Here is a 55405-nt window from a genome sequence, read left to right as displayed (position 1 = left end):
ATTTAATAGTTGATTTCATATATGATTTTTGTGTAATATGTATATAACGTTTAGATAATTCTGATAAATAGGAGGGAGAGACATGGCGCATCGCGAGGTGAAAGAACGGCTGCGCGGCTCGATCGCGCCGGTCGTCACGCCGTTCGATGAGGAAGGAAACGTGGATTTTGCGGCGTTGACCGCGCTTATCGATTGGCATATTGAAAGCGGCACGCACGGCATTTCCGTCACCGGAACGTCGGGAGAGCCGAGCTCGCTGACGCTTGACGAGCGGAAACAGGTGATGGAAGCGGCGAAAAAAGCGGTGGCCGGGCGCGTGCCGTTCGTGCCGGGGACGGGCTCGACCAACCATGCGGAAACGATTGAGTTGACCCGATTCGCGCAGGAAATGGGCGCCGATGCGGCGATGGTCATCGTCCCGTATTATAACCGCCCGTCTCAAGCCGCGCTCTATAAACATTTTAAAGCGGTGGCCGAGGCGGTTGACATCCCGATTATCGTCTACAACATTCCGGGGCGGACGGCGGTCAATTTGGAAGTCAAAACGTTGGCGCGGCTCGCCGAGGATTGCCCGAACATCATCGGGGTGAAGGAGTCGAACAAAGATTTTGAGCATGTGAACCGGGTGCTTTTGTATTGCGGACGCGATTTTCTCCTCTTTTCCGGCATCGAGCTGTTGTGCTACCCGATGCTGGCGATCGGCGGCGCCGGGTCGATCAGCGCGACGGCGAACGTCGTGCCGCAAAAGGTGGCCGAGCTGCACGACGCGTGGTTTGCAGGTGACATCAAGCGGGCGCAAGATCTCCATTTTGAGCTGATGGAGCTGAACGATGTGCTGTTTATTGAAACGAACCCGGGCCCTGTCAAGGCGGCGCTCGGCATGATGGGGAAAATCACCCCGACGCTCCGGCTGCCGCTCGATTTGCCAAGCGGGGAGCACCAGCAGCAAATCCGCCGCACGCTCGTCAAATACGGGCTGCTGGCCGAAGAGCTGCAACGGTGAAAACAGCGGACGGGAAGCGGAAGAAGGGGATGGGGAAGATGGGAAACCGCGCGCGCCGGACGTTTGCCGCGAATGGCCGAAATGAGGAATCAAGCAAAGGCGTGAAAACAGTCGGGCGTCTAAAAGGCGCGTGATTCAACGAAAACTCAATTTGAAATGCGCTGTTCTCAAGCTGGGAAACGTGCTCAAGCCCGGCTCCTCTTCTTGCGGTGAACAACACCGGCGGGAGAGAACGATTGTGTTTCATCAGCCGTTGAAATCATCAGCCTGACCAAGAAAGGCGGGGATAGGGTGAACGTGCAACTGCGCTTAGCCGGCGTGCGGGGGATGATTGAGGCGGAGGCCGCGCCGCAAAGCGGGACGGTGCGATGGCATGGACGGATGCACCGGATGGAGGAACTCGAGTGGGCTGCGCCTGTTGGCGGGGCGATGTACGGGGTGGCGTGGAACGACCGGTTGGAATGGGAGCGATGTTTCGAGCGCATGCATCAGCCCCCTTATCGGAAGCCGCCCGAAGGCCCGGTGCTGTACATGAAGCCGGCCAACACGATCAACGCCCATCGGCGGCCGGTGTTTCTTCCGCCCGGCGTCAACGAGCTGCGGGCCGTTCCGGCGCTCGGCCTTGTCATCGGGCGGACGGCGGCGCGCGTGCAGCCGGGCCGGGCGCTCGATTATGTGGACGGCTATACGATCGTCAACGATTTCTCGATTCCGCACGAACAGCGGTATCGGCCGGCGGTGAAGGAGCAGGCGCGCGACGGGTTCGCCCCCGTCGGGCCGTGGATCGTGTCGAAAAGGGAAGCCCCGCCGTTATCGGCGCTTTCGGTGCGCGTATACGTGAACGGCCTCCTCGTCCAACAGGCCGGCGCGGGCCGTTTTCGCCGTCCGGTTGAACAATGGCTGGCCGATGTGACCGACTTTATGACCCTTTATCCGGGCGATGTGCTGTTTTTCGGCTGGCCGGCTGACGCCCCGCTCGCGGCGGCCGGCGATGTGGTGCGCGTCGAGATTGAAGGCGTCGGCGTCCTGGAAAACCGGCTCGTTCGGGAAGAAGGGGGAGAGGAACGATGAAGCGGGCGCGCGTCGCATGGAACGGCGCGGTGACCGAAGCGGAGCCGCTTGCTGACGGCCGCCTCCGCCTGCCGGACGGGATGACCGTCAGCGAGCACGAGGTCGTATGGCTTCCGCCGGTCGAGCCGGGCGTGGTCGTGGCGCTTGGCTTGAATTATGCCGACCATGCCGGGGAATTGTCGTTTTCAGCGCCGGCCGAGCCGCTTTTATTTCTCAAAGGGAAAAACACCCTTGTCGGCCATCGCGGCCGCACCGTCCGCCCCGCCGGCGTCCACATGATGCATTACGAATGCGAACTTGCGGTGGTGATCGGCCGCCCGGCCCGCCGGGTGAAAGCGGAGCGGGCGTACGACTACATTTTCGGCTACACGATTGCCAACGATTACGCGGTCCGCGACTACTTGGAAAACTATTACCGGCCGAATTTCCGCGTCAAAAACCGCGACCGGACGACGCCGCTCGGCCCGTGGATCGTCAGCCATGAGGAAGTCGGCGATCCGATGGCGCTTCGTTTGCGGACGTATGTCAACGGAACGGTCGTGCAGGAAGGATATACGGGCGACATGATCTTTTCCATCCCGTATTTGCTTGAGTACATCACGGAATTTATGACGCTTGCGCCGGGCGATGTGATTTTGACCGGCACGCCAAAAGGAGCGGTGAACGTCGAGCCCGGCGATGAAGTGGCGGCCGAAATTGAGCGCATCGGCCGGCTGATCAACTACATCGTTTAGCCAAAGGAGGGGAGAGGATGCCGCATTTTATTGTGGAATATACGGACAATCTCGGCGAAGAAGCCGATATTCGCGGTTTGCTTGAAAAAGTTCACCGCGTGCTGATCAAACGGCGCGGCGTGTTTCCCGTCGGCGGCATCCGTTCGCGCGCCATTCGGCTCAGCGAATATTATGTGGCCGACGGCGCGGAAGACGATGCGTTTGTGCACGCGACGCTGAAAATCGGCGCCGGGCGGCCGGAACAGGTGAAAAAAGAAGTCGGCGACGAGCTGTTTGCCGTCATGAAAGACCATTTCGCCCCGCTGCTGGCGAAACGCTATTTGGCGCTGTCGCTTGAGCTGTATGAGTTCAGCGAGGCGGGGACGTATAAGCATAACAACATTCATGCGCGTTATCGGACATAGCGGGAGGGGGAAACGAATGACGGGGCAACCGAAAGTGCTTCATTATATCAATGGGCGGTTTGCGGAAGGGGAAGCCGGTGTGTATTTCCGCAACATTAATCCGTTTACGAACGAGCCGATCAACGAAGTCGCCGAAGGGCGGAAAGAGGATATCGACGCGGCGGTCCGGGCGGCGAAACAGGCGTTTGATGGCGGGCCGTGGCGGACGATGCCGGTTGAAAAGAGGCTCCGGTATTTGTTCCGCATTGCCGAGCTGATTGAAACATATGCGGACGACATCGCCTATTTAGAGGCGCTTGACACCGGCATTCCGATCAGCCAGGCGAAAAAGCAGGCCGCCCGCGCGGCGGAAAACTTCCGCTTTTATGCGGAGATGGTGAAAACGCGTCTTGTCGGCGAAGCGTACCAGGTGAACGGGCAGTTTTTAAACTACACCGTTTACAAGCCGGTCGGGGTGGCGGGGCTCATCACGCCGTGGAATACGCCGTTTATGCTTGAGACGTGGAAAGTCGCCCCGGCGCTGGCGACCGGCAACACCGTCGTCTTGAAGCCGGCCGAATGGTCGCCGCTGACGGCGAATAAACTGGCGGAAATCATCGATGAAGCCGGGCTTCCCGCCGGGGTGTTCAACGTCGTGCACGGATTTGGCGAAACGGCGGGCGCCGCGCTGGTCGCCCATCCGGATGTCCGCCTCATCTCGTTTACCGGTGAAACGACGACCGGCATGGACATCATCCGCAACAGCGCCGCGACGTTGAAAAAAACGTCGATGGAGCTCGGCGGCAAGTCGCCGCTCATCGTATTCGCCGACGCGGACCTTGAACAGGCGCTCGATGCGGCCGTTTGGGGCGTATTTTCGCTCAATGGCGAGCGGTGCACGGCCAACTCGCGGCTGTTGCTTGAACAATCGATTTACGACGAATTTGTCGCCCGGCTGAAAGAGCGCGTCGACCGCATCGTCATCGGCGACCCGATGAACCCGGCGACCGAACTGGGGCCGCTCATTCACCGCGACCATTGGGAGCGGGTGAACCGCTATATCGAGATCGCCAGGCAAGAAGGAGCGAGCGTCTATGCCCCCGGCGTTCCGAAAGGGCTCGAGCGCGGCAACTTTGTGCCGCCGACTTTGCTGCTTAACTGCCGCAACGATATGAAAGTGGCGCAAGAAGAAATTTTCGGCCCGGTCATGGCCGTGATGTCCTTTGCTGATGAAGAGGAGGCCATTCGGCTGGCGAATGATGTCAAGTACGGCTTGGCGGCGTACGTCTGGACGAGCGACATGAAGCGCGGCCACCGCGTCGCCCAGGCGATCGAAAGCGGGATGGCGTGGGTCAACTCGCCGAACGTCCGCGATTTGCGCATTCCGTTTGGCGGGACGAAATACAGCGGCATCGGCCGCGAAGGCGGGCATTACAGCTTTGATTTCTATACGGAAGTGCAAGTCGTCCACGTTGCCGTCGGCGATCCGTCCATCCCGCCGCTTGGGAAAGCCGCCCCGTCATCCGCGCTGTCGGCGGAGCGGACATAAATCGGTAGCCGGACGTATACGGCATAGGATATGATGAAGGTATGGAAACGAAAGCGAAAAACAAAACCCAATTGGCTTACGAGTATATTCTTTCTCGCATTGAAAACGGCGTCTATGGCCCGGGATACCGGGTTGTCATCGACCAAATCGCCCGCGAGCTCGGGCTAAGCAGCATCCCGGTGCGGGAAGCGATCCGCCAGCTTGAAGCGGAAGGGCTCGTTGAATTTAAGCCGTATACAGGCGCCGTCGTCAGCAATATCAACGAGAAAGAATATATCGAGACGCTGTCGGTGTTGGCTGTGCTGGAAGGCTATGCGACCGCGCTCGGCTCCGCCCGTGTGACAAAGGAGGCGATCGATCGGCTGGAACAATTAAACGAGCGGATGGAGCGGGCGCTTGAGGAATTTGAATTTGAGCAGTTCAGCGACCTCAATTACGAGTTTCATACGCTCATTTACGCCCATTGCGGCAACGCCTATTTAGAAGAGCAAATCAAAAGCATTTGGCAGCGGATGAAGCGGATCCGCGCCTACGGCTTCACCTTTGTGCCGCAGCGGGCGAAAGCGTCGATCGACGAGCACGCCCATATCATCCGCCTGCTGCGGGGGAAGGCGCCGGCGCATGAAATCGAGCAGTATGCCCGGCAACATAAAATGAATACGGCGGAGGCGTTCAAGCGCCGCCGGTAGCACCGTCCCCGCCGGGGGAGGCAACCCCCGGCGGGGGCAATGAACACTTATTTTGAAACCGCTATCAAAAAAGGGGGCAAAGGGAAGATGAAACGATGGTGGGCAGCGCTTCTCGCTTTATGGATGACGATGATGCTCGCCGCCTGCGGCCAGTCGCCGGCTTCCGGCGGGGGAGAGGGAGAACTGAAAATCGGCGCCATTTTCTCTGCTTCAGGTGGAGCGGCGCCGCTCGGCAAGCCGGAGATGGAGACGGTCAAAATGCTCGTCAAGCAATGGAACGAGCAAGGCGGCATTGAAGGGAAGACGATCAAACTGATCGCTTATGACGACAAATCCAATCAAAACGAAGCAGTGCTATCCACGAAAAAACTCATCGAGCAAGACAAAGTGACCGCCATCATCGGCGGCACGATCAGCGGCAACTCCTTAGCCATGATCCCGCAAATCGAAAAGGCAGGCATTCCGTACATTTCCCTCGCAGCGAGCAAACAAATTGTCAACCCAGACGATGGATCTTCGCGCCCTTGGACATTTAAAACGGCTCAAGGAGACGATATTGTCATCCAAAAGCTGCTCAGCTTCCTAAAAGAAAAAGGGTGGACGAAAGTAGCGTGGCTGAACGTCGCCAATGCATACGGAACGAGCGGGCACGACGAGTTCGTGCGCTACGCCCCGCAGTATGGCGTCCAGGCGGTGGCGGAGGAAGAGTTTGAAGCGACAGTCGATGATGCAAAAGCGATGTTGACACGGGTGAAAAAAGCGAATCCACAGGCCGTGATTGTATGGGGCACGGCGCAAGAATCGGCGGTCGTGACGAAAAACATCCGCCAGTTGGGCATCGAGGCGCCGATTGTAGAAAGCCATGGCATTGTCACGAAAGGGTTCATCGATTTGGCCGGTGAGGCGGCCAACGGCGTATGGTTCCCCGCCGGGCGCATTTTAGTGGCCGACCAGCTTCCGGACAGCGATCCGCAAAAGGAAACGCTGCTGGCATACAAACGGGATTTTGAAAAAGCGTACGGCTATGAGCCGACCACATTTGGCGGACATGCGTGGGATGCGTTTCATCTGTTGGCCAATGCGATCAAAGAAGGGGGAACCGATAAAGAAAAAATACGGTCGGCTTTGGAAAATACGAAAAAATTTATCGGCATTTCGGGCGTCTTCCATATGTCTACAGATGATCATACAGGGCTGGATGCCGACAGCTTAGTGATGGTGCAAATTCAAGACGGCAAGTTTGTTCTTGCTGAATAGGAAACCGGGAATTAGGCTGCTCATTCCCTTTTCTTTTGTTTCACCCAGCTGTTGAAGGAGGGCGGGTCATGGAAGCGTGGAGCCAGTTTGTGCAGCTGTTGTTTTCCGGGCTGACCGTCGGCAGCATTTACGCGTTGGTGGCGCTCGGATTTGTCATTACGTACAGTGTGACCGGCATTTTGAATTTGGCCCAAGGCGACTTTGCCATGTTAGGGGCGCTGCTGTGCATGACGTTTGTCAACAGCGGCATGCCGTTTGCGCTCGCGATCGGGCTCAGCATTGCGGCGGTGATGGCGATCGGCGCGCTGTTTGAGCGGCTGGCCATTCAGCCGGCGCGCCGTTCGTCTGTCGCCGTGCTCATTATTATCACGATCGGCGTCTCATTTGTGTTTCGCGGGCTGGCGCTGCTCGTGTGGGGGACGGATCCGTATGCGCTGCGGCCGTTTAGCGGTCATGAGGCGCTCCATCTGTTCGGAGCGGTCATCCAATGGCAAAGCATTTGGGCGGTCATCATCTCGGTCATCAGTTTCTTGGCGCTGCATCTGTTTTTGAACCGGACTTCGATCGGCAAAGCGGTGACAGCGTGTGTCATCAACCCGTTCGCCGCTCGGTTGATGGGGATTAACATCCGCAAAATGTCGCTTGGGGCCATGGCCGTCAGCGCCGGTCTAGGGGCGCTCGCGGGAATCGTCATCGCCCCGATTTCGGGCGCTTCTTATGATATGGGGATGATGATCGGGCTGAAGGCGTTCATCGCCGCCGTTGTCGGCGGGCTGACGAACGCTCCGGCGGCGATCGCCGGCGCCTTTCTCGTCGGGCTGCTTGAGTCGTTTGCGGAAGGGTATTTGTCCTCGGGATACAAAGAAGCGATCAGCTTTGGGCTGCTGCTGCTCGTGCTGTTTTTCATGCCGAACGGGCTGTTCGCCAAGATGACCGGAAAGCGGGTATAAGGGGGACGGATGGATGGAGAGCGGTCAACGAATGACGGATGGACGAAAACGGTGGCTTTGGCTTGTCGGTGCAGCCGTCTGGCTCGGTCTCCCTTGGCTCGTCTTCGGCAATAATTACGTGCTAAGCACCCTTATTCTCATCGGGCTGTACGCGCTCGTGAGCACGGGGATGACGCTGCTGATGGGATATGCGGGGCAAATTTCGCTCGGCCAGGCGGCGTTTTACGGCATTGGCGCCTATACGTCCGCCTATTTGACGGCGCACGCGGGATGGTCGGCCTGGCTGGCGTTGGCTGCCGGCGCGGCTTTGGCCGCTTTGGTGGCGCTTGTGGTCGGCATTCCGGTTTTCCGGCTGCGTGAACATTATTTGGCGTTGGCGACGTTAGGCTTTGGCGTCATTATGTTTACATTTTTTAAGGAGTGGAAAGGGATCACAGGAGGGTTGAATGGCTTTTTTGGCATCCCGCCGATCCGCATCGCCGGGATTCCGCTGCAAAGCGATCTTCCTTTTTACTACCTTGTGTCGTTGTTCGTTCTGGCCGGGGTATGGTTTGCCCGCAACATCGTCCGCTCCCGGGTCGGAAGGGCGCTGCGGGCGATTCATGGGAGCGAAGTGGCGGCAAGCTCGCTTGGGGTGAACATTACGAAATACAAGCTGCAAATGTTTATGCTCAGCGCTGTCTACGCTTCGGCGGCCGGGAGCTTATACGCCCATTATGTCACGTTCATCAATCCGGACTTATTCGGCATCGTCCCTTCCATTTACTTTTTGATTATGGTGGTGATCGGCGGGACGGGCAGCGTGTGGGGCGGGCTCGTCGGCGCGGCCGTCTATGTCTGTTTGGGAGAGTGGCTTAAGGCCGTTGTTCCGCTGCTGCTGCCGAATGCCGGCGGGGAATTTGAAATCGTCTTTTTTGGCTTGTTGCTCGTCGTCATGTTGATCTACATGCCGAACGGGCTGACGGGCGTCGCGGCCAAAGGATGGAGGCGGCTGTGGAAAGCAAGTTGGCGTCAACAGAAGCAGACGGCGGCCGTCGACAGTCATCAAGCCCGTTCGATCGGAGGGGAGCGGGGGTGAGCGCCATGTTGCTTGAAGTGGAGCGATTGTCCAAGTCGTTTGGCGGCGTGCAGGCGGTGCAAGATGTATCGTTCGGCGTCGCCCAAGGGGAGATGGTGGCGGTGATCGGGCCGAACGGGGCGGGGAAAACGACGCTGTTTAATGCGATCAGCGGCATTTTTCCCCCGACTGGCGGCTTCGTCCGCTTTCAAGGGGTCGTGACCAACGGCAAAAAGCCGCATGAGCTGGCGATGTTGGGAATGACGAGGACGTTTCAAAACTTGCAGCTGTTTTCCGATATGACGGTTGCCGAAAACGTGATGGTCGGTTTTCATCCGCGGTTGACGGGCGGAATTTTCAGCGCCGGCTTTCGGCTGCCGCGAGCGGCGAAAGAAGAACAGACAGCGCGGGAAGAGGCGCTTTCCCGCCTTGCGCAAGTGGGGCTGGCGCATCTCGCTGCGGAGAAGGCCGGCACGCTGCCGTACGGGATGCAGCGGCTTGTGGAAATCGCCCGGGCGGCTGTATCCCGTCCTTCCCTCATTTTGCTTGACGAGCCGATGGCCGGGCTGAACCCGCAAGAATCCAGGCAGCTTGTTGATGTGTTGTTGGCCATGAGAGAACAAGGGTTTACCTTTTTGTTTGTGGAACATGATATGGAAACGGTGATGGCGATCGCCGACCGGATCGTCGTTCTCGATTACGGCAAAAAAATCGCCGAAGGAGCGCCGGAAGAGATTGTGCGGCATCCGGACGTCATCAAAGCGTATTTGGGAGAGGAGACGGTCTGATGCTTGTGCTTCGCAACGTTCACGTTCACCACGGCCATTTGCACGTATTGAAAGGAATCGATTTGCACGTCGGCGAAGGAGAAATCGTCGCCATTGTCGGCGCCAACGGGGCGGGCAAAAGCACGCTGCTCGGCACGATTGCCGGCGTCTACACTCCAACCGAAGGGGAGATGGTGTTTGAAGGCGAACCGCTTCCGTGCGGAAAGGTGGAGGACATCGTCGACAAAGGCATTTGCCTTGTGCCGGAGAGGCGGCAAATTTTTGACGGTTTGTCGGTGAAAGATAATTTGCTGCTTGGGGCGTACCGCCGCCAGCGCCGCGACAGGCAGGATGTGAAACGCGACTATGAGCGGGTGCTCGAGCTGTTTCCCAAACTGCAAACGATGCTCGACCGCCCGGGCGGACTATTAAGCGGCGGGGAGCAGCAAATGTTGGCGATCGCCCGCGGGCTGATGGCGAGACCGAAGCTGCTTTTGCTTGACGAACCGTCATTAGGGTTGGCGCCGCTTGTGGTCAAGGAAGTGATGAGCATGCTGAAACCGCTTGGCGATCAATTCCACACGGCCATGATTCTTGTCGAACAAAACGTGCGGGCCGCGCTGCAAACAGCGGACTACGCGTACGTTCTCGAGCGCGGCGCTATGGCTTTGCACGGAAAAGCCGCCGAGCTGCTCAACGACGAGCGGGTGGCCGAGGCGTACCTTGGGGCGGCAAGGCGCCGGTAAGAGCCGTGTATCGTCGTTGTGTCTTTTCCTTCTTTCTGCTATGATGGGGGTGTAGATTGGCCGCTTTTTCACAGGGCGCAAAGGCAAAAAGCCGGGGAAAGCGCCCGGGGGCGGAAACAGCAAGAAGGAAAGCCGTCCATATGCCGGCGGAAGGCGCCGGGTGGTGGATGACGAAAAGGGAAGGATGGGAGAACGTATGGATGATCGCACATTTCGCAATGCGATGGGGAAATTCGCAACCGGTGTGACGGTGGTGACGACCGACTTTCAAGGGGAAGTGAAAGGGATGACGGCGAACGCGTTTATGTCCGTTTCGCTTGATCCGAAGCTTGTCGTCGTCTCGATCGGCCATAAAGCGCGGATGCATGATATCGTCAAGCAAACAGGGAAGTTTGCCATTAACATTTTGACGCGCGATCAAGAGGAGCTGTCGCGCTTGTTTGCCGGCCAGTTGAAAGAAGAACGCCCTGTTTCGTTTGCATGGGTGGACGGTCATCCGATTTTGCCGGATGCGATGGCGAATATTTTATGCAACGTCCACAGCACGCACGTGGCCGGCGACCATACGCTTTATTTTGGGGAAGTGACCGAGATTTTGCTGAAAGACGAACCGGGCGACCCGCTCTTGTTTTTTGAAGGGAAGTACCGGAGCATCGGGCGGTGAGCGCCTCCGGGTGGGCGGGGCGGCCGACTGTCGTTTGGATGCGGTGATGACGCAAGCGGTCGTTCAGCCTGCCGTATGGTGTTTCGGCTGCGTCTATGGCCGTCTGTCCGGCGGCAACAGACAAGATAGAGAGGTACGGATCGGTTCAATGCATATATAGCACGGAAAAAGGGTGTCTCGTTGCGTTTGAGACACCCTCGTTTTGTCATTTTTTCAATACATCATGATCGACATATCGCTCGCCGTTCAGCTCGCTAATGACGTTGATGGCAACGTTCGCGCCGTTGCCGGCGGTGATGATCGTATGGACGCTGACGCCGGCGACCGTCCCGGCCGCCCAAATGCCGTCGATGTTCGTTTTGCCGTCGGCATCGACGTCAAGCACCGTTTTAATGCGCGGCTCTGTTCCCGGTTTTGTGCGCAGGCCGATTTTTTCCGCCAGATCGGTGGCGACGCCGGTGGCGAAAATGACGTGTTTCGCCTCATAGGAGCCGTTTTCCGTTTCGAGACGGAACCCCCCGTCTGTTTTTTGCACGTCGGTCACTTGTGCTTCGACCAATTCCGCGCCGAATTTCGCTGCTTGCTTTTTCCCGGTTTCCACCAATTCCGGCCCGCTGATTTGCGGGACGCCGTAATGGTTTTCCACCCAAGCGCGTTTCGTCATCCCTTTGTCATGGTCAAACAAGACGGTTTTCTTCCCGGCTTTGGCGGTGAAAACGGCGGCGCTTGCCCCCGCGGGGCCGGCCCCGATAATGGCGATGTCGTACATCGTCACAGCCTCCCTTTGTTTGAATATTAATACTATGGATAGTGTAGCATAAGTGGAAATAAGGTCCAAATGATTTGTTTTATAAAATGATACTTATTATTAAATTATATTTACTTTAAATATGGCTAGGTGTATAATGGAAAGCAGAAGGGATGACAAAGGAGAGAAGAACGAGTGAATAAAACGATGATTTGTGAACAATGCCAACAGCCCGTGCGGCGGCTGAAACATTCGGTGCTTTGTCAATGCGGGATGAAAATTGTCGTTCAAAAATAACACCGTACTAGTGTGTCGAACCGGCGAATGGCGCCGGTTTTTTTCTGTCCTTATTTGGGCTGGCGGCGAATATATAAAAATAAAACCGCATTTTTGATGAGGGTTGGTGCCGCTGATGCACGATAAACGGGAGTTGGGCGCCCGCCTGGCAGCTTTTTACCGCGAGATGGCGGAATGGGTGGGACAAAAGCGGAAGGAAGTTCCCCTTTCCTTTCACGAGGGAAGCCGGGATCAGCTGCTGGCTTACGCGTATATGAGGGGGTGCATGCCGTCAGATTTGGCTGAGGCGCTCGAAGAACACGGATGGCAGCTTGACGGCCGGGAAGCGCATCTCATTGATATGATGGAGCAAGTGCTCGCTTGTCTGCATGTGCCGGTCGACGGCAAAACAGAGTGGCGAAAGGTGACGAGAAAGGAAGCGAACGAGCTGCTTCATGAACGGACAAAGGCCGTGTTTGGAAGCTCTCGTCCGCATCGGCCGACGCACATTATGGTGACGATGGACGAGTCGTGGGTCGATGAACCGGGGCTGATCGAGCGGCTGCTTCTGTACGGTATGGATGTCGCCCGCATCAACTGCGCCTACGGTTCACCGGAAACGTGGGAATCGCTCGTTTCCGTCATCCGTCAAGCGGAGAGGCAGTTAGCGCAACAGATGCAGGGGAGGAAATGCCGCATTTACATGGATCTGCCGGGGCCGAAAATCCGGGTCGACCGCCTGGCGGTCAACATGGGGACGATGAAGCTTTCGGTAAAGAAAAATCAATATGGGGAAGCAATAGAGCCGTTAGTCGGCCTCATCTCCTTCTCTTCCTTCCCGCCTCCGTCTCCGCTTCCCCGCGATGTTTCATTCATGTGGCAGTTGACGGCTGAGGACGGAGCAGCCGTTGAAGAAGGAGATGAACTGCTGTTTACCGATGTGCGCGGAAAAAAACAAAAACTGCGGGTGACCGAACAAATCGCGCCGTCTTGTTTTAAAGTGTTCCTTTCACGGACAGCTTATGTGCAAAAAGGGATGAAACTGCAAAACGGGAAAGCCTCTTTCACCGTTTCTTCCGCCTTGTTGATTCCGGTGAAAGCGTTTGCGACCGCCGGCACACCGCTGCATATTTATTTCGATGATGCCGCCTTTATGGCAGCGTACGGGGGGGCCGGGATCAAAATGACGACGACATTGGCGAAGGCGTGGCGCAATGTGAGGGCAGGGGACCGCCTTTACTTAAACGATGGGCAAATGGTTGCGCGGATCGTCAAAGTGCATGATCGGTATGTGGAGGCCAAAGTCGTTTTTGATGGCGGGAAGCGGAAAGCGATTAAGCAAGGAACGGGCCTTCATCTTCCGGATTCTTTTCCCCACTTGACGGTTCCGCCGCTTACGGATCGCGACCTGGAATGGATTCCGTTCATCGCCAGTCATGCGGACATCGTCGGGCTGTCGTTTGTGCAAACGCCTCATGATTTGCGGAAGCTTTCGTATTTGCTTGCCGAACAAGGGGCGGACTCTCTGCCGGTGATTGCGAAAATTGAGACGCAGACGGCGCTTCACAACCTGGCCCGTCTTTTGTTGGAAGGGTTGCAAATCCCGGCGTTTGGCGTCATGATTGCACGCGGCGATTTGGCGCTTGAGATCGGGTTTGACCGTCTTGCCGCCGCCCAACGCGACATTTTGGCGCTCTGCCGTGCGGCACACATCCCGGTCATTTGGGCGACGCAAGTGCTCGAACAAATGGCGAAAAAGGGAATTCCGTCGCGCGCCGAGATTTCGGACGTTTTCCTTGGAAAGCAGGCGCAGTGCGTCATGTTGAACAAAGGAAGGTATATTGCCGAAGCGGTGCGCCTGTTGTCGTCGCTGCTGAAAAAGGAAGAAAGACGGGGTAAGCCGGCGATGCCGGAAATGGACGGCGAACGAACGGATTTGTTCGACTTGTGAAAAGACGCGGTGAAACGTTGGCCGACGGAACGGACTCCCCTGCCGCGTTCACAAAGACGGTCCCTCGCCGTGTCAAATCGGAGTCCCGCTGCTTTCGGGACTCCGTGTTTTCGTTTATATGTAAACCTATATAAAAAATTAGTTGACAAATAAAAGGGTGTTAGGCACAATAGAAACAAATATTGGAGAGGAGGGAAGAGGTGCGAATCCATGCCTTTGTTTGGGCGGCCTTTTTCGCCGCGTTGACGGCGGTCGGCGGATTCATCAAAATCCCGGTGCCGTATGTGCCGTTTACGCTGCAAATCGCCGCGGTCTATTTGTCGGGCTGCCTGCTCGGTCCGAGAATGGGAGCGCTCAGCCAGCTGCTTTACGTGTCGATCGGGTTGGCGGGCGCGCCGGTGTTTGCGGAAGGAGGCGGGCTCGGTTATGTGCTGAAGCCGACGTTTGGCTATTTGCTCGGTTTCATCGCCGGAGCGTATACCGGCGGCTCGTTGGTGCGCCGCTTTCAATGGACAAAAGCACGGGACATATGGAAGGCGAATGCGGCGGCCTTGTTGGTCGTGTATGCGTTTGGCTGCACGTGGCTGTACATAGTGATGAAATGGGTCGCCGCAACTCCGCTTACCATCGGCCAAACAATCTGGTTTGGCTTCCTGCTTCCAATGCCGGGGGATCTCGTGCTTTGTGCCGTTTGTTCGGTCATCGCGGCGCGCGTATGGCCGCACATCCGGCCGCTTACGATGACACGGGGGATAGGGGGGTAACAATGGGAAACGTAATTTTTATGACCGGAACAGGAACGGAAATCGGCAAGACGGTGGTGACGTCCATCGCGGCATTGGCGCTCGAGCGGCTTGGCATGAGTGTAAGTGTGTTTAAACCGGTTCAGACCGGACTGGCCGAAGATGGGGTGTCGTTTGCCGAGCAGGATTGGTATGAACGAGTGGCCAAGCTTCCCGCTGTGGAAGGGATGTACTATATGGAGCCGGCGATGTCGCCGCATTTGGCAGCGGCGTTGACCGGGACGTCCATCGAACCGGAGCGGATTGCCGAACGGCTCGAGCGGCTGAAACAGCGCTATGATGTCGTGCTCGTCGAAGGGGCGGGAGGGTTGGCCGTCCCGTGGTGCGAGCGCGACGGAAGGTGGTATATGACGGGCGATTTTGTCCGCGACTATCGGCTGCCGGCGGTGCTCGTGTCGCTCTCAAGCCTCGGGGCGATTCACCACGCGGTGACGACGGCGGCGTATGCGGACGCCAAAGGCATTCGGTTGTTGGGTCTTGCGTTCAATCGGTTTCAGGAGCAAGACATCATCGACCGAAACAATGTCGACATGATTGCCGCTTTGGTGCAGCTGCCGGTGCTGGCGGTCGTGCCGCTTCTTCCTGCAGTGACAAGGGAGGAGCTGGAAAGGCTGGCGGAACAGTGGATTAGGCAAGGGGAAGCGAAACGATGGCTGGAGGTGTTGGGCGTTGGCGTATAGCTGCGAGCAATTGGAACAGTGGGACAAGCAGTGCGTCTGGCATCCGTTCACGCAAATGAAACAGTATGCGCAAGAACGCCCGTTGATCATTGAACGCGGGCAAGGAAGCTATTTGTATGATGTCGACGGCAATCGGTACCTAGACGGCTATGCGTCGCTATGGGTCAACGTCCACGGCCATAACGACCCGGAATTGAATGCGGCGCTTCGCGAGCAATTGGAGAAAATCGCCCACTCGACGCTGCTCGGATCGGCGAACGTGCCGTCGATTTTGCTGGCCAAACGGCTGCTGGAATATTGGCCGCACATGTCGAAAGTGTTTTATTCCGACACCGGGGCGGCGGCGGTGGAAATCGCACTCAAGATCGCCTATCAGTATTGGAAAAACATCGACCCGGTCCGCTATGCGAAGAAAAACAAATTTGTCTCGTTGAAAGAGGCGTACCATGGCGATACGGTCGGGGCGGTGAGCGTCGGGGGAATGGAGGTGTTCCATCGCATTTTTGCGCCGCTGTTGTTTGAGCGGATCGAAGTGCCGTCGCCGTATGTGTACCGTATGGACGAATACGGAAGCGAGCAGGAGATCGTCCGCTATTGTTTGCGTGAGCTGGAACGAGTGCTTGAAGAGCAGCATGAGCACATCGCCGGCGTGATCGTGGAACCGCTTGTGCAAGGAGCGGCGGGGATCATCGTCCACCCGCGCGGGTTTTTAAAAGGAGTCGAAACGCTTTGCCGCCGGTATGGGGTGCTTTTCATTTGCGATGAGGTCGCCGTCGGCTTCGGCCGCACCGGCACGATGTTCGCCTGCGAGCAGGAAGAGGCAAAGCCGGATCTCGTCTGCGTTGGGAAAGGGATCACCGGAGGGTATTTGCCGCTGGCCGCGACGCTCGTCACTGAAGACGTGTATGCGGCGTTTCTCGGCAAAGCGGATGAAGACAAAACGTTTTACCACGGTCATACGTATACGGGGAACCAGCTCGCTTGTTCCGCCGCGCTGAAAAACATCGAGCTCATCGAAGCACGCGGTTTGCTTGCTGATGTTCAACGAAAGGCGCACAGGCTGACGGAACGGCTCGAGGCATTGTATGAAATCCCGATCGTCGGCGATATTCGGCAAAAAGGGCTCATGTGCGGCATTGAAATTGTAAAAGAGCGGAGGACGAAAGCGATTTTTCCGCGCGCGGCCATGATGGAGCACCGCATTATCCTCGAAGCGCGCCGGAGGGGGCTTGTCATCCGCCCGCTCGGCCCGGTGTTGACGTTCATTCCGGTCCTTTCCATGAGCGAAGACGAGATGACTGAAGCGGTGCGCATTTTGTTTGATTCGATCGCCTGTTTGTATGGACAGATGCGGGGAGAACTTGTATAAGCGGGGGCGGCGGACAGCCGCCCGTTTCTTTTTGGCCGGCTAGGTGCACGCCTAAGCAACAGGCGTTTTTCATACATACAGTGAGACTAAGGGCAGGCGGAAGGAGGGAAGCAAAGTGAACCATATTGAGATGGCGGATGCGCGCATTTGGCGGCCTTGGGGGTTTTGGCGGCCGTTCGGTTTCCCGTTTTTTGGCGCTCCGTTTTTCGGCGGCTTTTTAGGGGGGCTGCTTGGCAGCGCCTTGTTCCCGCCGTTTTTCTACCCGTATTGGTATGGCCCGATTTGGTGGTGAGAAAGGAGCGGAGGTTGGGCGGACAGCCCACCCTCTTTTTTGTTATGTGCATATGAATAAAGTATCGCATCCTATTCATGAATGAAAGGAGAAAGAACGATGCCATTTCCAGGTTTGCTGTTTGGCGCTCCGTTCATCGGCGGGTTTTTGGGCGGATTGCTCGGCGGCGCTCTAGCTCCGCGCCCGTTTTATCCGTATCCGCCGTATCCGCCGTATCCAGGCTGGTGGTATTGAAACGAAGCCTTAAAGAGTAAGCATCCCGCCGGTGAAGCAGGGATGCTTATTCGATAATGCCGCTGTCACGGATCGTCACATCGGCGGTGACGCGGATCGGAAGCTGGTCGTAATGCTTGTAAAAATCACGGTAGTGAAAGCGGCGATAATGACTGGCGGCAAATTCGCCAAGGCCGACCGGGTCGATTTGGTGTTCTTGAAAACAGCGGAGAAGGGCCCCGGTTTTCGAGCGGATTTGTTGCGCAAATGTTTTTTCGACAGACCGGCGGACAGCGAATGTGAACGCCCCGCGTTTGTATTCGCGCACGACGCCTTCAAGGGCGATATGAATATGAATGGACGGTCGGGTTTTGGGGCCTGAAAAAGAAATGGTCCGCTTTGTCGAGATGTTTTTAATGGATACGAAGTTTTGGTTGTCGAGCCGGATGGTATGGGTGCCTTCACTATAAGAATCCATGGCGATTTTAAAGTAGAACATGTCGTTTCGTTTCAGCGTATCGACAACCCGGTCGCCGCGGAATAAGGCTACGCCGGCCACCTGTACATCTTCACCGGCCCGGCGTACGTATGGCAAAAACGGGTCTTTTCCATCGGCGTAGTATGATTTTAGAAATAAATGTAAATTTGTTTTCGGCAAATCCCGTTGCTCGATATTTTGTCTGACCAAGTTGGAAAGGTAAATGCCGCTTCCTTGGCGGCCATAATTTCCCTCGAGCAGATGTTTGGCCGTCCCGTCCACCACGGCCAAATAAAGTCGCGTCCCGATGCTTGCATCGCGACGAAGTTGATCAACGAACGGAAATATTCCTTTTCTGGCGAGGCGTTCCCCGTACAAGGCAGTCTCAATGCTTCCGCTGACGAGCGGTTCGGATGTTTTGTATTGCAGTTCTTCCATCACATCTTTCGCCGTAGTGGAAACGGCCGTCAACGTTTTGTTCGCTGTTTCTCCTTTTTTGTAAACCGGAATGAGAATGGTTCCCCGAACTTTGTCTTTTCCCGCCTCATCAAATCCAACGGCGCTTTCAATATTGATATCATCTAAAATTTCTTTGCGAAGGCAGCCGGACAAGATGGCGACGATGGCCATAGCCAACAGGGCGGTCCACATTCTCATACGTTCCCTCTCACTTTCTTCACGATATAGGTGATGACTGCGACACAAGGAATCCATATATAGAGAAAATAAAAGCCGGTTCTGTTTAAAATGGTGTTAATGAGGTCGACTTGTTTGCGATCATGAACGAACAGCGTGCTGAAAAAACAAATGGCGGCAATAATCAGCAAAGCCGTTTTTTGGCGGATGGGAAAAAGCTGTTTGCATATACGGGAAGAACACCACAGCCCTAAGCAGACGTTCGGTAAAATGATCAGCAGCCAATTGGCGATGCCGACGTATTCAAACCGTTCAATAAACGGCAGCTCAACCATTTTCCACATCGTCAATGTCGGCCAAATTTGCCGCTGCAGCTGTTTCTCGCTAAAGTAAGCCAATGTCAGCACGGTAAGCAGCGTATAAAACAATGTCGTTGCCAATAAGGCGGCATGCGCCCATTTGGCGGATTGGGCTCCGCGCTTGATAAACGGATAAAAGAGCAAAATCGTTTCGTACCCGAGCATCGTCAACGTCGTCTGTCCCGCCGCTTTTACAATAGCTGAAGGCGGATGGTCCAATATCGGGAGCAAGAGGTGAAAGTCGGCATGATCCAGGACAAACCAAAAAGTAAACAGCAAATAGCTGGGAATGATCAGGCAAAAAAAGCAAATGCCGACAACGACGCGAAATCCGCCGACCGTAATGTACAAACAAAGAAGCAAAAAAGCGAGTGAAAATTCCCATGTTTGCAAGTCGGGAAACATCCAGACTTGAATTACTTCGATATAGGTGCGCAAAACAACAAATGACATGGCGGCGAAGTAAAGGGCGAGCCATAATGAAAATGCCCCTCCCACCCAGCGGCCGAACAGGCGCTGATGGAGGAGGAGGAAATCGCCGTCCGCCTGCTGCAACAGCCAATACAGCACGATGAGAATCAGATGGGACGAGGCGCCGGCCAGCAGGACCGAAATCCATGCGTCATGTCCGGCTGTTTGTGCGATGACCCGCTGAAAACCGAGCACCCCGACACCGATTTGCATCGACATGATAATATAAAAAGTCATGAAAGGTGAAACTTGTAGACGTTCGGCAACAGAAGCCATCGTCGTCCTCCTGTCTGTTCGCTATTCGTCGATGTCTCGTTTTTTTCTGACCTTTTTCCCGCTGAAGCGAATGGGTTGCTCGGTCCGTAATGTTTCCGGCCGTTTCGATTGGCTGGTAAACGGCAGACGGATGAACGCATCTTTTAAATCCCGCCAACGCAGCGGATATAAAGGAGCAAGGAACGGCCGGCCGAGCGACGTCAAGTAAAGCAGGTGGGTCATGACCATGCAAAAACAAAAAGCAACGCCAAGCAGCCCCCAGACTTCCGCAAACAATAAAAACGGAAAGCGCATGAGGCGGATCGTATTGCCTATTTTATAAACAGGCGTCGTAAAGGAAGCAAGGGCGGCAAGCGCCACTAAAATTAACAACACATTGCTTGTCAGGCCGGCTTCCACGGAAGCCGTTCCGATGACAATCCCGCCGACAATGCCGATCGTTTGGCCGACCTTGGTCGGAAGCCGTGCGCCTGCCTCCCGCAGCAGTTCAATCGTCAGTTCGAGAAACAGCACCTCTAAAATCGGCGGGAACGGAATCTCCCTTCTTGAGGTGATCAAGGTGCCGAGCAAGTCTTTTGGAATCAATTCATAATGGTAGTTTAATGTCGCCACATACATCGGTGTAATCAAAATGGAAAAGGCGACGGAAAACAGGCGAATGAGACGGAAAAACGACGCGATCGTCCAATTGAGAAAATAGTCTTCAAAGGATGAAAAAAATTCAACCAATGTCGTAGGACCGATTAACACGTGCGGAGATCCGTCCACCATAATCGCCACTTTTCCCTCGGCCAGTACGGCCGCAACCCGGTCCGGGCGCTCGGTATCGAGCAGCTGCGGAAAGGGGGAATGCCGATTGTCTGAAATAATTTGCACAATATAAGAGCTGTCGATCATTTCGTCAAATTCGATTTGTTTGATGCGCTGCAAAACCGTTTGGACGTTGTCGGGATTGGCAATGCCGTCAAGATAGACGACAGCGACTTTCGTTTTCGACAGCGTGCCGACCCTTGTCAGTTTGACTGTCAAACGGTCTATAGGGATTCGTTTGCGCAATAAATATAAATTCGTTTCCAACGATTCAATAAACGACTCTTTCGGGCCGACGACGCTAAATTCCACTTCGGGGATGGTGAGTGTCCGTTCCAATGTTTTTTGCGCCTTCACAAGCAGCCCGGTCTCATCGGTTTCATGAAGGCGAATGAATAAATATCCTTCGAACAATTTTGCTTTCACATCAGCCGGATCGCTAGAAATATAGGCGTCGTCGATCGGAAGAATTTGGCGCATATCTTCCAAAGATGAAAACGGACAATGAAACAAGTAAGGGAAAATCGAGCGAACAACAGTTTCCATCTCAACCATCGGCTCGACATACGACACCCATAACAGGAGACCGGATGTCTCGTTCCGGTACACTTTCGTTTGGAAGTCCATCGAACTCCCTAATGTTTGCAGCGTCGCCCATACGGATTCAGGCGGAACGGTCATCCCTCTCCCCCTTTGCGTCAAGGATTTCCGCTTTCCGGATGAGAAAGAGGATGTCCGCATGCACTAGAGGACATCCCCGTTTGCTCCTTTCATTGCATGGTGTTTCCTTGGTAAGGAAACTGGTTGGTGTATCCTTGGAACTGTTGGTACGTTTGCTGAAGTTTTTGCGGATCGGCGGCTTCGAGCTTGTACCATCCTTTTTTGAACATTAAATTGTACAATTCACGCTGGCAGTTTTGCGTTTCCGTAAAAATGTTCATCATATCTTGGTATAACGGTTGGTTGCTCGCCTCATGCAAGTACACGCTGTAAGACAACGTCATGTATTTTTCCGTCGTCAGCATGTCATTCAAAAAGTCGCGCTCGTTCATTTGCGGCGTTTTCGGCACTTGCGTTTCCGGATTTTGCACTTGTTTTTGGTTCACCGAACGTTCCTCCTTTCACATCACCGGCGGCTGCGGCGGGTTTTGCAAATGGCGCAAAATCATGTCGTAATGGCGCTGATGCATTTGCCCGGCGCGCTCGATCGCCTGCACCACTTCCGGATCGCGGCACTGCGAAGCGAAAAAGTGCGCTTTTTTCGCCGCCAGCAAGTTCCATGACATCATATCGGAAAAGTACATGGCGTCTTTCGATGACACCATTTGCGGCGGCTCGGGCATCGCCGCCTGCGGGTTCATTTGCGGCTGTTGTTGCATCGTGGTTCGCTCCTTTCACAATGTAGTCGCTTGTAGATTGTGCAGTGAGTGGAAAATTATACACAAATAAAAAATAAACAACAGGGAAAAAACATATTCAATGGAATGGAAACATGGTACAATAAGAGTGATGAATGCGTTTCCATGCGAGGGGGATCACAACTGTGGAACAGCTGATGCGCGACTTTTTTTTGTTCTTGTCCAAAAATAAAACGTTGACCCATTTGGCGAAGCGATACGGCCTCCGCTTCGGCGCATCAAGATTCGTCGCCGGCGAAACGATTGAGGAAGCGGTGCGCGTCATCCGTCAATTGAACGAAAAAGGGTTGGCTGTCACGGTCGACTATTTAGGCGAATTTGTTGACAATGAGCGGGAAGCAAACGAGATGGCGAACCATTGCCTCGAGGCGATTGAGGCGATCAGCCGTGAGAAGCTGAATTCGCAGCTGTCGCTGAAAATGACGTCCATGGGGCTTGACATTTCCGATGAGCTCGTTATGCGCAACATGCGCCGCATTTTGGAGGCGGCGAAAGAGCGGGGCGTGTTCGTGACGATTGATATGGAAGATTATTCACGCTGCCAAAAGACGATCGATATTTTTAAAACGTTGAAAAAAGAGTACGACAACGTCGGTACGGTGCTGCAGGCGTATTTGTACCGGACGGAGCAAGACATTGAAGATCTGAAGCCGTACCGCCCGAACTTGCGGCTCGTCAAGGGGGCGTATAAAGAATCGCCGGAAGTGGCGTTTCCGGATAAAAAAGATGTGGATGAGAATTTTAAAAAGATCATTAAACAACATTTGCTCAACGGCAACTATACGGCCGTTGCGACGCACGATGACGCCATCATCGAGTATACGAAGCGGCTCGTTGCCGAGTACAACATTCCAAACAGCCAGTTTGAATTTCAAATGTTGTACGGCATCCGTCCGGAGCGGCAAATTGAGCTGGCGCGCGAAGGGTATACGATGCGCGTGTACGTTCCGTACGGGACCGATTGGTACGGCTACTTTATGCGCCGGCTCGCCGAACGCCCGGCCAACGTGGCGTTCGTCGCTAAAGGCATGCTCCGCAAGTGACGCCCGCCCGGCCAACGGGAGGCGGCGCCGCGGCAGCACACAAGGGGACGGACGCCATCGGGCGTTCAGTCCCCTTGCATATTGTGCTTTTTGTACTGCTGGTTTTGGCTCGTCCGCTTGCCGCCGCCGTCCGCTTCGACCGTCGGGCCGGCGTTTCCTTTCACGCTCGCCGCGCTGACGCCGCGTTCAGACGGATTTTTTTTCAACCGCGCCATCATGTTCACCTCCTGTTGTTAGTATGGGCAAAATCCGGATTGCGATGTGGAAAAAATGTGCGGCAAATATATTGCGAAAATTACCAACATACTATATATTTAAGTGTAGAGAACGTTTTCACTATATTTTTTTCACCGAAAAATGAATGATGATTCATTCAATGGTGTGAGGGGGAACCGAAATGGCAAAACGCATTCGGCGCGCCGCCGTGCTTGGGTCTGGCGTCATGGGTTCGGGCATTGCCGCCCATTTGGCGAACGTCGGCATCCCGACGTTATTGCTTGACATTGTGCCAAAGGAATTGACGAAAGAAGAAGAGGCGAAAGGATGGACGTTGGAACATCCGCAAGTGCGCAACCGCCTCGCCAACCGGGCGCTGGAGCGGATGAAAAAACAAAAGCCGGCGCCGCTGATGGCAAAAGACAACATCACGCTCATTGAAACGGGCAACTTTGAAGATGACTTTCACCGCCTTGCGGATGTCGATTGGATCATTGAAGTCGTCGTCGAAAACTTGGAGGTCAAACGAAGCGTCTTCGCCCGCATCGACGAGGTGCGGACGCCGGGGACGATCGTCAGCTCGAACACATCCGGCATTTCCATCGCCGCGATGGCGGAAGGGCGCTCGGATGATTTTCAAAAGCATTTTTTAGGCACCCACTTTTTCAACCCGCCGCGCTATTTGAAGCTGCTTGAAATCATCCCGACCGAGCAGACGGATCCGGATGTCGTCGCCTATATGAAAACGTTCGCCGAAGACGTGCTCGGCAAAGGCGTCGTCATGGCGAAAGATACGCCGAACTTCATCGCCAACCGGATCGGCACGTACGGGCTGCTTGTCACCGTGCGCGAGATGATGGAAGGCGGCTACAGCGTCGGCGAAGTCGATTCGGTCACCGGGCCGCTCATCGGCCGGCCGAAAAGCGCGACGTTCCGCACGCTTGACGTCGTCGGGCTCGATACGTTCGTCCATGTCGCTAACAACGTGTATGACAACGTCGAAGGGGAAGAAAAAGACGCCTTCCGCGTGCCGGAGTTTATGAAAACGATGCTGCAAAACGGCTGGCTCGGCAGCAAATCCGGACAAGGCTTTTTCTTGAAGCAAGGGAAAGACATCCTCGAGCTCAATTACGTCACGATGCAGTACGAGCCGCGCAAAAAGCTCGTCACCCCGGCGGTGGAAATGGCGAAGCAGGCGAAAGGAACGGCCGCCAAGCTGCAAACGCTCCTTTATGCCGACGGCGACCGCGCGGGGACGCTCCTTTGGAACATCATCGCGCCGACCTTGCTGTATGCGGCGCGCCTGGTCGGCGAAATCGCCGATGACATCGTGGCGATCGACAATGCGATGAAGTGGGGGTTCGGCTGGGAGCAAGGACCATTTGAACTGTGGGATGCGATCGGCCTTGAGAAATCGGTGCGGAACATGCAGGCGGAAGGGCGCGACGTTCCGGCGTGGGTGACGGATATGCTCGCCGACGGCGCCGCATCGTTCTATCAAACGAACAACGGCCGGCTGTTCTATTATGGGCAAAGCGGCTATACATTAGTGGAAGAAAATCCAAAGACGATCCATTTGAAACGGTGGAAAGAGCAGCGCGGCGTCGTGAAGAAAAACGCCGGCGCAAGCCTGATCGACCTCGGCGATGACGTGGCGCTTTTGGAGTTCCATTCGCCGAACAACGCGATCGGCACGGACATCGTCCAAATGATCAACGAGGCGCTTGATGAGGTGAACCGCAACTACAAAGGGCTTGTCATCGGCAATCAAGGGAAAAACTTCTGCGTCGGCGCGAACTTGGCGATGATGCTTATGGAAGCGCAAGATGAAAACTTCTTTGAACTCGAGCTTGCCGTCCGCCAGTTCCAGCAAGCGCTCATGCGCGTCAAATACAACCCGAAACCGGTCGTTGTGGCGCCGTTTGCCATGACGTTAGGCGGCGGGGCGGAAGTGACGTTGGCGGCTTCGCGCATCCAAGCGGCCGCCGAGACGTACATCGGGCTTGTCGAAGTCGGCGTCGGCTTGATTCCGGGCGGCGGCGGCAACAAGGAGCTGTACATCAAACAATTGAACAGCCTGCCAGGCGGCGCGGATGTCGACTACGTCAAACTCGTCGCCAAGGTGTTTGAAACGATCGCCATGGCGAAAGTGTCGACGTCAGCGGCCGAAGCGCGCGCGCTCGGTTTCTTAGGCAGCCGCGACGGCGTCACGATGAACGGCGACCATCTGTTGTATGAAGCGAAACAGGCGGTGCTCTCGCTGTATGAAGAAGGATACCGGCCGCCAGTCAGAAAGAAAGTGCCGGTCGCCGGGGAAAGCGGCTATGCCGCCATGCTTTTAGGCGCGCAATCGATGCTCCATTCCGGCTACATTAGCGAGCACGATTTGAAGATCGCGAAAAAGTTGGCGTACGTCCTCTCGGGCGGCAAAGTGCCGTACGGAACGGAAGTCGATGAGCAGTACTTGCTTGATCTTGAGCGCGAGGCGTTTTTGAGCCTGATTGGCGAGCCGAAGACGCAAGCGAGAATGCAGCATATGTTGGTGAAAGGAAAACCGCTCCGCAACTAAAGCGGGGGATTCAAGGGGGAGATTGGCGTGAGAGAAGCGGTCATTGTCGCAGGCGCGCGCACACCGGTCGGAAAAGCGAAAAAAGGAACGCTCGCCCATACGCGGCCGGACGATTTGGGAGCGCTCGTCGTCAAGGAAACGTTGAAGCGCGCGGGAAACTATGACGGGAATATCGATGACTTAATTATCGGCTGCGCCATGCCCGAGGCGGAGCAAGGGTTGAACGTCGCCCGCAACATCGGGGCGCTCGCCGGGCTGCCGCATACGGTGCCGGCGATTACGATCAACCGGTATTGCTCGTCCGGCTTGCAGGCGATCGCCTATGCGGCCGAACGGGTCATGCTTGGCCATTCGGATACGGTCATTGCCGGCGGGGTCGAATCGATGAGCATGGTGCCGATGATGGGGCATGTCGTCCGCCCGAACGCCCGCCTGGCCGAAGAGGCGCCGGAATATTACATGTCGATGGGCCATACGGCCGAGCAAGTGGCGAAACAATACGGCGTGAGCCGCGAGGACCAGGACGCGTTCGCCGTGCGCAGCCACCAGCGCGCCGCGAAGGCGATTGCAGAAGGCAAGTTCGACGACGAAATCGTGCCGGTCGAAGTCGTCGTGCGCAAGGTGGAAAACAACAAACTGGTGGAAGAGACGGTTGTGTTTGCCCAAGATGAAGGCGTGCGCCCGGAGACGAACATGGAGACGCTCGCCAAACTGCGCCCGGCGTTTGCCGCCAACGGCACGGTCACAGCCGGCAACGCGTCGCAAATGAGCGACGGGGCGGCGGCCGTGATGGTGATGGACCGCGAAAAAGCGGCATCTCTCGGCTTAAAACCGCTCGGCAAGTTCCGCTCGTTCGCCGTCGCCGGCGTGCCGCCGGAAGTGATGGGGATCGGCCCGGTCGCCGCGGTGCCGAAAGCGTTGAAGCTCGCCGGCCTGGAGCTGTCCGACATCGGCTTGATCGAGCTGAACGAAGCGTTCGCGTCCCAGTCGATTCAAGTCATTCGCGAGCTCGGGCTTGACGAAGAGATCGTCAACGTCAACGGCGGGGCGATTGCGCTCGGCCATCCGCTCGGCTGCACGGGCGCGAAGCTGACGTTGTCGCTTCTTCATGAAATGCGGCGCCGCGACGTCCAGTTTGGCATTGTCACGATGTGCATCGGCGGCGGCATGGGCGCCGCGGGTGTCTTTGAACTGCTGTGATGCCGGCCAATGACAACTAAAGCGGGCGGCAGCGCCGCCCGGACTATTACGATATTCGGGGGAGGAAACAACCAATGGCAAAAACAGCCGAAAACGCGATTCAAGGCGGCAGCTTTTTAATTGAGGACATTCCGGCCGAGCGCGTCTTTACGCCGGAAGATTTCACCGACGAACATCACATGATCGCGAAAACGACGGCGGAATATGTGAACAACGAAGTGCTTCCGCAGCTGGAGCATTTGGAACACCACGAGTTTGACCGCTCGGTGAAGCTGCTCCGCAAAGCGGGCGAACTCGGTTTGCTAAGCGCCGACATTCCGGAAGAATACGGCGGTTTGGGCTTGGATAAAGTGAGCTCGGCCATCATCGCAGAACAGATGGCGCCGGCCGGCGGGTTTGCGATTTCGCACGGGGCGCACGTCGGAATTGGCTCGCTGCCGATCGTCTTGTTCGGCACGGAAGAACAAAAACAAAACTATTTGCCGCAGTTGGCGACCGGCGAAAAAATCGCCGCCTATGCCCTGACGGAGCCGGGTTCGGGTTCGGACGCCCTCGGCGCGAAAACGACGGCGAAATTGAACGCCGAAGGAACGCATTACATTTTAAACGGTGAAAAGCAATGGATCACGAACTCCGGGTTTGCCGATGTGTTCGTCGTCTACGCGAAAGTGGACGGCCAGCATTTCACAGCGTTTATCGTCGAGCGCGATTTCCCGGGCGTTTCGACTGGTCCGGAAGAAAAGAAAATGGGGATCAAAAGCTCGTCGACGCGGACGCTCATTTTGCAAGACGTGCCGGTGCCGAAAGAAAACGTCCTCGGTGAAATCGGCAAAGGCCATGTCATCGCGTTTAACATTTTGAACATCGGCCGCTACAAGCTCGGATTGGGAGCGGTCGGCGGCGCGAAGCGGGCGCTCGAAATCACGCTCAAATACGCGAATCAACGCCAGCAATTCAAACGCCCGATTTCGCAGTTTACGCTGACGCAGGAAAAATTTGCGACGATGGCGTCGCGCCTGTATGCGGCGGAAAGCTCGGTGTACCGCACGGTCGGCTTGTTCGATGAACGGATGGGCTTGCTCGATGGGGAAAAAGCGAAAGACGGCAAAGAAGTGGCGAAATCGATCGCCGAATACGCGATCGAGTGCTCGCTGAACAAGTTTTTCGCGACCGAAGTGCTCGATTACATCGTGGACGAAGGGGTGCAAATCCACGGCGGCTACGGCTTCATGCAGGAATACGAAATTGAGCGCGCCTACCGCGACTCGCGCATCAACCGCATTTTCGAAGGGACGAACGAAATCAACCGCCTGCTCGTGCCGGGCATGTATTTGAAAAAAGCGGTAAAAGGCGAACTGCCTCTTTTCCAAAAAGCGCAGCAGCTGCAAGAAGAGCTCATGATGATGACGGCCGAAGAACCGGGAACGGGCGCGCTCGAACAAGAGAAATATTTGGTGCGCAACGCGAAAAAAATCGCTTTGATGGTCGCCGGGCTGGCGGCGCAAACATTCGGCGCGAAAATCGAGGAAGAGCAAGAAGTGCTCGTGAACATCGCCGATATTGTCGCCAACATTTACGCCATGGAATCGGCGCTTCTTCGCACCGAAAAAGCGATCAACGCGGACGGGGAAGAGAAGCACAAACAAAAATGGCTCTATACGCAAATTTTCTGCCAAGAGGCGTTCAATGAAATCGAAGCGCATGCGAAAGAAACGCTCGTCGCCGTCGAACAAGGCGACACGCTGCGGATGATGCTCGCCGCCCTCCGTCGGCTGACGCGCCATACGCCAATCAATGTGATCGCGAAAAAACGCGAGGCGGCCGCCGCCCTCATTGAAGCGGAACGGTATATTGTGTGATAATTAGGAAGTACCGGGCACAGCCCGGTACTTCTTGCTCTCTGGAACAGGCGCTCCGCTTGGGGAAGCGGCCGCTGTAACGCCCCGCTTCCCCGCGGATGACCGATCGTTCAACACGGTTAAAAGGAGGGGTAGGAATGGCGCTGACGCTCTATTGGTATCCGAAATGCGGAACGTGCCGGAAGGCGAAAAAATGGCTCGATGAACACGGCATTGACGTGCAAACGGTGCATCTCGTCGACGAACCGCTGACGAAAGAACAACTGGCCGACCTGCACCGAAAAAGCGGGCTGCCGCTCAAAAAATTTTTCAATACAAGCGGCATGAAATACCGCGAACTCGGGTTGAAAGACAAGCTTGACGGCGCCGCGGAGGACGAGATGCTCAACTGGCTCGCGTCGGACGGGATGCTGGTGAAACGGCCCATTTTAACGGATGGCGAACGGGTCGTGGTCGGATTTCGCGAGCAAGAGTACGAAGCGTTTTTCGCCGGGCGGCCGCCGGCAGAAAGTTAAAAAATTTGCATAAAAATGATGCGAACTCAGTGAGTTTTTATCGAAAATCGGTTATGATGAAAAAGAACACAATTTGTCGCAATGGAGGGATTCGATGAACACGCCAAAAGAACTTCGCTATTCAAAAGAACACGAATGGGTGCGCGTCGAAGGGGACAAAGTGCGCATCGGCATCACCGACTTCGCTCAGTCGGAGTTGGGGGATATCGTTTTTGTTGAATTGCCGGAAGTCGGCGCGGAACTGACGGCGAACGAGCCGTTCGGCAGCGTCGAATCGGTAAAAACGGTTTCGGAATTGTACGCGCCGATCAGCGGCACGGTCGTCGAAGTGAATGAAGAGTTGAACGACAATCCAGAATATGTAAACGAGTCACCGTACGAAAAAGCATGGATGGTTGTCGTTGAACCAAAAGATGTAAGTGAAGTCGACAAGTTGTTGACGGCTGAACAATACGAGGCGATGGTGAACGAAGGATAAACGTTCCTGTGGTCTTCGCCCCCGAATCGGACACCCTATACATACCGAAACTTGATGAAAAAAGGGGTGCTTCCGATGGCGTTGCAACCAACGCGTGTCGATATTACGGACCGGGTGACCGGCAAGCTGAACGGCCGCTCGCTCGACTTGTATGACGAAGGTGAATTCATCGGACGTCTTCCGCTTCCGGCAGCGGCCGTCGAGCTGAAAAACGGGTATAGCGAGCAAAATGGCAAAATATATAAAGAGGTGACCGCTACCGTTGAACCGGACCAAAAATATGTCGACTGTGACGGGGAAGCGGGTTGGTGTTGAAAGGCAACGGTGGATGACCGTTGCTTTTTTTCAACCTTTTTCTGGTGAGAGACATACAATATGGTATCCTTTTCGAAGCTAGGTGGGTCGGACATGCGACAGGCAGAAAAAGTGATTATTGTAGAAGGGCGATCGGATAAGCAAAAGGTGGCGGCCGTGCTGAACGAACCGGTTGTCATTCTTTGCACGAACGGCACGATCAGCGATGCGCGTCTTGAGGAGCTGGCTGACGAGCTTGAGGGTCACGATGTGTACGTGCTGGCGGACGCCGATGAGGCGGGGGAAAAGCTACGCCGGCAGTTTCGCCGCATGTTTCCGGAGGCGGAACATATTTATATTGACCGGGCGTACCGCGAAGTGGCCGCCGCCCCGCCTTGGCATTTAGCCCAAGTGTTGCTGCGCGCCCATTTTGACGTCCGCATCGATTCGTTCATGAGAGGAAGAGGCGAGTGAAAGCGATCGAACGACCAGATGTGCAACGGATTGTGAATGAACAGCCGCTTATGGCGCTTTATATTTACACGCCGCTGTGCGGCACATGCCAGCTGGCGAGACGGATGTTGGCGGTAGTCGAGCAGCTGTTCCCAACGCTGCCGTTTTACGAAACGGACATTAATTATATGCCGGAGCAGGCAGTCGTTTGGAAAATTGAAAGTGTTCCTTGTTTGCTTCTTTTTGTTGGCGGGTCGCTGGCCGGCAAATGGTATGCGTTTCATTCCGTCCCTTATTTGTATGATGAACTTCAAGCCCGTTTGCCGCGCTGACGATCCGCCTTTTTTTGACGCCATTTGACATATTTCTTCGGAAATGACAAAAACAGCGCTCATTCGCTAAACCGGTTGTCGAGATTTTTGTAAAGGATTCTCCCCCTCGGTATGGAAATAAAGGGAATAAAGGAAAATGGGGGGAGGATGGTCAATGGAAATGCGTCAGTTAGTTGGACAGTTCGCAGAACGGATGCAAACGTTGCGCCATTTGTTGCCGATTTTGCCGGATGAACCGTTGTATGTGCGGTTTGAGAGTGAAGAAGGCGTCGCCATGTTGGTGATCGGCAAAGAGCCGGCTGCCGCGGAAATGGAAAAGGATGAACGGAAAACGTTAACGGTGCGCGGCACAAAAACAGCGCTTTGCTCGCTCTTAGGCGGCGAACTGAAGCTGCAGCAGCTCGTCCGGCTGCGCGAAGTGCATGTGTCGGGAAGTTTTCGCCACCTGTTGCTGCTCGAATCTCTCCTCCATTTGGCTAAGCCGTATCGTCATGTCGGGTGAAAAATTTATTGACATGATTCGACATACAATGATACAATCACACACGTAATCAATCGAATAGGCGTTTGTTGCGCTCTTATCAAGAGAGGTGGAGGGATGTGCCCAATGAAGCCCGGCAACCGTCAGCGCGTCTGCTGAAAAGGTGCCAATTCACACAAAGCGCCCTGCTTTGGGAGATAAGAGACGGAATGGTGGACAATACCTTTCTGTTCTCTGCGGGCAGAAAGGTTTTCTTTTTGCGTTCCGCCGCCTTAGGAGGAAGGAAGGTGAAACGATGATTACACTCGAACGGGTGACGAAAATTTACGATGCGGCGAACGGGGCGGTGACGGCGGTCGATGACGTGTCGCTTGACATTCGCGAAGGGGAAATTTTCGGCATTATCGGTTACAGCGGCGCGGGGAAAAGTTCGCTCATCCGGCTGTTAAACGGGCTTGAGACGCCGACGAGCGGCCAGGTGATCGTCGCCGGCCGCGATATGGCGCGCATCAAAGGGCGGGAGCTGCGCAAAGCGCGTCAGGAAATCGGGATGATTTTCCAGCATTTCAACTTGCTTTGGTCGCGGACGGTGCGGGAAAATATCGCGTTTCCGCTCGAGATCGCCGGCGTTCCGAAAGCGGAGCGGCAAAAGCGGGTCGAGGAGCTCATCGAGCTCGTCGGGCTCACGGGACGGGAAGAGGCGTATCCGTCGCAGTTGAGCGGCGGGCAAAAACAGCGGGTCGGCATCGCCCGGGCGCTTGCCAACAACCCGAAAGTATTGCTTTGCGATGAGGCGACATCCGCGCTTGACCCGCAAACGACGGATGCGATATTGGACTTGCTTGTCGACATCAACAAGCGGCTCGGACTGACGATCGTGCTCATTACCCATGAGATGCACGTCATCCGCAAAATTTGCGACCGCGTCGCCGTGATGGAAAGCGGCAAAATCGTTGAGCAAGGCGAAGTGCTGCATGTGTTCCGCAATCCGCAGCAGCCGATTACGAAACGGTTCGTCAAGCAGCTCGTTGAACCGGAGGAAACGGAAGAGGCGATTTCCCATCTGTTCGGTCAATATCCGAACGGGGTGATCGCGCAGTTGACCTTTGTCGGTGCGGCGGCCGGCCAGCCGCTCATCACGCAAGTCGTGCGGCAGTTTGCCGTGGACATGAACATTTTGCAAGGGAAAATTTCACAAACCCATCAAGGCGCCTACGGCGTGCTGTTTGTGCACATCGACGGCGCGGCGGATGAAATCGCCCGGGCGCTTGACTATATTCGCAGCCAGCAAGTGGCGGTGGAGGTGATTCACGATGCTCGCTAACCTCCTGCCGAACGTGCAATGGGAGACGATGTGGGCGGCGACGGTTGAGACGTTGTACATGACCGGAATGGCGGTCGCGGCGACGTTCGTCTTCGGGGTCGTTCTCGGACTGCTTTTATTTTTAACGGCAAAGGGAAACCTATGGGAGAACCGGTTGGCCAATATGGTCATTGCTGCGTTTGTGAATATTTTCCGTTCTATTCCGTTCATTATTTTAATTATTTTGCTTATTCCATTTACCAAATGGCTCGTCGGGACGATGCTCGGAGCCAACGCGGCGCTGCCGGCGCTCATCATTGGCGCGGCTCCGTTTTACGCCCGCATGGTCGAGATCGCTCTCCGCGAAATTGACAAAGGGGTCATTGAAGCGGCGAAGGCGATGGGCGCCTCGACGTGGACGATCATTTGGAAAGTGCTGCTGCCTGAATCGCTCCCGGCGCTTGTCTCCGGGATTACCGTCACCGCTGTGTCGCTTGTCGGCTATACGGCGATGGCCGGCGTTGTCGGCGCCGGCGGGCTTGGGAACTTGGCGTATTTGGAAGGGTTCCAGCGCAGCCATAACGATGTGACGTTTGTCGCGACCGTTTTGGTGCTCATCATCGTCTTTGTCATTCAGTGGATCGGTGACTTTGTCACTTCGAAAATTGATAAACGATAAAGGAGGAAGAAACAAATGAAAAAATGGCTTGGCGCTCTGTTGGCCGCCCTCTTGGTGTTTGCGTTAGCAGCGTGCGGCGGCAACAACAATGATGAAAACGCCGCTGGCGAGGACAAAGGCGGCGGATTGGTCAAACTGAAAGTCGGCGCGTCGAACGTGCCGCATGCGGAAATTTTGGAACAAGCGAAGCCAATGTTGAAAGAAAAAGGCATCGATTTGGAAATTATCACGTTCCAAGACTACATTTTGCCAAACAAAGCGTTGGCGGACAAAGAAATTGACGCTAACTACTTCCAACACATTCCGTATTTAGAATCGCAAATGAAAGAGCATGGCTATGATTTCGTCAACGCTGGCGGCATCCATATCGAGCCGATCGGCTTGTACTCGAAAAAATATAAAAGCATCGAAGAGCTGCCGGATGGCGCAACGATCATTATGAGCAACTCGGTCGCCGACCATGGCCGCATTTTGTCGATGCTTCAAGAAAAAGGGCTCATTAAGCTGAAAGAAGGCGTTGACAAAACGAAAGCGACGGTCAACGACATCGTGGAAAACCCGAAACACTTAACGTTTAAAGCGGATGTCGACGCTGGATTGCTGCCGCAAATTTATCAAAACGGCGAAGGCGATGCCGTGTTGATCAACGCCAACTACGCGCTTGACGCCGGCTTGGATCCGGCGAAAGACCCGATCGCCGTCGAATCGCCGAAAGACAACCCGTATGTCAACATTGTCGCCGTGCGCAAAGGCGATGAAAACCGGAAAGAAATCAAAACGTTAGTTGAAGTGCTGCAATCGAAAGAAATTCAAGATTTCATTAACGAAAAATATAAAGGCGCCGTCATTCCGGCGGCGGAGAACAATCAATAACGGGAGCGTTTCGCTTCCGTTTCTTTTTTGTCCCCAAAAAACCGCTCCCCTTAAACGAAAGCGGCAAAGGTTAAAACGATTCTGAATCCGAGGGCGCCACGGCCGCTTTGCTTTCCCGCGCTTCATCGGCCATTCAAACGCGCCAGTACGGCGGCAAGCATGACGATGATGACGCAGTTTTGCAGGACGACCACCGTCGTTAAACTGAAGATGGCGTCCCCGTGTTCACCGAGAATGTTGCCGATGATGATCCACGCCAAAAACGAAGCGAAAGCGGCGGTTAAGGCAAAGACAACCCAACGAATCAAGGGAATTTCCCCCCTTTCCTATGATGATGGAAGTGGAACAGAACAGGCGGTTTTCATCATGACATTCCGTCTATGTTGACGGAATGGTGGTGTTTCCACACGCTTTCAATACTATTCGTTGTTTAATTTCGTTTTCCTTCATGCATACTAACAGCAGAAACGGACAAAGGGGGAAAACGAAGATGAACAACGAAACATACACATCGGTCGAAGCCGCCCTTCGCCATTACAAGGAAGGGATCGGGGCGTTTACGCAAAAGCTGCCGGCGGTTGCCGAACGGTTTAACGCGTTTACCGACGCCTGTTTTGCGGAAGGGGCGCTGTCGAAAAAAGAAAAGCAGCTGATCGCCCTCGGCATCAGCCTGGCGGCGCAAGACGAGTATTGCACGATTTACCATACGAAAGGATGCCTTGACGAAGGGGCATCGGAACAAGAGATTTTGGAAGCGTGCGCGGTCGCGGCCGCGTTTGGCGGCGGGGCGGCGATGAGCCAGACGGTGACGCTTGTGCAAGAATGCCTCCGCGAGCTGCGGACGGCCCATTAGACTCCGGCAACGGGGTCTTTTTTTTTGCAAAAGCTCGTACAAACTAGTCGTTTTCGTGTAAAATATAAAAAGCATTGCCGCTTTTCCTGCCTTTCTCGTTTCCCTTATATACATAGTGGAAAACGGCAGCGAAAAGGTTGCGAATACTTTTCATTTGTTATAAGATTGTAATGAGAATAAAGTGAGAATGAGCGATCGCTGGGTCAAAAGCGAGCTTACATTATTTTCACGCGAAAACTGGAGGTATGCTTTATGGCCGTATTAAAGGTGGAAAATCTCCACGTATCAGTGGAAGGAAAAGAAATTTTAAAAGGGGTTGACTTAGAGGTTAAAGGCGGGGAAATCCACGCCATTATGGGTCCGAACGGAACGGGGAAATCGACGCTGTCATCGGCGATTATGGGCCATCCGAAATACGAGGTGACGGAGGGGGCGATTACGCTTGACGGCCAAAATGTTCTGGAGATGGAAGTCGATGAGCGGGCGCGCGCCGGCTTGTTTTTGGCGATGCAATATCCAAGTGAGATCAGCGGAGTGACGAACGCCGACTTTTTGCGCTCCGCCATTAACGCCCGTCTTGGTGAGGGCAATGAAATTTCGCTCATGAAATTCATCCGCAAGCTCGATGACAAAATGTCGTTTTTGGAAATGAATCCGGACATGGCGCACCGCTATGTAAACGAAGGGTTCTCGGGCGGGGAGAAAAAGCGGAACGAAATTTTGCAATTGATGATGCTCGAGCCAAAAATTGCCATTTTGGACGAGATCGACTCCGGATTGGATATTGACGCGCTTAAAATCGTCGCCAAAGGCATTAACGAAATGCGCAGCAGCGAGTTCGGCTGTTTGATCATCACCCACTACCAGCGGCTGCTCAACTACATCACCCCGGATTACGTGCACGTCATGATGCAAGGGCGCATCGTCAAGTCCGGCGGTCCGGAGCTGGCGCAGCGGCTTGAGGCGGAAGGGTACGACTGGATTAAAAAAGAACTCGGCATCGAAGACGAGACGGTCGGGCAAGAAGCGTAAGCGTTAGGAGGAGGACTATGGCGACAGAAACGAAAATCCCATTTGATGAAACCTACATCCGCACGTTCTCAGGCGAGCGCGGCGAACCGGACTGGCTGACCGGGCGGCGCCTTGAGGCGCTCGGTCAGGTGGAGCGGCTGCCGCTGCCGAAACCGGACAAAACGAAAATTGATAAGTGGAACTTTACCGATTTTGCCCGTCATGCGGTCGACAGCGCGCCGTACGCGGATTTGAACGATTTGCCGGAGGCGGTCAAGGCGCTCCTTGAGGCGGGCGAAGGAACGAAAAATTTGTATGTGCAGCGCAACCATACGCCGGCGTACGTGTCGCTCTCTGACGAGCTGAAAGAAAAAGGCGTGATTTTCACCGACATTTTCACCGCGGCACGGGAACATGGCGACTTGCTGAAGAAATACTTCATGACCGATGGGGTCAAGCCGGATGAGCACCGTCTCGCCGCACTCCATGCGGCGCTGTTTAACGGCGGGGTGTTTGTGTACGTTCCGAAAAACGTCGAAATCGAAACGCCGCTTCAGGCGGTCTACATTCAAGACGAAGACGATATCGCCTTGTTTAACCACGTCATCGTCGTGGCGGACGACAACAGCCGCGTCGTGTTTGTCGAAAATTATTTGTCGGCGCACGAGCAAGGGAAAGCGGTCGTCAATATCGTTGCTGAAGTGTTTGCCAATGCCAACGCGCGCGTCTTTTTCGCCGCCGTCGACCATTTGGCCAAAGGCGCGACGACATACGTCAACCGGCGCGGCATCGCCGGGCGCGACGGGCGGATCGAATGGGCGCTCGGGCTGATGAATGACGGCAACACCGTGTCGGAAAACACCACCCGCCTTGTCGGTGACGGGGCGTTTGGCGATACGAAAACGGTCGTTGTCGGCCGCGGCGAGCAAGTGCAAAACTTTACGACGAGCGTCATCCATTACGGAAAGCATACGGAAGGCTATATTTTAAAACACGGCGTCGTCCGCGACAGCGCCACCTCGATTTTCAACGGCATCGGCAAAATTGAGCACGGCGCGTCAAAATCGAACGCCGAGCAAGAGTCGCGCGTGTTGATGTTAAGCGAAAAAGCGCGCGGCGATGCGAACCCGATTTTGCTGATCGACGAAGACGACGTCATGGCCGGCCATGCGGCCTCGGTCGGGCGGGTCGATCCGGTTCAATTGTATTACTTAATGAGCCGCGGCATTCCGAGACGGGAAGCGGAGCGACTCATCATCCACGGCTTTTTGGCCCCGGTTGTCGAAGCGATTCCGATTGAAGGCGTGAAAAATCAATTAATCGAAGTGATTGAAAGGAAAGTTCAATCATGAATATAAATGAGATTCGTGCGTTGTTTCCGATTTTGCATCAGAACGTCAACGGCCATCCGCTCGTTTATTTTGACAGCGCGGCGACGTCGCAAAAGCCGCTGCCGGTGATCGAGGCGCTTGACCGCTACTACCGCGAATACAACTCGAACGTCCACCGCGGCGTCCACACGCTTGGAACGAAGGCGACCGACGCGTACGAAGGGGCGCGCGAAAAAGTGCGGCGCTTTCTGAACGCCAAATCGGCGCAGGAGATCATTTTTACGCGCGGAACGACAACGGCGCTCAACCTCGTCGCCTCAAGCTACGGGCGCGCCAACGTCAAAGAAGGCGATGAGATCGTCATCACGTACATGGAGCATCACAGCAACTTGATTCCGTGGCAGCAGCTCGCGAAACAGACGGGGGCGGCGCTGAAATACATTCCGCTGCAGGAAGACGGCACGCTCGACCTCAACGATGTCGAGGCGGCGATCACGCCGGCGGCGAAAATCGTCGCCATCGCCCATGTTTCGAACGTGCTCGGCACGATCAACCCGGTTCGGGAGATCGCCCGCCTCGCCCATGACCGCGGCGCGGTCGTCGTCGTCGACGCGGCGCAAAGCGCTCCGCATATGAAGATCGACGTCCAAGAGCTCGATTGCGACTTTTTGGCGTTTTCCGGCCATAAAATGGGCGGGCCGACGGGCATCGGCGTATTATATGGCAAAAAGAAATGGCTCGAGCAGATGGAGCCGATCGAGTTTGGCGGCGAAATGATCGATTTCGTCGAGCTGTACGACTCAACGTGGAAAGAGCTGCCGTGGAAGTTTGAAGGCGGCACGCCGATCATCGCCGGCGCCATCGGCCTTGGTGCGGCGATCGATTTCCTCGAGCAAGTCGGCTTGGACGCGATCGCCGCCCATGAACACGAGCTGGCGCAATATGCGCTTGAGCGGCTGGCTGACATGGACGGCGTCACCGTCTATGGGCCGAAAGAGCGGGCCGGGCTTGTGACGTTTAACATCGACGGCGTGCATCCGCACGATGTGGCGACCGTCTTGGACGCGGAAGGGATCGCCATCCGCGCCGGCCACCATTGCGCCCAGCCGCTCATGAAGTGGCTTAATGTCACAGCAACCGCCCGGGCGAGCTTTTATTTGTACAACACGAAAGAGGAAATCGACCGGTTCATCGCCGCATTACAGAAAGCGGAGGAGTACTTCAGCCATGTCTTCTAATCATCCGTTGGACCAGCTGTACCGCCAAGTCATTATGGATCATTATAAAAACCCGCGCAACCGCGGGGTGCTTGAGGGCACGAACGTCGATATCAACATGAACAACCCGACGTGCGGCGACCGCATCCATTTGACGATGAAAGTGGAAGACGGAAAAGTCGTCGACGTCAAATTTGAAGGCGAAGGCTGTTCGATTTCGATGTCGTCGGCGTCGATGATGACGCAGGCGATCAAAGGAAGAACGGTAGAGGAAGCGCTTCGGCTCGCCCATATTTTTTCCGACATGATCCAAGGCAAAGAGTACGACGATTCCGTCGACCTTGGCGACATCGAGGCGCTTCAAGGCGTTTCCAAGTTTCCGGCCCGCATCAAATGCGCGACGTTGGCGTGGAAAGCGCTCGAAAAAGGACTGCATCACCACTAATCTAAAGGAAGGTGAACCGAGATGGCGAAAAAAGCGCCAGACATTGGCGAATACAAATATGGCTTCGTTGACAAGGACGTCTCCGTCTTCCGCGCCCAGCGCGGCCTGACGCGCGAAGTCGTCGAAGAAATTTCGCGGATGAAAAACGAGCCGCAATGGATGCTCGAGTTCCGCTTAAAAGCGCTCGACATCTTCTACAGCAAACCGATGCCGCAATGGGGCGGCGATTTGTCGAGCCTCGATTTCGATGAAATTACGTACTACGTCAAACCGACGGAAAAATCGGGCCGTTCGTGGGACGAAGTGCCGGAGGAAATTAAAGCGACGTTTGATAAGTTAGGCATTCCGGAGGCGGAACAAAAATATTTGGCCGGCGTTTCCGCGCAATACGAATCGGAAGTCGTCTACCACAACATGAAAGAAGACCTCGAAGCGCTCGGCGTCATCTTTAAAGACACCGACTCGGCGCTGAAGGAAAACGAAGATTTGTTCCGCGAACATTTCGCCAAAGTTGTGCCGCCGACCGATAACAAGTTTGCGGCCTTGAACTCGGCCGTCTGGTCGGGCGGTTCGTTCATCTACGTCCCGAAAGGCGTGAAAGTCAACACGCCGCTGCAGGCGTATTTCCGCATCAACTCGGAAAACATGGGGCAGTTTGAACGGACGCTCATCATCGTCGATGAAGGGGCGCACGTCCATTACGTCGAAGGCTGTACGGCGCCGATTTACACGACAAACTCGCTCCATAGCGCGGTTGTGGAAATCATCGTTAAAAAAGGCGCGTACTGCCGCTACACGACGATCCAAAACTGGGCGAACAACGTTTTCAACTTGGTGACAAAGCGCGCCGTCTGTGAAGAAAACGCGACGATGGAATGGATTGACGGCAACATCGGCTCAAAATTGACGATGAAATACCCGGCCGTCATCTTAAAAGGCGAAGGGGCGCGCGGCTTGACGCTGTCGATCGCCATCGCCGGCAAAGGCCAGCACCAAGACGCCGGGGCGAAAATGATCCATCTGGCGCCGAACACGTCGTCGACGATCGTCTCGAAATCGATCTCGAAACAAGGCGGAAAAGTCACGTACCGCGGCATCGTCCATTTCGGCCGCAAAGCGTCCGGCTCGCGTTCGAACATCGAATGCGACACGCTCATTTTGGATAACCAGTCGACATCGGACACGATTCCGTACAACGAAATTTTAAACGACAACATCTCGCTTGAGCACGAAGCGAAAGTGTCGAAAGTGTCCGAGGAGCAGCTGTTCTACTTGATGAGCCGCGGCATTTCCGAGCAGGAAGCGACGGAAATGATCGTCATGGGCTTCATCGAGCCGTTCACAAGAGAGCTGCCGATGGAATACGCGGTCGAGATGAACCGCCTGATCAAGTTCGAAATGGAAGGAAGCATTGGGTAAGCTTGATAAATCAAGGGTGCGGCGTTCGTTTGTGGGTGTCGCACCCACAAAACGCCCGCATGATCGACGCAGGACAAAGCAAGGGAGCGGCCGGCGCTTGATCTCCGGAAGCGCCAAGGCCGTCCCGCAGGCCATTCCTCCTTCATGGGAGCATGTTTTTAGGGGAGCGCTCTTTTTGGGCGCTCCCCTGTCGTGTGCGCCCGGCATGGGTGCAGTCTATAGGGTGAAAGTCCCGAACTGCGAAGGCAGAAGTAGCAGTTAGCTTAACGCAAGGGTGTCTGCGGCGACGCAGAATCTGAAGGAAGCGGGCGGCAAACTTCCGGTCTGAGGAACACGAACTTCATAAGAGGCTGGGTATCATTGGGTGAGTTTGCACGACAAAACGAAGCCCTTTCTGCCGAAGGTGATACCGAGTAAATGAAGCAGATAGATGGAAGGAAAGACTGCACTCTTACCCGGGGAGGTCTGTCCGGGAAGCCAAGTGCGCTTGGCAACCGTTGGAGCGATCCAACGCTGAACGGACAGAAGTCAGCAGAGGTCATAGTACCCGTCTAGCTTAAGGTAGAAGGGGAAGGACCGAACCATGAAGGAGAACGGCCACTAGGCGTTCATCTTCTTTGATGAAGCAGACAACCCGAAAGGGCCTGCTTGAGGGAGGAAATGGTGAAGTCCATGGGGGACCTCAAGAGGGTGGAGAAGAAGATGGCACAAATAGAACGGATCGTTCACGTAGAGAGGAAGAATCGGAATGTGGATGAAACAGGTACTGTCACGGGAGAATCTCCTGCGAGCACTCAAACAAGTGGAAAAGAATAAAGGGTCCCATGGAACCGATGGAATGTCCGTCAAAGACCTGCGAAGACACCTCGTGGAACATTGGGACGTGATACGGCGCGCTTTGGAAGAAGGGACCTACGAACCTTGCCCGGTCCGACGGGTCGAAATCCCGAAACCGAACGGAGGAGTCAGGTTACTAGGAATCCCGACCGTGACAGACCGGTTCATCCAACAGGCCATCGCCCAAGTGCTCACGCCGATCTTTGACCCATCCTTTTCGGAACACAGCTACGGGTTTCGTCCCGGTCGAAGAGGACACGACGCGGTGAAAAAGGCGAAGCAGTATATTCAGGAAGGATATACATGGGTGGTAGATATCGACTTGGAAAAGTTCTTTGATCGAGTCAACCATGACAAACTGATGGGGATATTAGCGAAACGAATTCCAGACAAAATCCTCCTAAAGTTGATACGGAAGTATCTACAGGCAGGGGTCATGATCAACGGGGTGGTCATGGAAACACAAGAGGGGACTCCACAAGGAGGGCCGCTCAGTCCACTTTTGTCCAACATTCTCTTGGATGAGCTGGACAAAGAATTGGAAAAACGAGGGCACAAATTTGTACGGTATGCGGATGACTGCAATATCTACGTAAGGACGAAGAAGGCCGGGGAACGGGTGATGAAATCGATCACGGCATTCATTGAAAAGAAACGCCGGCTGAAAGTCAATGAAACCAAATCGGCAGTGGATCGACCGTGGAGGAGAAAATTCCTCGGTTTTAGCTTCACCCCAAATAAGGAGCCAAAAATCCGGATCGCAAAGGAAAGTATTCGGCGCATGAAGCAAAGGATACGCACCATGACGAGTCGATCGAAACCGATTCCCATGCCCGAGCGAATCGAACAGCTCAACCAGTACATTCTGGGATGGTGTGGATACTTCTCGTTAGCAGAGACTCCAAGTGTGTTCAAAGAACTAGATGGATGGATTCGACGAAGGCTGCGCATGTGCCAATGGAAAGAGTGGAAACTTCCGAGAACCAGAGTCCGAAAACTGCAAAGTTTAGGAGTGCCCAAGCGGAAAGCATATGAATGGGGAAACACTCGGAAGAAATATTGGAGAGTGGCCGCTAGTCCCATCTTGCATAAAGCCCTTGGCAACTCCTATTGGGAGAGCCAAGGGCTGAAGAGTCTTTATCAACGATATGAATCTCTGCGTCAGACTTAATGGAACCGCCGTATACCGAACGGTACGTACGGTGGTGTGAGAGGACGAGGGTTAGTCACCCTCTCCTACTCGATTCCTTTTCCATGCCAGGCGGTTCTGTTCAGCCGCGCCCGGTCTTCCTGTTTAGCGCTGCACTTTTTCAAGCGCCAATTTGACGCCAAACCCGATCATCACCGCGCCCGTGATGCCTTCGATCCATTTCTTCGTTTTCGGCCGCTTCATGAACTCGCTGATATAGTGGATAAAGGAAATGTAAAACAAAAACCAGGCGGCCGTCATCACCGTATAAGCCGCCCCCATCATAAGAAACGGGGCGAACGCGTGCGCGCCCGGCGCCACGAACTGCGGCAAAAAGGTTAGGAAAAAGGCCGCCACCTTTGGGTTCAAAAAATCGGTGAGAAACCCTTGCCGGAAGCAGGCGGGCTGTTGTTCTTTGCTATTGACATCCGTTTCCATGCCGGCCGCTTCGCCATGTTTTAAGACGCTGTACAACGCTTTGACACCCAAGTAGGTTAAATACACCGCTCCTATATATTTCAAGGCGGAAAACAGCAAGGCCGATTGCATAATGACGGCGGAAAGCCCAAGCGACGCTGCGGCGGTGTGGAGAAACAAGGCGCAACAAACCCCTAGTGCGGTTTTCAAGCCGCCGATCTTCCCAACGGAAATGGTGTTTTTGGTCACTACCGCTGTGTCGGGCCCGGGCAGCACAATCAAAAATATCGATAAAAGAAGAAACGGGTACAGATGGATCATCAGACGGCCCTCCCATTGTCAGAATGTTTCGATGGATATCATTGTATCGCAACCGTTCCTCGAATGTAAATATGGACTTTCTGAACCGCCGTTGCCCTTCATGGTGGGGCGGTCATTTTTATTTCGCGCCGCCCGCGCTTATGGTATAGTGAAGATAGCTGAAAATCCAATGAACTGGTGATCGTGATGATTTACATCGGACTGACCGGCTGGGGGGATCATGACAGCCTCTATCCGCCCGGCTTGGCGGCGAAAGATAAATTGCCGGAGTATGCGGCCCATTTTCCGACGGTCGAGGTCGATTCGTATTTTTACGCCATTCAGCCGCGTTCGAACGTGGAAAAGTGGATTCGCGAGACGCCGCCGTCGTTTCAGTTCATCGTCAAAGCGTACCAAGGGATGACCGGGCATGAGCGCGGGCCGATCCCCTATGAGAACAAGGAAGCGATGTTTGCGGCGTTTTTGGACTCGATCGCGCCGTTTCGGGAAGCGGGGAAGCTGGCGATGGTGCTGTTTCAGTTTCCGCCGTGGGTTGACTGCCGGCGCGAGCATGTCGCGTATTTGCGCTGGGTGAAGGCGCGGATGGGGGAGGTGCCTGCCGCCTTAGAGTTTCGCCATCAGTCGTGGTTTTCGCCGCGCTTTCGCGAAAAAACGCTCCGCTTTATGGAAGAGGAAGGCTGGATTCACGCGATTTGCGACGAGCCGCAGGCGGGGGAGGGGTCGGTGCCGACCGTTTTGCATCCGACCGACCGCGAAAAGACGCTCATCCGCCTGCACGGGCGGAACGTCTACGGCTGGAACAAGGCGACGGCCGGCGACAACTGGCGCGCTGTGCGTTACTTGTACCGGTACAATGAGCGCGAGCTGCGCGAATGGGTGCGCCATCTTGAGGCGCTGCAAGAAAACACGAAACAAATTTACGTGCTGTTTAACAACAACTCCGGCGGCGATGCCGCCGACAACGCCAAACAGTTGATCGAGTTGCTTGGCATTGAGTACAACGGTCTCGCGCCGCGGCAGCTCGGGTTGTTTTGAAGCGGGGGACGGATATGGGGTACATGCTGCTTGTCTTGATCGGGTTTACCGCCGGAACGCTCGGCAGTTTGGCCGGTTTGGGCGGCGGGGTGGTCATCGTGCCGGCGCTTTTGTTTTTCGGGGCGCTCGGCTGGCTTTCGGCGGTGACGCCGCAAGTGGCGGTCGGCACGTCGCTCGTCGTCATTATTTTCAACGGGTTGTCATCCACGCTGTCGTATATGAAAGACAAACTGGTCGATTATCGGAGCGGCTTGCTTTTTTGCATCGGGAGCGTCCCTGGGGCGGTCGCCGGCGCCTTGGTGAACAATACGTTGAGCGCCGCTCATTTTTCGTTATATTTTGGGCTGTTTTTAATCGCCATGTCGGTTTTTTTGTCGCTGAGCCAAAAGAAAGCGAAGCGTTCGGCTGACGAGACGGCGGCGGCGACGGAGAGCGGAGCCGGTTCGCGCCAGGGCAGGGGGGAAGCGGACAGCCGCCTGCAGCCGGCGCCTTGGTGGCGGCGGAACGTGGTGCGGACGTACACGGACCGGAACGGGGAGACGTTTACATACGGCTACCAGCCGCTCGCGGCGGTCGCCATCGCGTTTCTCGTCGGTTTTTTCGGTGGGCTGTTCGGCATCGGCGGCGGGTCGCTCATGGTGCCGGCGATGATCGTGCTGTTTCGCTTTCCGCCTCATGTAGCGGTGGCGACATCGATGTTGATGATTTTTTTGTCCTCGCTCATCGGCTCGCTCACCCATGTCGCGATGGGCAATGTGCACTGGCTGTTTGCGCTGCTGCTGATCCCCGGCGTATGGATCGGCGCGAAAACCGGGGCGTGGATCAATAAACGGATGTCAAGCCGGGCGCTGGTCACCGTGCTTCGAATGGTGCTCGTGTTGCTCGGGGTTCGGCTTGTCGTGGAAAGTTTGTTGTAATCAAGGAGGGGCGTTTTTGAAGCAGACGATTTATATTTACCATACGAACGATGTGCACAGCCATTTTGAACATTGGCCGCAAATCGCCCGCTTTTTGTCGGAACGGAGAGGGGAGCATCGCGCGCGCAACGAGGCGATGCTTTTGTTTGATGTCGGCGATTTTCTCGACCGCGTGCACCCGATTACGGAAGCGACGCGGGGGAAGGCGAACGTGGACTTGTTGAACGATCTCGGCTATGATGCGGTGACGATCGGCAACAACGAAGGGATCACCTTGGATTACAATGAGCTCGATTCGCTCTACGAGCGGGCGCGGTTTCCCGTTGTTGTCGCCAACTTGTTCCGCCGCGACGGCACGCGGCCGCCGTGGGCGCTGCCGTATGCCGTCATCCCGGCGACGGAGACGTTTCGCATCGGGGTCGTCGGCGCCACCGCCCCGTTTGTGAAATTTTACGAGCTGCTCGGCTGGAAGATTGCGCCGCCGTTTGACATGTTGGCGGCGGCGGTGGCCGACGTGAAGCGGCAGGCCGATTGCGTCGTTGTCTTGTCCCATCTCGGGGTGAATGAGGATGAAAAAATGGCGGCGATGATTCCCGATGTCGACATTATTTTAGGGTCGCATACCCATCATGTATTTCCGGAGGGGAAAATGGTGAACGGGACGTTGCTTTGCGCGGCAGGGAAGTACGGGAAATATGTCGGCGTCGTCATGCTCGACATCGAGCAGCACCGATTGGCGCGGGCATCCGCGACCGTCGTCGATGTCGATACTTTACCCCGTTCGGAACAGGTGGAGCGCCATCTCCATTGCCTTGAGCAAGACAGTTTGGCGCGGCTTGCGGCCGAGCAGGTGGCGGTGCTGGAAGACGACTTGCCGCTCAACTGGTTTGCCCCGTCGCCGCTCGGGAATTTGCTTGCGTCCGCGTTGCGCGAATGGTGCGGGGCGGACATCGGGATGGTGAACGCCGGGGTGCTGCTGGAGCCGCTCGAGAAAGGGCCGGTGACGAAAAAAGATTTGCACCGCATTTGCCCGCATCCGCTCAACCCGTGCAAGGTGAAGCTGCGCGGGGCGGAGCTGAAGGAAATTATGCTCGAGGCCCATACCGAACGGATGAAGCATTTGCGTTTTAAAGGGTTTGGCTTCCGCGGCGAAGTGATGGGGGAAATGGTGTACGACGGCGTCGAGATCGAAACGGAGCTCGAAGAAGACGGCGCTTGGCATATCCGCGGCATTCGAATCAACGGCGAGCCGCTCGACCCGGAGCGCACATATGACGTGGCGACGACCGACATGTTTGCCATCGGCCATTTTTACCCGCAAATTCAGCGGGCGGCGGAGAAAACGTATTACATGCCGGAATTTTTGCGCGATCTTCTCGCCTGGAAATTGACCCAGTAGGCAGGCACTTCTTTTTCCACGCTTCATACATTGAAGTATGGAAAGGAGAGTGACTGCGGCGATGGTGGAAGTCAAGCCGATCATCATTGACGGACATCCGTTTACCGCCGTGTCCGTCCGGCTGCCGAAAACGAACTTGCTGGCGGTGGCGGGCGAGAGAGGATACATCATGTGCGGGGCGCTCGACGTGGCGTTATTGAACGAAAAGCTGCGCGACCGCGGCATTGTCGCCGGACGGGCGGTCGGGGTGCGCACGATCGAGCAGCTGCTTGAGGCGCCGCTCGAATCCGTGACAGTCGCCGCCGAGGAGCTCGGCATCAAACGGGGAATGAAAGGAAAAGACGCGCTGTTGAAAATGCGGTGAAAAAATCCCTCCTTGCAAGCATACATATAGCTTGTAAAGGAGGGATTTTATTTTGCTGCGCCCCCGATTCGTGCGGAGAGGGCCGCTTCCGTTCCGCTACGTGTTTTTATTGACGTTCGTTTTTTTTATGTTTTCCACAGCGGCCGGGCTTTGGATCGTGAACAAAGGCATTGAGCCGGTGCTGATGGAAATCGCTGAAACGGAAACGAAGCGGATTGCCAATTTGATCATCAATAACGCCCTTGAGGAGCAGTTTAAAGAAGAAAACCCGAAATTTCAGCAGCTCGTGACCGTCCAGCAAGACAATAACGGACGAATTGTTTCCGTCGATTTTAACGCCGAAGCGATCAACCGCATTTTGGAAGAAATAGATGACCATGTCATGGCAAGTTTAAAGGCGGCGACAGAAGGACGGATTGAGCGGTTGGTGCTGCCTGAGGTCGAATCCGGCCAAGGGGACAGCCGCGGCATCATTTACTACATCCCGCTCGGTCAAGTGACGGACAATGCATTGCTTGCCAATCTCGGCCCGCGCATCCCGGTGCAGTTTCAAATCGTCGGCAACGTCGATTCGGAAGTGATCAAGAAAGTACATGCTTATGACATTAACAACTTTTTTATTGAAATCAATATTCAAGTCGAAGTGGACATCCAAGTCGTCATTCCGTTTGCCTCCAAGCTGACGACGGTCAAAGAAGATATCCCGGTCGTGATGAGCTTCATTCCGGGAGAAGTGCCGCAGTTTTACAACAAAAACGGCGGCCCGCTCGGCCCGTCGGTTCCGCTTCCGAAGCGATAGAAGGGAAAATGGTTTTGCTGGAAACATGGAAATGTTATACAACAAAAACGTATACGCGGCCGCCTTTTACTCGGTTGTTTCCCCCCCTGCGACGGGGAGTGAAACAGCTTTTTTGTTTTCAGAAAGAAAAGAGGTAGACGAGACGCTCCGAATTTTGTAATATTATATTAAATTGAAAATAGTTTTATTATTTACATAGCTGCTAGAGGGGATGTGAGAGCAGAGGACGAAAACGATCATACGGAGAAGGCGGGATTTTTCTCGAACGCCTTCGAACGAAAGCGGCCCGGGCGCTCGCGCATTGCCGTGCCACGCAGGCCGGGCATTAATGACAGAACATTTTGAATAATGGGGGGATATGACGTGAAGAAAAAAAGAGCAGCAAGTGTGTTGTTCTCGCTCATGCTGACGGCGGGCCTTATGGCCGGCTGCGGCGGCAACCAGCAAGGCGGCGGTTCGTCAGGCGGCGGAGGAGGTGGCGGCGGCGATGTCATCAAAGTCGGCGCCAACCTCGAGCTGTCCGGCGCAGTCGCTTCATACGGCCAATCGATCGCCGAAGGGGTCGAGCTGGCCTTCGAAGAAATGAACAAAAACGGCGGCATTGACGGTAAAAAATTGGAACTGGTCAAAGTGGACAATAAGTCGGAAGCGGCTGAAGCGACAAACGGCGCGATCAAGCTGATCAGCCAAGACAAAGTCACCGCTCTCATCGGCTCGGCGACGAGCACGAACACGATCGCCCAGGCACAGATCGTCAATGATAATCAAATTCCGCTCATTACGCCGTCTGGAACGAGCGAAACGGTCACCGTCAAAGACGGCAAAGTAAACGAATTTGTGTTCCGGACGTGCTTCATCGATCCGTTCCAAGGGACGGTGGCGGCGAAATTTGCCTTGAACGACTTGAAAGTGAAAAATGCGGCGGTGTTGATCGACAGCGCGAGCGACTACTCGAAGGGGCTGGCCGCGGCATTTAAAGATGAATTTGCAAAAGGCGGCGGCAAAATCGTTGCCGAAGAAGCGTACGTCGCGAAGGACACCGACTTCCGCGCCACGCTGACGCGCATCAAATCGGCCAACCCGGAATTTTTGTTCTTGCCGGGCTACTATGAAGAAGTCGGTCTGATCGTCAAACAAGCGCGTGAGCTTGGCTTGAACGTGCCGATCATGGGCGCGGACGGCTGGGATTCGCCGAAGCTTGTTGAAATTGCCGGCAAAGAGGCGTTGAACAATACGTACATCACGAACCATTATTCGTCGGGCGACCCGGATCCGAAAATTCAAGAGTTCGTCAAAGCGTTCCAGGCAAAATACAACAAAGCGCCGGATTCGTTCAACGCTCTCGGCTACGATACGGCCTACCTTCTGGCTGATGCCATCAAACGGGCCGGCAGCGCCGATCCGGTGAAAATTAAAGATGCTCTCGCGCAAACGAAAGATTTGCAGCTTGTCACCGGCACCTTCACCATTGATGAAAACCATAACCCGGTCAAATCGGCCGTCATTTTGGAATACAAAGACGGGCAACAACAATTTAAAACAAAAGTCAACCCGTAATGGATTGGCCGGGACGGGGAGGGGGCGCACCGCAGAGGGCGCTCCCCCCGTCCGCCATTTCTTGCGGTCAACGACGAGTTTTTCGTAAGGAGCGTGCAGACATGGAACTCATTCAACAGCTCGTGAACGGCATTTCGTTAGGCAGCATTTATGCGCTCATCGCTCTTGGCTATACGATGGTCTACGGCATCGTCCGGCTCATTAACTTCGCCCATGGCGACGTCTTTATGATCGGTTCATTCGTTGGGTTTTACGCCGTCACGATGCTTGGTGTCGGCTTTTTTCCGGCGCTTTTGCTGGCGATGGCGGCTTGCGCCGTGCTTGGGGTGCTCATTGAGCGGATTGCGTACAAGCCGTTGCGCAACGCGACGCGCATTGCCGTTCTCATTACCGCAATCGGCGTCTCGCTGCTTATTGAATACGTCATGATTTATTTGCGCGGGGCACAGCCGGAGGCGTACCCGGGCGCGCTGTTGCCGGGCGGGAACATAAAGCTGTTTGGCGTCGTCGTTAGCAGCCAGTCGCTGTTCATCCTCGGCACGTCCCTCGCCTTGATGATCCTTCTTCAGTTCATTGTTCACCGGACGAAAATCGGGAAAGCGATGCGCGCCGTCTCCCACGATGCGGAAGCGGCCCGGCTGATGGGGATTAACGTCGACAACACCATCTCCGCCACGTTTGCCGTCGGCTCGGCGCTCGCCGGAGCAGCCGGTGTTATTTTTGGCATTTATTATACAAAAATTGATCCGTTGATGGGCATCCTTCCCGGCTTGAAGGCGTTTGTTGCCGCCGTGTTGGGCGGAATCGGCATCATCCCGGGCGCGATGGTGGGCGGGCTGTTGCTTGGCGTCATCGAATCGCTTGTCAGCGGGCTCGGGTATTCGCTTTGGCGCGACGGGGTGGCGTTTGTCATTTTAATTCTCATCCTCATTTTCCGGCCGGCCGGATTGTTTGGCAAGAACGTACGAGAAAAAGTGTAAAGGATGGTAGGGAACAATGGCAACTTGGAAGCGGACGCGGGGATTTTGGGTTTCCATCATACTGGTTTTTGCCTTTTTCGCCGTTGTACAGTGGCTCATTGCAAGCGGAATGTTAAACATCTTTTATGTGAACACCCTCTTTTTTATGGCGATTAACGTCATTTTGGCCGTCAGCCTTCACTTGATTATTGGGATTACCGGACAGTTTTCCATTGGCCATGCCGGCTTCTTCGCCGTCGGCGCCTACGCCTCGGCGATTATGACGATGAAGCTGCAGCTGCCGTTTGCCGTCGGGATCGCGGCCGCCGGGGTGGCGGCGGCGCTGGCCGGCCTCTTGATTGGCGTGCCGAGCCTGCGCTTAAAAGGCGATTATTTGGCGATCGCCACGCTCGGCTTTGGCGAAATCGTCCGCATCGCCTTATTGAACATCGATTATGTCGGCGGCGCGAGCGGGATGACGGTAACGCATATGACGACATGGCCGTGGGTGTTCGCCTGCTTGTTGGCGACGATTGTCGTCATCGCCAACTTCACGAACTCGACGCACGGACGGGCGTGCATCTCGATTCGCGAAGATGAAATCGCCGCCGATGCGATGGGGATCAACACGACGTACTACAAGGTGGCGGCGTTCGCGATCGGATCGTTTTTCGCTGGCATCGCCGGGGCGCTGTATGCGCACCACTTTTACATCATTCAGCCGTCGAACTTCGGCTTTTTGAAATCGTTCGACATTTTGATTTTTGTCGTCCTCGGCGGGCTTGGCAGCTTATCCGGCGCGGTGGTGGCAGCGGTGTTGCTGACGGTCGTTTCGACGTTCTTGCAAAATTATCCGGAAACGCGGATGATCATTTACAGCCTTGTCTTGATTTTGGTGATGCTGTACCGTCCGAAAGGGCTGATGGGCACGAAAGAATTGACTTCGCTTTTCAAGTGGCGGAAGGCGGCGCAAGGGGGAATGAACCATGACAACAAGAACACCGTTGCTTAAAGTGGAAAGCGTCGGCATCCAATTTGGCGGGCTGAAGGCGCTCTCCGGCGTGAATATGGAACTTTACGAAGGAGAGCTCGTCGGGCTCATCGGCCCGAACGGCGCCGGTAAAACGACGCTGTTTAACTTGTTGACGGGCGTGTATGTGCCGACGGAAGGGCGGATTGTGCTTGACGGGGAAACGGTAAACGGCCTGCCGCCGTATAAAATTACGCGCAAAGGGATCAGCCGGACGTTCCAAAACATCCGCCTGTTTGGCGAGCTGTCGGTGCTTGACAATGTGAAAGTGGCGTACCATGCGCACGCCCGCCATTCGATGCTGAGCTCCATTTTCCGCCTCCCGTCCCATTTCCGCGGGGAAAAGGAGATGGAAGAGAAGGCCATTGAGTTTTTGGACATTTTCCATTTAGGGGACGTGATGCATGAGCAGGCGAAAAACTTGCCGTACGGCCAACAGCGCCGGCTTGAGATCGCCCGGGCGCTCGCGGCGCAGCCGAAGGTGCTCCTTTTGGACGAGCCGGCGGCCGGCATGAACCCGCAAGAAACGAACGAATTGATGAACTTGATCGCGTTTATCCGCGAACGGTTTGCGTTGACGATTTTGTTGATTGAGCACGACATGTCGCTTGTGATGGGCATTTGCGAGCGCATTTACGTGTTGGACCACGGCCAGTTGATCGCCCACGGCACGCCGGAAGAAGTGCGCAGCAACCCGAAAGTGATCGAGGCTTACCTTGGCGAGGAGGTGTCGTGACGTGTTGAAAGTGGATGGAATCGATGTGTTTTACGGCAACATTCATGCTTTAAAAGGCGTATCGCTTGAGGTCAACAGCGGGGAAATCGTCACGTTGATCGGCGCGAACGGCGCCGGCAAAACGACGCTGTTGAAGACGATCTCCGGCTTGTTGAAGCCGAAAAGCGGCGACATCGTCTACGAAGGGGTTTCGATCGCCGGCAAGGCGGCGCAAGCGATCGTCAAGCACGGCATTTCCCACGTGCCGGAAGGACGGCGGGTGTTCGCCAACATGACGGTTGAGGAAAACTTGGAGCTCGGCGCGTTTTTGCGCAAAGACAAGCAAGGGATTCAAGATGATTTCGCGAACGTGTACCAGCTGTTCCCGCGCCTTGAGGAGCGGCGCAAGCAATTGGCCGGCACGCTTTCAGGCGGCGAGCAGCAAATGCTTGCCATCGGCCGCGCGCTCATGGCGCGCCCGAAGCTGCTCTTGCTTGACGAACCGTCGATGGGGCTCGCGCCATTGCTCGTCAAAACGATTTTCCGCATCATCCAAGAAATCAACGAATCGGGAACGACGATTTTGCTTGTCGAACAAAACGCCCATATGGCGCTCTCGATCGCCGACCGCGCCTATGTCATCGAATCCGGGCGCGTCGTCCTGTCGGGGACGGCCGGCGAGCTGCAGGCGAGCGAACAAGTGAGACAGGCGTATTTGGGCGGGCATTAACGAAAAGACGAAAAGAGGCCGACATCGGCCTCTTTTTTGGCATGGGGGCCGCCGCTAGCGTCGTTGCTGCTGCCGCTCGGCCCGTTCCCACGCTTTTAAGTGCGGATACGGGTCAAACGCCCACTCCGTATAGCCGTTGTCTTTGTACATGCCATAATGGAGGTGGGGCGGAAACTTTCCGGCGGTGCCCGGCGGCCCGTAGCCGGAGCTGCCGACGGAGCCGATGATCGTGCCCGGCTCGACGATTTGCCCTTCGCGAAGCTCGGCGGCAAAGCCGTTCAAATGGGCGAAATAATGATACGTGTTGTTGATGTCACGGATGCCGACGCGCCAACCGCCGTATTTGTTCCACCCTTTCAGTTCGACGATGCCATAGCACGTCGAGCGCACCGGCACGCCGTAGCCGGCGAAAATGTCGGTTCCTTCATGGATGCGGCGTCCTCCCCAGCCGCGCGCATCGCCCCACGTATCACGGTAGCTGTAATTCGCCCGCAACGGGAGCGGGAACACGTGTTTGTCCAATTTCAGCGTTTGATACTTTTTGTAAATTTTCGCCTTCCCTAAAATCAAGTCAACGGCTTTCGCCCGTTGGTAATAATTCCAAAGCGCCACTTTAATATGGTGGTGGTCGATGCCGTACGTTTGCAAATACCGGGCTATCGCCATAATCAGATCATCATCGTCATCGGCCCGCGCCTCGCCGTCTCCGTCTCCGTCCACACCGAGCCCGCCAAACTGGGAAATCGTAAACGGGTTCGTATCGTGCGGATTTTTGTTCAGCGGGCCGGCCCATATTTCCGGTTTGATGTAAAGACCGAGAACGCCGGTCGGTTTCGGCAAATCGCGGCGCGCCTGGCGGATGTTCCGTTCATATTGGTCGATGGCCGCAAAGTAATACCACGGAATGAGCGAAACGGCTTCCGCCTTTTTATACAGCTCCATGCGCTGCTTGTATACGGCGTCCTCCGTTTCCGCCGCGTAAGCCGCACCGGCGGCAATGAACAAAATCGCCGCCACCCATATGGCGACAAGCCATCGGTGCACGTGGATCCCCCCTTTCGCCCGTTTCATATGTTTAGTTTGGAGAGAAAAGGGATATTCATAAATGTTAAAAAGCGGAAAAGACGAGCATGGCTTATTTTTTTTGTGTTTTCCCGCGTTTTTCATTATAATGGGAAATGAACAATCATACATAACTGGAGTGAGAACCATGGCGACGAAGGAAGAACATGTTCGCAAGCCAGACTGGTTGAAAATTAAGCTGAATACGAACGAACATTACACCGGATTGAAGAAACTGATGCGGGAAAACCGTTTACATACTGTATGCGAGGAAGCGAAATGCCCGAACATTCATGAATGTTGGGCGCTCAGACGGACGGCGACGTTTATGATTTTAGGCAGCGTCTGCACGCGCGCCTGCCGCTTTTGCGCCGTCAAAACGGGGCTGCCGACCGAGCTTGACTGGCAAGAACCGGAACGCGTCGCCGAGTCGGTGCGCATCATGAACTTAAAGCATGTCGTCGTCACCGCGGTCGCCCGCGACGATCTCAAAGACGGCGGAGCGGCGGTGTTTGCGGAAACGGTGCGCGCCATTCGCCGGAAAAATCCGTTTACGACGATTGAAGTGCTGCCGTCGGATATGGGCGGCGTGTATGAAAACTTAAAAACGCTGATGGACGCCCGTCCCGATATTTTAAACCATAACATCGAAACGGTGCGCCGCCTGACGCCGCGGGTACGCACCCGCGCGACCTACGAACGTTCGCTTGAGTTTTTGCGGCGCGCGAAAGAACTGCAGCCGGACATTCCGACGAAATCAAGCATCATGGTCGGCCTTGGGGAAACGAAAGAGGAAATTATCGAGGCGATGGACGATTTGCGCGCCAATCAAGTCGACATTTTGACGATCGGCCAATATTTGCAGCCGACGAAAAAACATTTGAAAGTCGTCAAATACTATCATCCCGACGAATTCCAAGAGCTGAAAGAAATCGCGCTAAGCAAAGGGTTCAGCCATTGCGAAGCCGGCCCGCTCGTCCGCTCGTCGTACCATGCCGATGAGCAGGTGAACGAAGCGGCGAAAGCGCGGCAGCTGAAAGCATAACAGCGGCCAGGCCAAGGAAAAAACGGTCGTGCCTCTTTGGGAAGAAGGCAGACCGTTTTCTTTGCCCTAACGTCCCTCCGGTGCCGGCCGCGGCGTGCCGTCGCGGAAGTCGCGGTCGAGGTTGTCATTTGTCTCATTGATCATCTCGCCGTTTTCATTTTCCCCGTCGTTTAGTTTTTTCCCTTGTGGGTATTTCAACATTTGCTGGATGGTCGCATCGATGATTCGGTCGATATCGCGGCTGTTGGAGTCAAGGCGGCCGAAACGCTCAATATCCCTCATCAGCTGCGGATTGTCGGCGATATACACATGATAGTAACGGGGAACGACGGACAGTGCTGTCTTTTTCACTTGGTCGGCGGTTTGCTGCCGGTTTTTGGTGTCGGCGTCATAGACGACAAGCACCTCTTCATCGGTGACGAGCGTGGCGACGTCGTTGACGCCTGGCAGCTGCGTGCACAATTTGCTGATTAAATCGGCCGCTTGTTCGCGGTTGAATGACGGCATGTCGTTATAGCCGTTGGCATCGCCGAGAGTCGGGCTTTTTTGGTGGCGGACGTAGCCGAAGTTGTTCATCGGCGTGTCATCGCCGTTTGGCACCCCGTTTTCGTTATAGAGCTCGTTGCGGTCGGTCACATTGATCGTATTGCCGCTCCGCTTGTAGACGTCGGTGTTTTCGTCCTGTGCCGTCTGCGCGCAGCCGGCCAGGGCGACGGCCGTTCCGAACGCAACGGCCAACCATGGTCGTCTCATCGTCAGCACCCCCTTCGCTTTTAGGGTGGCACAAATCGCCCGTTTGATAACAGTA

Annotated in this window: 60 protein-coding genes and 1 riboswitch; of the genes, 49 read left to right on the top strand and 11 right to left on the bottom strand. The window is 55.2% G+C overall.

Going from position 1 to position 55405, the window contains the following annotated elements; all coding sequences use genetic code 11:
* Nucleotides 1-82: 82 nt before the first annotated feature.
* From hpaI to ACTVDO_RS10665, 12 genes are all read left to right on the top strand, one after another.
* Complete coding sequence (hpaI, locus tag ACTVDO_RS10720) at nt 83-1003, top strand: 2,4-dihydroxyhept-2-ene-1,7-dioic acid aldolase (RefSeq protein ID WP_020961165.1); 921 nt, start codon at nt 83-85, stop codon at nt 1001-1003.
* Nucleotides 1004-1330: 327 nt separating this feature from the next.
* On the top strand, nt 1331-2074 hold the full coding sequence (locus ACTVDO_RS10715; RefSeq protein WP_442901494.1) for a fumarylacetoacetate hydrolase family protein: 744 nt from the start codon (nt 1331-1333) through the stop codon (nt 2072-2074).
* A complete protein-coding gene (locus ACTVDO_RS10710; RefSeq protein WP_442901486.1) occupies nt 2071-2808 on the top strand; it encodes a fumarylacetoacetate hydrolase family protein in 738 nt (245 codons plus the stop codon). Before ACTVDO_RS10715 ends, ACTVDO_RS10710 begins: the two co-directional genes overlap by 4 nt.
* 17 nt (nt 2809-2825) lie before the next feature.
* Nucleotides 2826-3212, top strand: coding sequence for a 5-carboxymethyl-2-hydroxymuconate Delta-isomerase (locus tag ACTVDO_RS10705; protein ID WP_020961161.1), 387 nt, complete (start codon nt 2826-2828; stop codon nt 3210-3212).
* A 16-nt stretch (nt 3213-3228) separates the two neighbouring features.
* Nucleotides 3229-4740: a 5-carboxymethyl-2-hydroxymuconate semialdehyde dehydrogenase gene (gene hpaE, locus ACTVDO_RS10700; protein ID WP_442901485.1), complete on the top strand. Its 1512-nt coding sequence runs from the start codon at nt 3229-3231 to the stop codon at nt 4738-4740.
* A 41-nt stretch (nt 4741-4781) separates the two neighbouring features.
* Nucleotides 4782-5429 carry a GntR family transcriptional regulator gene (locus ACTVDO_RS10695; RefSeq protein WP_020961159.1) on the top strand — a complete coding sequence of 216 codons (648 nt, stop codon included), beginning with the start codon at nt 4782-4784 and terminating at the stop codon, nt 5427-5429.
* 87 nt (nt 5430-5516) lie between these two features.
* Entirely contained in the window at nt 5517-6686 is a 1170-nt protein-coding gene (locus ACTVDO_RS10690; protein WP_442901484.1) for an ABC transporter substrate-binding protein, read from the top strand.
* A 68-nt stretch (nt 6687-6754) separates the two neighbouring features.
* Nucleotides 6755-7636 (top strand): branched-chain amino acid ABC transporter permease, encoded by an 882-nt coding sequence (locus ACTVDO_RS10685; protein WP_020961157.1) that lies wholly within the window; start codon nt 6755-6757, stop codon nt 7634-7636.
* Nucleotides 7637-7649: 13 nt separating this feature from the next.
* Nucleotides 7650-8714 (top strand): branched-chain amino acid ABC transporter permease, encoded by a 1065-nt coding sequence (locus ACTVDO_RS10680; RefSeq protein WP_020961156.1) that lies wholly within the window; start codon nt 7650-7652, stop codon nt 8712-8714.
* Nucleotides 8711-9481, top strand: coding sequence for an ABC transporter ATP-binding protein (locus ACTVDO_RS10675; protein WP_442901483.1), 771 nt, complete (start codon nt 8711-8713; stop codon nt 9479-9481). The genes ACTVDO_RS10680 and ACTVDO_RS10675 overlap by 4 nt, the downstream gene beginning before the upstream one ends.
* The gene (locus tag ACTVDO_RS10670) at nt 9481-10206 is read left to right on the top strand and encodes an ABC transporter ATP-binding protein (protein WP_442901482.1); all 726 of its coding nucleotides are present in this window, start codon (nt 9481-9483) and stop codon (nt 10204-10206) included. The genes ACTVDO_RS10675 and ACTVDO_RS10670 overlap by 1 nt, the downstream gene beginning before the upstream one ends.
* Before the next feature lie 196 nt (nt 10207-10402).
* The gene (locus ACTVDO_RS10665) at nt 10403-10870 is read left to right on the top strand and encodes a flavin reductase family protein (protein ID WP_442901481.1); all 468 of its coding nucleotides are present in this window, start codon (nt 10403-10405) and stop codon (nt 10868-10870) included.
* A 205-nt stretch (nt 10871-11075) separates the two neighbouring features.
* Here the strand turns inward: ACTVDO_RS10665 and ACTVDO_RS10660 are convergent, their stop codons facing one another.
* On the bottom strand, nt 11076-11639 hold the full coding sequence (locus ACTVDO_RS10660; protein WP_442901480.1) for an FAD-dependent oxidoreductase: 564 nt from the start codon (nt 11637-11639) through the stop codon (nt 11076-11078).
* 391 nt (nt 11640-12030) lie between these two features.
* Here ACTVDO_RS10660 and ACTVDO_RS10655 point away from each other — a divergent pair, with 391 nt between their 5' ends.
* The 6 genes from ACTVDO_RS10655 (at nt 12031) to ACTVDO_RS10630 (ending at nt 17223) form a co-directional block, all read left to right on the top strand.
* A complete protein-coding gene (locus tag ACTVDO_RS10655; protein WP_442901479.1) occupies nt 12031-13845 on the top strand; it encodes a pyruvate kinase in 1815 nt (604 codons plus the stop codon).
* 200 nt (nt 13846-14045) lie between these two features.
* The gene (locus ACTVDO_RS10650; protein ID WP_020961148.1) at nt 14046-14609 is read left to right on the top strand and encodes a biotin transporter BioY; all 564 of its coding nucleotides are present in this window, start codon (nt 14046-14048) and stop codon (nt 14607-14609) included.
* 2 nt (nt 14610-14611) lie between these two features.
* Complete coding sequence (gene bioD, locus ACTVDO_RS10645) at nt 14612-15328, top strand: dethiobiotin synthase (RefSeq protein ID WP_020961147.1); 717 nt, start codon at nt 14612-14614, stop codon at nt 15326-15328.
* Nucleotides 15318-16697, top strand: a complete 1380-nt coding sequence (bioA, locus tag ACTVDO_RS10640; protein ID WP_020961146.1) for an adenosylmethionine--8-amino-7-oxononanoate transaminase — start codon at nt 15318-15320, stop codon at nt 16695-16697. Before bioD ends, bioA begins: the two co-directional genes overlap by 11 nt.
* A 115-nt stretch (nt 16698-16812) precedes the next feature.
* Entirely contained in the window at nt 16813-16989 is a 177-nt protein-coding gene (locus tag ACTVDO_RS10635) for a hypothetical protein (protein ID WP_020961145.1), read from the top strand.
* A gap of 99 nt (nt 16990-17088) precedes the next feature.
* Nucleotides 17089-17223, top strand: a complete 135-nt coding sequence (locus ACTVDO_RS10630; RefSeq protein ID WP_020961144.1) for a hypothetical protein — start codon at nt 17089-17091, stop codon at nt 17221-17223.
* Nucleotides 17224-17269: 46 nt separating this feature from the next.
* Here the strand turns inward: ACTVDO_RS10630 and ACTVDO_RS10625 are convergent, their stop codons facing one another.
* The 5 genes from ACTVDO_RS10625 to ACTVDO_RS10605 all read right to left on the bottom strand — a co-directional run bounded on the left by ACTVDO_RS10625 (nt 17270) and on the right by ACTVDO_RS10605 (nt 21611).
* The gene (locus ACTVDO_RS10625) at nt 17270-18337 is read right to left on the bottom strand and encodes a Ger(x)C family spore germination protein (protein WP_442901478.1); all 1068 of its coding nucleotides are present in this window, start codon (nt 18335-18337) and stop codon (nt 17270-17272) included.
* A complete protein-coding gene (locus tag ACTVDO_RS10620; protein WP_020961142.1) occupies nt 18334-19422 on the bottom strand; it encodes a GerAB/ArcD/ProY family transporter in 1089 nt (362 codons plus the stop codon). Before ACTVDO_RS10620 ends, ACTVDO_RS10625 begins: the two co-directional genes overlap by 4 nt.
* A gap of 21 nt (nt 19423-19443) precedes the next feature.
* Nucleotides 19444-20913: a spore germination protein gene (locus ACTVDO_RS10615; RefSeq protein WP_442901477.1), complete on the bottom strand. Its 1470-nt coding sequence runs from the start codon at nt 20911-20913 to the stop codon at nt 19444-19446.
* 89 nt (nt 20914-21002) lie between these two features.
* The gene (locus ACTVDO_RS10610) at nt 21003-21338 is read right to left on the bottom strand and encodes a spore coat protein (RefSeq protein ID WP_020961140.1); all 336 of its coding nucleotides are present in this window, start codon (nt 21336-21338) and stop codon (nt 21003-21005) included.
* A 15-nt stretch (nt 21339-21353) separates the two neighbouring features.
* Nucleotides 21354-21611 carry a hypothetical protein gene (locus tag ACTVDO_RS10605; RefSeq protein ID WP_020961139.1) on the bottom strand — a complete coding sequence of 86 codons (258 nt, stop codon included), beginning with the start codon at nt 21609-21611 and terminating at the stop codon, nt 21354-21356.
* Nucleotides 21612-21775: 164 nt separating this feature from the next.
* Between ACTVDO_RS10605 and ACTVDO_RS10600 the strand changes: the two genes are divergently transcribed.
* The gene (locus ACTVDO_RS10600; RefSeq protein WP_442901476.1) at nt 21776-22693 is read left to right on the top strand and encodes a proline dehydrogenase family protein; all 918 of its coding nucleotides are present in this window, start codon (nt 21776-21778) and stop codon (nt 22691-22693) included.
* A gap of 65 nt (nt 22694-22758) precedes the next feature.
* Here ACTVDO_RS10600 and ACTVDO_RS10595 read toward each other — a convergent pair whose 3' ends face one another.
* Nucleotides 22759-22908, bottom strand: a complete 150-nt coding sequence (locus tag ACTVDO_RS10595; RefSeq protein WP_011232479.1) for a YuzL family protein — start codon at nt 22906-22908, stop codon at nt 22759-22761.
* 182 nt (nt 22909-23090) lie between these two features.
* Here ACTVDO_RS10595 and ACTVDO_RS10590 point away from each other — a divergent pair, with 182 nt between their 5' ends.
* The 12 genes from ACTVDO_RS10590 to ACTVDO_RS10535 all read left to right on the top strand — a co-directional run bounded on the left by ACTVDO_RS10590 (nt 23091) and on the right by ACTVDO_RS10535 (nt 33945).
* Nucleotides 23091-25478, top strand: coding sequence for a 3-hydroxyacyl-CoA dehydrogenase NAD-binding domain-containing protein (locus tag ACTVDO_RS10590; protein WP_442901475.1), 2388 nt, complete (start codon nt 23091-23093; stop codon nt 25476-25478).
* 27 nt (nt 25479-25505) lie between these two features.
* Entirely contained in the window at nt 25506-26678 is a 1173-nt protein-coding gene (locus ACTVDO_RS10585; protein ID WP_020961136.1) for an acetyl-CoA C-acetyltransferase, read from the top strand.
* A gap of 74 nt (nt 26679-26752) precedes the next feature.
* Nucleotides 26753-28537, top strand: coding sequence for an acyl-CoA dehydrogenase family protein (locus ACTVDO_RS10580; protein ID WP_020961135.1), 1785 nt, complete (start codon nt 26753-26755; stop codon nt 28535-28537).
* A 137-nt stretch (nt 28538-28674) separates the two neighbouring features.
* Nucleotides 28675-29052: an arsenate reductase family protein gene (locus tag ACTVDO_RS10575; protein ID WP_020961134.1), complete on the top strand. Its 378-nt coding sequence runs from the start codon at nt 28675-28677 to the stop codon at nt 29050-29052.
* Between the two features lie 94 nt (nt 29053-29146).
* Complete coding sequence (gene gcvH, locus ACTVDO_RS10570) at nt 29147-29530, top strand: glycine cleavage system protein GcvH (RefSeq protein WP_020961133.1); 384 nt, start codon at nt 29147-29149, stop codon at nt 29528-29530.
* Nucleotides 29531-29605: 75 nt separating this feature from the next.
* On the top strand, nt 29606-29845 hold the full coding sequence (locus ACTVDO_RS10565) for a YusG family protein (protein WP_020961132.1): 240 nt from the start codon (nt 29606-29608) through the stop codon (nt 29843-29845).
* Nucleotides 29846-29938: 93 nt separating this feature from the next.
* Entirely contained in the window at nt 29939-30298 is a 360-nt protein-coding gene (locus tag ACTVDO_RS10560) for a toprim domain-containing protein (RefSeq protein ID WP_020961131.1), read from the top strand.
* On the top strand, nt 30295-30609 hold the full coding sequence (locus tag ACTVDO_RS10555; RefSeq protein ID WP_020961130.1) for a thioredoxin family protein: 315 nt from the start codon (nt 30295-30297) through the stop codon (nt 30607-30609). The genes ACTVDO_RS10560 and ACTVDO_RS10555 overlap by 4 nt, the downstream gene beginning before the upstream one ends.
* 154 nt (nt 30610-30763) lie before the next feature.
* Nucleotides 30764-31111 (top strand): hypothetical protein, encoded by a 348-nt coding sequence (locus tag ACTVDO_RS10550; protein ID WP_020961129.1) that lies wholly within the window; start codon nt 30764-30766, stop codon nt 31109-31111.
* Between the two features lie 73 nt (nt 31112-31184).
* Nucleotides 31185-31294: riboswitch (SAM riboswitch) on the top strand.
* Nucleotides 31295-31385: 91 nt separating this feature from the next.
* A complete protein-coding gene (locus tag ACTVDO_RS10545) occupies nt 31386-32414 on the top strand; it encodes a methionine ABC transporter ATP-binding protein (protein ID WP_442901474.1) in 1029 nt (342 codons plus the stop codon).
* Nucleotides 32404-33072 carry a methionine ABC transporter permease gene (locus ACTVDO_RS10540; protein ID WP_063164831.1) on the top strand — a complete coding sequence of 223 codons (669 nt, stop codon included), beginning with the start codon at nt 32404-32406 and terminating at the stop codon, nt 33070-33072. The genes ACTVDO_RS10545 and ACTVDO_RS10540 overlap by 11 nt, the downstream gene beginning before the upstream one ends.
* Before the next feature lie 15 nt (nt 33073-33087).
* Nucleotides 33088-33945 carry a MetQ/NlpA family ABC transporter substrate-binding protein gene (locus ACTVDO_RS10535; protein WP_442901473.1) on the top strand — a complete coding sequence of 286 codons (858 nt, stop codon included), beginning with the start codon at nt 33088-33090 and terminating at the stop codon, nt 33943-33945.
* A 122-nt stretch (nt 33946-34067) separates the two neighbouring features.
* Here ACTVDO_RS10535 and ACTVDO_RS10530 read toward each other — a convergent pair whose 3' ends face one another.
* Entirely contained in the window at nt 34068-34253 is a 186-nt protein-coding gene (locus ACTVDO_RS10530; protein ID WP_020961124.1) for a hypothetical protein, read from the bottom strand.
* 182 nt (nt 34254-34435) lie between these two features.
* On the opposite strand from ACTVDO_RS10530, the gene ACTVDO_RS10525 reads away from it, so the two are divergent.
* The 7 genes from ACTVDO_RS10525 (at nt 34436) to ltrA (ending at nt 42229) form a co-directional block, all read left to right on the top strand.
* The gene (locus ACTVDO_RS10525) at nt 34436-34798 is read left to right on the top strand and encodes a carboxymuconolactone decarboxylase family protein (RefSeq protein ID WP_020961123.1); all 363 of its coding nucleotides are present in this window, start codon (nt 34436-34438) and stop codon (nt 34796-34798) included.
* A 252-nt stretch (nt 34799-35050) separates the two neighbouring features.
* The gene (sufC, locus tag ACTVDO_RS10520; protein ID WP_020961122.1) at nt 35051-35830 is read left to right on the top strand and encodes a Fe-S cluster assembly ATPase SufC; all 780 of its coding nucleotides are present in this window, start codon (nt 35051-35053) and stop codon (nt 35828-35830) included.
* Between the two features lie 17 nt (nt 35831-35847).
* Entirely contained in the window at nt 35848-37161 is a 1314-nt protein-coding gene (gene sufD, locus ACTVDO_RS10515) for a Fe-S cluster assembly protein SufD (protein ID WP_020961121.1), read from the top strand.
* Nucleotides 37158-38378, top strand: a complete 1221-nt coding sequence (locus ACTVDO_RS10510) for a cysteine desulfurase (RefSeq protein WP_020961120.1) — start codon at nt 37158-37160, stop codon at nt 38376-38378. The genes sufD and ACTVDO_RS10510 overlap by 4 nt, the downstream gene beginning before the upstream one ends.
* A complete protein-coding gene (gene sufU / locus ACTVDO_RS10505) occupies nt 38368-38802 on the top strand; it encodes a Fe-S cluster assembly sulfur transfer protein SufU (RefSeq protein ID WP_020961119.1) in 435 nt (144 codons plus the stop codon). The genes ACTVDO_RS10510 and sufU overlap by 11 nt, the downstream gene beginning before the upstream one ends.
* A gap of 21 nt (nt 38803-38823) precedes the next feature.
* Nucleotides 38824-40221 (top strand): Fe-S cluster assembly protein SufB, encoded by a 1398-nt coding sequence (gene sufB, locus ACTVDO_RS10500; protein ID WP_020961118.1) that lies wholly within the window; start codon nt 38824-38826, stop codon nt 40219-40221.
* Between the two features lie 748 nt (nt 40222-40969).
* Complete coding sequence (ltrA, locus tag ACTVDO_RS10495) at nt 40970-42229, top strand: group II intron reverse transcriptase/maturase (protein WP_442901472.1); 1260 nt, start codon at nt 40970-40972, stop codon at nt 42227-42229.
* Nucleotides 42230-42352: 123 nt separating this feature from the next.
* Here the strand turns inward: ltrA and ACTVDO_RS10490 are convergent, their stop codons facing one another.
* On the bottom strand, nt 42353-42985 hold the full coding sequence (locus ACTVDO_RS10490; RefSeq protein ID WP_020961117.1) for a LysE family translocator: 633 nt from the start codon (nt 42983-42985) through the stop codon (nt 42353-42355).
* Between the two features lie 186 nt (nt 42986-43171).
* Here ACTVDO_RS10490 and ACTVDO_RS10485 point away from each other — a divergent pair, with 186 nt between their 5' ends.
* The 10 genes from ACTVDO_RS10485 to ACTVDO_RS10440 all read left to right on the top strand — a co-directional run bounded on the left by ACTVDO_RS10485 (nt 43172) and on the right by ACTVDO_RS10440 (nt 52490).
* Nucleotides 43172-44020: a DUF72 domain-containing protein gene (locus ACTVDO_RS10485; RefSeq protein ID WP_020961116.1), complete on the top strand. Its 849-nt coding sequence runs from the start codon at nt 43172-43174 to the stop codon at nt 44018-44020.
* A gap of 14 nt (nt 44021-44034) precedes the next feature.
* Nucleotides 44035-44937 (top strand): sulfite exporter TauE/SafE family protein, encoded by a 903-nt coding sequence (locus ACTVDO_RS10480; protein ID WP_442901471.1) that lies wholly within the window; start codon nt 44035-44037, stop codon nt 44935-44937.
* Between the two features lie 16 nt (nt 44938-44953).
* Nucleotides 44954-46336: a bifunctional metallophosphatase/5'-nucleotidase gene (locus ACTVDO_RS10475; protein ID WP_442901470.1), complete on the top strand. Its 1383-nt coding sequence runs from the start codon at nt 44954-44956 to the stop codon at nt 46334-46336.
* Nucleotides 46337-46397: 61 nt separating this feature from the next.
* On the top strand, nt 46398-46700 hold the full coding sequence (locus ACTVDO_RS10470; RefSeq protein WP_020961113.1) for a YunC family protein: 303 nt from the start codon (nt 46398-46400) through the stop codon (nt 46698-46700).
* Nucleotides 46701-46752: 52 nt separating this feature from the next.
* Nucleotides 46753-47499 carry a sporulation protein YunB gene (yunB, locus tag ACTVDO_RS10465; RefSeq protein ID WP_020961112.1) on the top strand — a complete coding sequence of 249 codons (747 nt, stop codon included), beginning with the start codon at nt 46753-46755 and terminating at the stop codon, nt 47497-47499.
* A 363-nt stretch (nt 47500-47862) separates the two neighbouring features.
* Complete coding sequence (locus ACTVDO_RS10460) at nt 47863-49056, top strand: ABC transporter substrate-binding protein (protein ID WP_041267791.1); 1194 nt, start codon at nt 47863-47865, stop codon at nt 49054-49056.
* Nucleotides 49057-49157: 101 nt separating this feature from the next.
* Nucleotides 49158-50036, top strand: a complete 879-nt coding sequence (locus ACTVDO_RS10455; protein WP_020961109.1) for a branched-chain amino acid ABC transporter permease — start codon at nt 49158-49160, stop codon at nt 50034-50036.
* A gap of 16 nt (nt 50037-50052) precedes the next feature.
* Complete coding sequence (locus ACTVDO_RS10450; RefSeq protein ID WP_020961108.1) at nt 50053-51027, top strand: branched-chain amino acid ABC transporter permease; 975 nt, start codon at nt 50053-50055, stop codon at nt 51025-51027.
* A complete protein-coding gene (locus ACTVDO_RS10445) occupies nt 51002-51781 on the top strand; it encodes an ABC transporter ATP-binding protein (protein WP_020961107.1) in 780 nt (259 codons plus the stop codon). Before ACTVDO_RS10450 ends, ACTVDO_RS10445 begins: the two co-directional genes overlap by 26 nt.
* Nucleotide 51782: 1 nt before the next feature.
* Nucleotides 51783-52490, top strand: a complete 708-nt coding sequence (locus ACTVDO_RS10440) for an ABC transporter ATP-binding protein (protein ID WP_020961106.1) — start codon at nt 51783-51785, stop codon at nt 52488-52490.
* Nucleotides 52491-52544: 54 nt separating this feature from the next.
* On the opposite strand, the gene ACTVDO_RS10435 is transcribed toward ACTVDO_RS10440, so the two are convergent.
* On the bottom strand, nt 52545-53534 hold the full coding sequence (locus tag ACTVDO_RS10435; protein WP_020961105.1) for a M23 family metallopeptidase: 990 nt from the start codon (nt 53532-53534) through the stop codon (nt 52545-52547).
* Nucleotides 53535-53700: 166 nt separating this feature from the next.
* On the opposite strand from ACTVDO_RS10435, the gene lipA reads away from it, so the two are divergent.
* On the top strand, nt 53701-54597 hold the full coding sequence (gene lipA / locus ACTVDO_RS10430) for a lipoyl synthase (RefSeq protein WP_442901469.1): 897 nt from the start codon (nt 53701-53703) through the stop codon (nt 54595-54597).
* A gap of 66 nt (nt 54598-54663) precedes the next feature.
* Here the strand turns inward: lipA and ACTVDO_RS10425 are convergent, their stop codons facing one another.
* Nucleotides 54664-55350: a YhcN/YlaJ family sporulation lipoprotein gene (locus ACTVDO_RS10425; protein ID WP_020961103.1), complete on the bottom strand. Its 687-nt coding sequence runs from the start codon at nt 55348-55350 to the stop codon at nt 54664-54666.
* Nucleotides 55351-55405 lie beyond the last annotated feature (55 nt).

Source organism: Geobacillus sp. BK01 (assembly GCF_052220245.1).
Classification (GTDB): domain Bacteria; phylum Bacillota; class Bacilli; order Bacillales; family Anoxybacillaceae; genus Geobacillus.
Note: the sequence above shows the minus strand (reverse complement) of the source record. Positions and strands in the feature narration are given on the sequence as shown.

What these genes read in the sequence shown, in the direction of transcription:
- hpaI (WP_020961165.1), top strand. Translation starts at nt 83, where the DNA reads ATGGCGCATCGCGAGGTGAAAGAACGGCTGCGCGGCTCGATCGCGCCG.
- ACTVDO_RS10715 (WP_442901494.1), top strand. Translation starts at nt 1,331, where the DNA reads ATGATTGAGGCGGAGGCCGCGCCGCAAAGCGGGACGGTGCGATGGCAT.
- ACTVDO_RS10710 (WP_442901486.1), top strand. Translation starts at nt 2,071, where the DNA reads ATGAAGCGGGCGCGCGTCGCATGGAACGGCGCGGTGACCGAAGCGGAG.
- ACTVDO_RS10705 (WP_020961161.1), top strand. Translation starts at nt 2,826, where the DNA reads ATGCCGCATTTTATTGTGGAATATACGGACAATCTCGGCGAAGAAGCC.
- hpaE (WP_442901485.1), top strand. Translation starts at nt 3,229, where the DNA reads ATGACGGGGCAACCGAAAGTGCTTCATTATATCAATGGGCGGTTTGCG.
- ACTVDO_RS10695 (WP_020961159.1), top strand. Translation starts at nt 4,782, where the DNA reads ATGGAAACGAAAGCGAAAAACAAAACCCAATTGGCTTACGAGTATATT.
- ACTVDO_RS10690 (WP_442901484.1), top strand. Translation starts at nt 5,517, where the DNA reads ATGAAACGATGGTGGGCAGCGCTTCTCGCTTTATGGATGACGATGATG.
- ACTVDO_RS10685 (WP_020961157.1), top strand. Translation starts at nt 6,755, where the DNA reads ATGGAAGCGTGGAGCCAGTTTGTGCAGCTGTTGTTTTCCGGGCTGACC.
- ACTVDO_RS10680 (WP_020961156.1), top strand. Translation starts at nt 7,650, where the DNA reads ATGGAGAGCGGTCAACGAATGACGGATGGACGAAAACGGTGGCTTTGG.
- ACTVDO_RS10670 (WP_442901482.1), top strand. Translation starts at nt 9,481, where the DNA reads ATGCTTGTGCTTCGCAACGTTCACGTTCACCACGGCCATTTGCACGTA.
- ACTVDO_RS10665 (WP_442901481.1), top strand. Translation starts at nt 10,403, where the DNA reads ATGGATGATCGCACATTTCGCAATGCGATGGGGAAATTCGCAACCGGT.
- ACTVDO_RS10660 (WP_442901480.1), bottom strand. Translation starts at nt 11,639, where the DNA reads ATGTACGACATCGCCATTATCGGGGCCGGCCCCGCGGGGGCAAGCGCC.
- ACTVDO_RS10655 (WP_442901479.1), top strand. Translation starts at nt 12,031, where the DNA reads ATGCACGATAAACGGGAGTTGGGCGCCCGCCTGGCAGCTTTTTACCGC.
- bioD (WP_020961147.1), top strand. Translation starts at nt 14,612, where the DNA reads ATGGGAAACGTAATTTTTATGACCGGAACAGGAACGGAAATCGGCAAG.
- ACTVDO_RS10630 (WP_020961144.1), top strand. Translation starts at nt 17,089, where the DNA reads ATGCCATTTCCAGGTTTGCTGTTTGGCGCTCCGTTCATCGGCGGGTTT.
- ACTVDO_RS10625 (WP_442901478.1), bottom strand. Translation starts at nt 18,337, where the DNA reads ATGAGAATGTGGACCGCCCTGTTGGCTATGGCCATCGTCGCCATCTTG.
- ACTVDO_RS10620 (WP_020961142.1), bottom strand. Translation starts at nt 19,422, where the DNA reads ATGGCTTCTGTTGCCGAACGTCTACAAGTTTCACCTTTCATGACTTTT.
- ACTVDO_RS10615 (WP_442901477.1), bottom strand. Translation starts at nt 20,913, where the DNA reads ATGACCGTTCCGCCTGAATCCGTATGGGCGACGCTGCAAACATTAGGG.
- ACTVDO_RS10605 (WP_020961139.1), bottom strand. Translation starts at nt 21,611, where the DNA reads ATGCAACAACAGCCGCAAATGAACCCGCAGGCGGCGATGCCCGAGCCG.
- ACTVDO_RS10595 (WP_011232479.1), bottom strand. Translation starts at nt 22,908, where the DNA reads ATGGCGCGGTTGAAAAAAAATCCGTCTGAACGCGGCGTCAGCGCGGCG.
- ACTVDO_RS10590 (WP_442901475.1), top strand. Translation starts at nt 23,091, where the DNA reads ATGGCAAAACGCATTCGGCGCGCCGCCGTGCTTGGGTCTGGCGTCATG.
- ACTVDO_RS10580 (WP_020961135.1), top strand. Translation starts at nt 26,753, where the DNA reads ATGGCAAAAACAGCCGAAAACGCGATTCAAGGCGGCAGCTTTTTAATT.
- ACTVDO_RS10575 (WP_020961134.1), top strand. Translation starts at nt 28,675, where the DNA reads ATGGCGCTGACGCTCTATTGGTATCCGAAATGCGGAACGTGCCGGAAG.
- gcvH (WP_020961133.1), top strand. Translation starts at nt 29,147, where the DNA reads ATGAACACGCCAAAAGAACTTCGCTATTCAAAAGAACACGAATGGGTG.
- ACTVDO_RS10565 (WP_020961132.1), top strand. Translation starts at nt 29,606, where the DNA reads ATGGCGTTGCAACCAACGCGTGTCGATATTACGGACCGGGTGACCGGC.
- ACTVDO_RS10560 (WP_020961131.1), top strand. Translation starts at nt 29,939, where the DNA reads ATGCGACAGGCAGAAAAAGTGATTATTGTAGAAGGGCGATCGGATAAG.
- ACTVDO_RS10550 (WP_020961129.1), top strand. Translation starts at nt 30,764, where the DNA reads ATGGAAATGCGTCAGTTAGTTGGACAGTTCGCAGAACGGATGCAAACG.
- ACTVDO_RS10545 (WP_442901474.1), top strand. Translation starts at nt 31,386, where the DNA reads ATGATTACACTCGAACGGGTGACGAAAATTTACGATGCGGCGAACGGG.
- ACTVDO_RS10540 (WP_063164831.1), top strand. Translation starts at nt 32,404, where the DNA reads ATGCTCGCTAACCTCCTGCCGAACGTGCAATGGGAGACGATGTGGGCG.
- ACTVDO_RS10535 (WP_442901473.1), top strand. Translation starts at nt 33,088, where the DNA reads ATGAAAAAATGGCTTGGCGCTCTGTTGGCCGCCCTCTTGGTGTTTGCG.
- ACTVDO_RS10525 (WP_020961123.1), top strand. Translation starts at nt 34,436, where the DNA reads ATGAACAACGAAACATACACATCGGTCGAAGCCGCCCTTCGCCATTAC.
- sufC (WP_020961122.1), top strand. Translation starts at nt 35,051, where the DNA reads ATGGCCGTATTAAAGGTGGAAAATCTCCACGTATCAGTGGAAGGAAAA.
- sufD (WP_020961121.1), top strand. Translation starts at nt 35,848, where the DNA reads ATGGCGACAGAAACGAAAATCCCATTTGATGAAACCTACATCCGCACG.
- ACTVDO_RS10510 (WP_020961120.1), top strand. Translation starts at nt 37,158, where the DNA reads ATGAATATAAATGAGATTCGTGCGTTGTTTCCGATTTTGCATCAGAAC.
- sufU (WP_020961119.1), top strand. Translation starts at nt 38,368, where the DNA reads ATGTCTTCTAATCATCCGTTGGACCAGCTGTACCGCCAAGTCATTATG.
- sufB (WP_020961118.1), top strand. Translation starts at nt 38,824, where the DNA reads ATGGCGAAAAAAGCGCCAGACATTGGCGAATACAAATATGGCTTCGTT.
- ltrA (WP_442901472.1), top strand. Translation starts at nt 40,970, where the DNA reads ATGTGGATGAAACAGGTACTGTCACGGGAGAATCTCCTGCGAGCACTC.
- ACTVDO_RS10490 (WP_020961117.1), bottom strand. Translation starts at nt 42,985, where the DNA reads ATGATCCATCTGTACCCGTTTCTTCTTTTATCGATATTTTTGATTGTG.
- ACTVDO_RS10485 (WP_020961116.1), top strand. Translation starts at nt 43,172, where the DNA reads ATGATTTACATCGGACTGACCGGCTGGGGGGATCATGACAGCCTCTAT.
- ACTVDO_RS10480 (WP_442901471.1), top strand. Translation starts at nt 44,035, where the DNA reads ATGGGGTACATGCTGCTTGTCTTGATCGGGTTTACCGCCGGAACGCTC.
- ACTVDO_RS10470 (WP_020961113.1), top strand. Translation starts at nt 46,398, where the DNA reads ATGGTGGAAGTCAAGCCGATCATCATTGACGGACATCCGTTTACCGCC.
- ACTVDO_RS10455 (WP_020961109.1), top strand. Translation starts at nt 49,158, where the DNA reads ATGGAACTCATTCAACAGCTCGTGAACGGCATTTCGTTAGGCAGCATT.
- ACTVDO_RS10450 (WP_020961108.1), top strand. Translation starts at nt 50,053, where the DNA reads ATGGCAACTTGGAAGCGGACGCGGGGATTTTGGGTTTCCATCATACTG.
- ACTVDO_RS10445 (WP_020961107.1), top strand. Translation starts at nt 51,002, where the DNA reads ATGACAACAAGAACACCGTTGCTTAAAGTGGAAAGCGTCGGCATCCAA.
- lipA (WP_442901469.1), top strand. Translation starts at nt 53,701, where the DNA reads ATGGCGACGAAGGAAGAACATGTTCGCAAGCCAGACTGGTTGAAAATT.
- ACTVDO_RS10425 (WP_020961103.1), bottom strand. Translation starts at nt 55,350, where the DNA reads ATGAGACGACCATGGTTGGCCGTTGCGTTCGGAACGGCCGTCGCCCTG.